The following is a 41,735-nucleotide window of genomic DNA, read 5'->3' on the forward strand; positions in this document are numbered from 1 at the left end:
AACAACTTCCCTATGAGGCCTCTCCGTTGGCTTTCTCCTCTTGACTTCGCTGTCCAATATGTTTGACAATCCTACAGTCTGATTTTTCAGAAATTAAAATTTTCAGTTGCGTATTGGAAAAGAATATAGTACAATAAATAGGCAAATCAAATAGTCCTCCGCATACAGCTGCGGAGCCGGTCTCGCGCAATGGGACCCTGCGAATCATGTCAGGCGGGGAACCGAGCAGCATTAAGCGGGATGTTCCATGTGCCGCGAGGGCGCCGGTTCCGTAGCTGCATGCGGAGGACTTTGTACAAGGAGGGGCGGCATGTATCAGGCCTTGTATCGAAAATGGCGGCCCAAGGTGTTTTCCGATGTCATTGGGCAGGCCCATATCACGGAGACCCTGCGAAAGCAGGTGTCCGAGGGCCGGACTTCCCACGCCTACCTGTTCACCGGGACCCGGGGCACCGGCAAGACCACCTGTGCCAAGATCCTGGCCAAGGCTGTCAACTGCGAGCATCCAGTGGGTGGAGATCCCTGCTGCGCCTGTCCATCCTGTCTGGGTATCGAGAATGGAAGCTTTCTGGACGTGCTGGAGCTGGACGCCGCCTCCAACAACGGTGTGGACCAGGTGCGCGCTCTGCGGGACGAGGCCATTTACTCCCCTGCCAATGTGAAAAAACGGGTCTACATCGTGGACGAGGTCCACATGCTGTCGACCCCGGCGTTTAACGCACTGCTGAAGATCCTGGAGGAGCCGCCGGAGCATCTGATGTTCATTTTGGCCACCACGGAGCTGCACAAAGTCCCGGCGACGATCCTGTCCAGGTGCCAGCGCTTCTCCTTCAAGCGCATCACGCCGCTGGACATCGCAGCCCGGCTGCGGTATGTAGCGGAGCGGGAGAATATCGATCTGCGGCCGGACGGGGCGGAGATCCTGTCCCGGTTGGCGGACGGCGCTCTGCGGGACGGCCTGAGTCTGCTGGATCAGTGCGCTGCAGCGGGCGGCGCTATTGACAGCGCCGCCGTGCTGGAGGTGTTGGGGCTGGCGGGGAATCTTCAGACCGCGCAGATGCTGGAGCACATCCTGCGGCGGAATGCCAAGGAGGCCCTGCTGTTGCTGGACCGGATGTATACCGGCGGCAAGGATGTGGGCGCGGTGTTGGGCGAGCTGTCCACACTGGTGCGGGATCTGCTGCTGCGGCGGACCGCACCGGAGGGCGGCGCTGCGCTGCTGTCCGGCGGTTATGACGCCGCAACTCTGGACCGGCTGGGCAAGGACGTGTCCAGCGGACGGTTTTTATATCTGGCGTCCACCTTGCAGAAGGCGACGGCGGACATGTATTACAGCTCCAACCGCCGGACGGATGCGGAGCTGTGCGTGATCCGATTGTGCGACGAAAGCCTGTCCGGCGACCTTACGGCGCTGGAGAGCCGCATCCAGCGGCTGGAGGAGGCCGCCGCCCGAGGACAGATCGTTCGGGAGGCAGTGACGCGAAGCGACGCCCCAGCACAGCGAGCCGGGGACCGCCCGCCTTGGGAGGAGTCTCTGCCTCAAGCGGCGGAGGAACCGCCTATACCTGAAGAAGAGCCGCCTGCACCGGAGGAACCCGGAGAGCAGGTATTCGATATTCCTCAGGAGCTGCCGCAGACAGAAGCGGCGAAAACGCCGGAGCAGGTCCCGCCTCGGACGGCCCCGGCGGGAGACGGCGGCTGGTGGAGAGCCTTGGCGGAGAGCTGCAAGGGCCGTCTGCCGCCGATGTATCGGGTCTTTCTGGATCTGTGCGGCGGCGTGCTGGAGGGAGACTGCCTGACAGTCTACGCGCCGGACGAGATCACGCTGGGCCGGCTGGACAACGACCGGGTTAGGGGCACCCTCAGTGAGGAGGCCGCCAGGGCCGCCGGGATGACGGTGCGGCTGCTGTTCCGCATCGGGGAGCCGCCCAAGGCGTCCCCCCAGGAAAATCTGAAAAACCTGCTGAAATTCGGCAGTCAGTTTGACAACATTGAGATCAAGTAAAGGAGAACAGGACCATGGGATACAGTGCAAGACGTGGTTTTACCAACGGAAAGGTGTCCGGCGCGGCCCGGCAGGCGGAGATGCAGCAGAAGCTGATGGAGATGCAGGAGGCCATGAACGCCGCCCAGGAGCATGTGGAGGCCCAGGAGTTTACGGCCAGCGTGGGAGGCGGTGCCGTGGAGGCCAAGGTCAACGGTAAGAAGGAAGTGCTGGCTGTGACCATCAAGCCAGAGGCTGTGGACCCGGAGGACGTGGAGATGCTGCAGGACATGGTGGTATCCGCCGTCAACGAGGCGCTGCGCCAGGCGGGCGAGGCCATGGAGAAGAGCATGAACAATGTGACCGGGGGACTGAATCTGGGCTCCCTGGGACTTTAAAGTGGGGACTGAGTCCCCCCTTTAGATCCCCCCTCCAGTGATACTGGTCACTGGAGCCGCCGCCCCCGGCGGCTGGGGTCAAAGTATTTTCGCCGGGTACAGAAGGTAAATTGCCCCACAGGGGCAAGAGAGGCCCCTCTGGAGGGCGCCCTGGCGAAAATGATTAAAATTGCTTCTTCCGCTTTTTGCGGAAGAACTGGGGAAACCACAGGTTTCCCCTAGCCCCTTTCCCTGGGCTTGTGGGTAGGGAGAGAGCGGCCCACATGGTGTCATGCGGGCTGTTTTGACAGACGGGATAGAGACGCCCGATAGGAGGTGCGCGGCATATGAGGAGAAACAAGCTGCTGGCGGCGATGCTGGCCTGTCTGCTGCTGACCGGATGCGGGGCAAAGCGGACGGAGCCGCTGGCGGAAGAGCCTGCGGCGGAGGGGCCGGAGATCGCCTATGTGCCCCTGGATGACCGGCCGGACAATGTGGAGCGGGTCGTGTATCTGGCAGAGAGCCTGGGCTATACCTTGGCCATGCCGGAGGCGGTGCTGTATCAGACCCGCCTGGACGGGCAGCCCCGAAATTTTGACAGCCTTCAGCGGGGAGAACCATGGTCTCTGTTCACCTGGGTCCTGGAACAGGAGGCGGAGGGCTGTGACCGCTACATCCTCTCCCTGGACCAGCTCTGCTCCGGGGGACTGGTCAGCTCCCGGGCCATGACGGAGGATACGCTGGAGCTGCCGGGAGGCGGGACCGTCTTGGCCTCCCAGCTGATCGAAGAGCTGCTGACGGCCCTGGCCGCCGACAAGAACAATGTGGTCTGGCTGCTGGACAGCGTGATGCGGCTGGCCCCCACCGTGGGCTATGAAGGCGGGACCCTGGAGGAATACAACGCCCTGCGGGCCTACGGCGCGGAGGGGCGGCCCGTTTTGACCGGCCAGGCGCTGACGGTGGAGAATATCATAGCGGATTACCGGCTGGGTGGAGACGGGACGGAGCTGGACCCGGCGGCGTTCGGCCTGACAGAGGTGCAGGTCGAGGAATATCTGACTGTCCGGCAGCGGAAGCTGGCCCTGGCGGACGAGGTGATATCACTGGTGCGGGACAGCGGCGCGGAAAATTTCCATGTGCTGATCGGCATCGATGATTCTTCCGAGGAGGATTCCATCCAGAAAAACGAGATCGCCTACCTGCGGAGCCGTTTGAGGGAGGAGGACGCCCTGCTGTCCGGTGTGGACGACCTGGCCTTCAAGGCGGCGGCGAAGCTGTATCTAGAGGAGAATGCCTGGGGGGACAGGCCGGTCCATGTGGGCATTTCCTACTACGGCGGGACGGAGGACCAGCCTGCCTGCGATTATGACTACAAGCCGCTGAAGGAGATCGTGGAGGAACATTTGGACTTTTTCGGCGCGTATCAGCTCTCCGGCGGGAGCGGCGCGGCGGATGTGGAGCTTCTGGTGCTGACCCAGCCGGATACGGCAGCTTGGGAAGCGGCGAAACTGACCCAGGCGGAAAGGGACAGATTCAAAAAGAACGCATGCACCAACCTGGTGGAGTGGCTGGGGACATTTCGGAACCAGCATGTGCCGGTCATCCTGATCGATGCCAGCAACGGTGCTTATGGCAATGCCCTTCAGGAGGCACTGACAAAAGAGGCGGAACTGGGATATCTGCTGAGCTACGCCGGTTTTTTGGACATGGCCATTGTCACTGGCACGGCGCTGAGTCACGGGCTTGCCCGCTACGCCGTTTTGAAGGGCGGGGCGAACACGGACGCGATGGACCGGGCTTGGGCCAGGACCCTGGCGGACAGCGTCATCAAGGACTTCTGCTATAAGCATGTGGTACGGGAGGACCTGTTGGCCCATATCCGCAATGACCTGGGGGGCGACCCCAACAACTTCTGGGTCCCGGACATCGACCGGGAGGCCATTCTGGCCCGGCTGGAGAGCGGCATGGCCGCCGCATCGGCAGAGGTGATCCGCAATCTGGAACGGAGCAATATGATCGCATCTCTGGAACCCTATGAGGAAGTTGGCTGGGGCGGCATCCAGCTGGCCAACTACCGTTTTCCTTGGGACCGGGCCTTTGAGATCGGCGTGGACATTAAACTGGGGGCCTTTACGGAGCCGCACAAAAAGGCCCTGGGGCTTTACTGGCAATGAGCTGCCGCTGAACATGAAAAACCGGGACCGTCACAGACGGTCCCGGTTTTTTGGAATCAATCGTTAAAGCTGTTTGACCGTGTAGTACACAGCCAGTCCAAATACCACCATGGCCAAAGCCCACATGGCGTAGTATGCGATGGTGCTGCTGACCAGGGCCACGGCGATGGCTGCGATGGAGAGGCCGCAGGCCACGTAGACGGGCAGGGGGTCGGCCTTGGGGGGGAGCAGCCTGCCCAGCTTGCCGTTTTTGGTCAGATAGACCACGGCGGCCAGAAGAACGAGGTAGACCGCGGCGGCGATCTTCACATAAAGGCCCAGATATACGCTGCTCAGCACGCGGCGGCAGACCCACAGGACGATGAGAGAGACGCCCAGGATGGTCAGGGACAGGGCGCACTCCCGGTCATACAGGCTCCAGAGAATGCCTAGCAGCATGACCACGGGGACCACCACGACCAGGAGGGTCAGGGTGGACATGTTCCAGCGGACCAGAAGGGCGGCGGCTGCCGCGAACAGTCCCACGCCGGTCACGCCCCAGCCCAGGACCCGTTTGCGCTTGTCGGCCCGCCACAGCAGGCTCAGCGCCACGCCAACGGCCAGGATGACCGCCCCGGCGCCGGCCAGGACCCAAAGATACGTATCAAACCAGGCGATCCGCTGCAATTCGGAATCGGCGTTGATATAGAAACGGCGGATCAGCAGGAGATACAGCTCTGCCACACAGCAGACCAGGAAAAACTTCATGGTGCCGGTCATAGGCTCGTCCCGCTTGACAGGCTTGGATCTACCGTTTTTGGGATTCTTTGGCATATATAAAGACCTCCAGGGTTGTTTCTTATTTCGTAGAAGGACCGGCAGCAAAAAGAGAAGCGCCGACATTCCTTAATAGTATAGCAGACTTTGCCTCCATTTGCAAGGGCAACTGGGAAGGCTTTTTGAAGTTTTTCATTTCCGGATGGATCGGGGATTGAGAAGTAAAGAAAGACATGATATACTACTTTATTATGCGACTTTTACGAAAGAGGGATGCAGGATATATGAAACGTTTGATGGCAGCCCTGATGGCGGCGCTGACGCTGGGATTGAGCGGCTGCGCCATGACGCCCGCCGACCCGGACGAAGCCCAGGAGAGCATCCAGGTCATCGCCATGGATACGGTGATGATCTTCAGTGTTTATGGAGAGAAAAGCACCCACGCCGCCTACGCGGCAGAGGACGAAGTGCGGCGGTTGGAGGGATTGCTGTCACGGACGGAGCCGGACAGCGACGTATCTCGGCTGAACGCCGCTCCGGCGGGGGAAGAGGTGACAGTGTCGGAGGATACCCGGACGCTGCTGGAGGCGGCACAGCTTTACAGCAAAATAACGGATGGGACCTTTGACTGTACCCTGGCACCGGTGTCCTCCGCCTGGGGCTTTACGGAGGACAGCTTCCGTGTCCCCTCCCGGACGGAACTGAACGGTCTGCTGAAAAACGTGGGCTGGGACAAGTTTCATCTGTCTGAGGGGCAGAGTTTGGCGGCGTCCCACGACGAGGGCGTGGAGATCGACCTGGGCGGCATCGCCAAGGGCTATGTCACCGATGCGATCGCCAAGATCCTGGAGGAAAACAACATTCCCCGGGCCACTATCAGCCTGGGGGGCAATGTGCTGGTCTGGGGCGACCGGCCCGACGGCACGCCTTGGCGCATAGGCATCCAGGACCCGGCCCGGGTGGATGTGGCCGATGGTTACGCAGGCTTTTTGAATCTGACCAACGCTTTTGCCGTGACTTCCGGCGGCTATCAGCGGTATTTTGAAGAGGATGGCAAGACTTATCACCACATCATCGACCCGGCTACGGGATGTCCGGCGGACAGTGGGCTGACCTCTGTTACTGTGGTGGCGGACTGGGAACAGGGCGAGAGCAATGGAACCCTGTGCGACGCACTGTCCACGGCGCTGTTTGTTATGGGGGAGGAAAAGGCTCTGGACTTCTGGCGGACCAGCGGCTCCGGCTTTGAGCTGGTGCTGGTGACGGAAGATGGACGGGTGGTGTCAACTGACGGCCTGACGGACTGCTTCGCGCCAGACGAGACCAGCGGGTATGCCTATGAGACGGTCTCCTAAGCTGCGGCCCGGCGCCTGGGACGCCCTGGTGGTCCTGGCGGTGGCGCTGCTGGCACTGGGCTGTGGCCTGATGCTCTGGGGTCGGGAGACCACGGCGGAGACCTTGACGGCGGTGGTGTCTGTGGACGGCCGGGAAGTGGAGCGTGTTGTATTAGACGAAGCCGTTGGAGAACGGGACTATTCCGGGAACGGATATACGCTGACAGTGGGATTCAGGCCGGAGGGGGTCACTGTTCTGGAGGCGGACTGCCCCACGCAGGACTGCGTCCGCACCGGGACCATAACCCGGAGCGGACAGAGCATCGTGTGCCTGCCGGGACGGATCATCATCCAACTGACCGGCGGGCCGGTGGACGGGAATGCCCCGGATGTGGTGATCGGATAAGGAAGTTGGTATGAAGCTGACGACGAAGCAATTGACACTGTGCGCTTTACTGACCTGCATGGCGCTGGCTTTGAGCTATATGGAGGGCCTTTTTCCGGTCCTCATTCCTCTGCCGGGCGTGAAGCTGGGACTGGCCAATATCGTGACGGTGTTTGCCCTGTACGCCCTGGGACCGGGACAGGCGCTGCTGATCCTGCTGGGGCGGTGCCTGCTGGGTGCGGTGTTTGCCGGAAATATGAGTGCGCTGCTGTTCTCCCTGCTGGGGGGCACCGCCGCCATGCTGATGATGATCGGCTTGTCCCGGCTGCGGGGACTCTCTGTATACGGCGTGTCCATCGGCGGGGCGGCGGCCCACAACTGCGGCCAGGTGGCGGCGGCCATTTTGACGCTGGGAAACACAGCTCCTCTGTATTATCTGCCGGTGTTGCTGGGGGTATCCCTGCTGACGGGGGCAGTGACGGGCCTGGTGTCCGCCTGCCTGTTCCGGGCGCTGGCCCACACAGGGCTGGCACTGGGCTGATATGTATTTGGAAGAAAAGAGGAAGATACCATGAAAGTACTTGCGCTGAGCGATCCAAGACGGTATGCGCGCTTTGCGCCCAAGGAGGACCCGGCCTACCAGGCGGCGGAGCTGATCTTCTGCGACCGGGAGGCACCAGAAGAGGAATGGCTGGCTGCCGGCGGCGATGCGGAAGCGCTGTTTGTGCTGCCGGTGACTTGGATCCGGGAGAGCCTGATCGCCCGGATGCCCAATTTGAAGATGATCCACAGCGAGGGCGTGGGCTTTGACCGCATCGACCTGGAGGCGGCCCGGAAGCGGGGCATTTACGTGTGCAATAATGCCGGGTGCAATGCCGGGCCAGTGGCGGAGATGGCGGTGATGATGATGTCCATGCTGCTGCGCCGGACCCTGTGGGGCGACCGGATGGTGCGGGCCGGACAGCAGGGCCAGGCGGTGCGAACACTGGAAGGCAATGTGCCGAGGGACCTGGCCTCCGCCGCTGTGGGGCTGGTGGGCTTCGGAGCCATCGGCCAGGCCACGGCGAAGCGGCTGCGGGCCAACGGCAGCCAAGTATATTATTACGCCCGTCATCGGCGGGACGAGACGGTGGAGCAGGCCCTTGGGGCAGCGTATCTGCCCCTGGAGGAGCTGACGGCCCGGTGTGACATCGTGAGCCTGCACCTGCCCGCCACGGCGGAGAGCATCCATATGGTGGACCGGGATTTTTTGACCCGGATGAAGCCCGGGAGCTTTTTGGTGAACACCGCCCGGGGGGCCATCATCGACGACGAGGCGCTGTGCGCGGCCCTGCGCTCCGGCCATCTGGCGGGAGCGGCGCTGGATGCCTACGCCCCGGAGCCTGTCCCGGCGGACCATCCCCTGGTGCGGCTGGCGGCGGAGATGCCGGACACGCTGGTGCTGTGTCCCCATCAGGCGGGGATCACCGAGACGTCGTTTTACCGAGTCTACCAAATGCTGTTTGGAAACCTGGGGCGACTGATGGCTGGGCAGCGCCCTGACCGGATCGTAAATGGACTATGAGAGGAGGACTTCACATGAACAAGCGGATCGCTTCATTTTTGGATTCTGTCTTGGGCGGTATCTGCATCGGCATTGGGGGGACAGTGTTCCTCTCCTGCGAGAACAAGGTGGTGGGCGCAGTGTTTTTCTGCCTGGGCCTGTTTGCCATTTGCACCTTTGGTTTCAACCTGTTCACCGGAAAGGTGGGCTATATCTTTGAGCGGCCTCGAAGCTACACGGGCTTTGTACTGTCGGTGTGGCTGGGGAATCTGGTGGGGACCGGGCTGGTGGGCTACGGCATCCGGCTGACCCGCATCGCCGGGATCACGGAGAAAGCGGCGGCCATGTGTCAGGCAAAGCTGGACGATAACCTGCTCTCCATCTTCATATTATCGATTTTCTGCAACATATTGATGTTTATCGCGGTGGACGGCTTTCAGAAGAATCCCCATGAGGTGGGGAAGTACATCGGCATTTTCCTGGGGGTCACGGTGTTCATTCTGTGTGGCTTTGAGCACTGTGTGGCCAACATGTTCTATTTCTCCGCCGCCAACGTGTGGGGCGGCAGGGCGCTGCTCTATATGCTGGTGATGACCGCCGGAAATACCTGCGGCGGCGTGCTCATTCCGCTGTGCCGGATGGTGAGGCGGAAGGCGGAAGAGGATTGAGCGAAGGTCCGTGCCATCGGCACGGGCTTTCGTTTTTTATGCAGGTCCCTTCCGGCGGTCCAACAGCGAGGCTGCCGTTTTGCAGACCTTGGGATCGCAGTTGCTCTCTGCGGCGCGGTGGGACCAGAGGGAAAAAGAAGAGCGCTCCCATGGCTGGAAAGCTGCCGAACATGGAAAGAGACCGCCGGTCAGGCGGTCTCCTGTTTGTTTTTCGGCGGAGCGCCGGCGTCCCAAAAATATTTGGCAATGATCCAGCCCAGGCCCAGCAGCATCACACAGAACACGTAGACCATGTTGATCTCGGCGGAACCGATGCCGGGGGATGGGACGGAATCGTCGGAGGCCAGGTAGGTCCAGTGGTCCAATTCGTTTCCGTCGGCGTCATAGAGGTGGATGTCCGGGAAATAATTCCGGTCCGTCTCGTAGACATGGAAAAAGCTTGGCTCTGTCACATCGCCTTCCGCCATCAGCGTACCGTCGTTTTCCAGATTGGCCTGGACCTTGTAATGGGCGATCTCCGGCGGACAGTCAGCGGCAAAGACGATCCGAATATCCCGGTCCTTCAGCGTGAAGCTCCGCAGGGCTGCGCCTCCGCCGTAGGAGGCGTTCAGAGGCTGCCAGCCGCCCAAAGCGCCCCGGCGGAACTGGATATAGCCCAGGAGGCCGTCGATCTCACTGTCGGTAAAGGTGAGAACGCGGCGGTCACCCAGCGTTTTGTCGTGGAGGAGCACCGGATGGAGAACGGCGCGCAGACTGCCGTCGCTTGGCGCGTCGGCGGAGGCATATTCGCGGATGGCCTCCAGCTTCTGCGCCTCTGTGCGGAGCGTCCAGAAGTCCCCCTTGTACAGGAGCCAGGCGGCCAAAAGCGTCAAAACGGCCAGGACGGCGGCCAACAGGCGGTGGAAATCGATCTTCATAGGTGGTCTCTCCTTTGGTGCCTTTTATCTCATTATACAACCGGGAGAGCAAAAACCCACGAAAAATTTTCGATCAATCGACATCGTACAGGGAATCCAGCACCAGCCAGGTCTGGGAGAAGGGGCGCATCAGGTTCCAGAAGCCCGCGCCCCGGAAACCGTATTCCGCGATGAGACGCAGTTTGGCGGCCATGCTGCGGGCATCCTCGAACCAGACCTCGTGGACAGTGCCGCCAGCGTCGGTATAGTGGAAAAAGGGGGATTGGGCCGTTTCGTCGTACTGGATGGCGATGCTGTGCTCCACCGCCAGCTCGATGGCCCGCTGGTTGGAGATGGACTGCGCCCGGGTGACGCCCTGAACAAAAGGAAGGGGCCAGTCGTAGCCATAGTTGGGAACGCCCAGGAAGATCTTTTCCGCTGGGATCTCCGTAACGGCGTAATCCAGCACTGCCCGGACGTTGGGCAGGGGGGCAACGGCCATGGGCGGCCCGGCAGTATAGCCCCATTCGTAGGTCATCAGAAGGACGCTGTCTACGGCGGCGGAGACAGCGGCGTAGTCGTGGCCTTCATACAGAAGGCCCGGCTGGGTGGCGGAGGTCTTGGGGGCCAGAGCCGCCCAGAGGAAGCGGCCTTGGGCGTGGAGCAGCCGCTGGAGGCGGGCAAGGAAGTCCGCGTAGGCCTGGGCCAGATAACCGGGGAGGTACTCAAAGTCTACGTCCAGACCGCCATAACCCTTTTGGAGCAGAGTCCGCAGCACTTCCTCCACCAGCTGGCCCTGCAGCGGGGCGTCCGTCAGGACCAGCTCCGCAAGGCGCACGTCAAACTGACCGGATCCCGTCAGGGTGGAGAGGTGCATCACCGGCTGGACGCCCCGCTGGCGAGCGGCGGAGAGCATGGCATCGTCCTCCAGCGGCAGCAGGCCGCCGGAGGCGGTGAGCCCGTAGGTGAAGGGGGCCAGATAGGTGAGATAGGGCAGCTGAGCCGCCAGCAGGCCGTTGTCGATGTAGGGATAGGCGTAGCCGTTGAAGGCGGCGGCCCCCAGCTTTTGGTCAAAATAGGAGACGACCAGGTCCTGGCCGGGGACCAGAGCCGTGCCGCCGCCCAACTGCCAGTTGTTCCGCCAGAGCTGACGGACGGTGACGCCATAGACATTGGCGATAGAGGACAGCGTGTCGCCGGGACGGACGGCGTGGACCTGCCGGGGAAAACGGACCACAAGCGTTTGCCCCACCGCCAGGGCGCCGCCGGAGGGAACGGCGTTGTCGGCGGCCAGGCGGGCGGGGTCCACACCATAGTAGGCGGCGATGGAGGCGACGGTCTCGCCGGAGCGGACCACATGGATCATCATGGAACGATCACCCCTTGACTGAATAGTATGAGACGGTTTCCTCCACTCTATGCGGAATGGGGAAGAGATATGCGAAAAATGGCTTGCCTTCATCGGGGGCATGAGATATGATATAGATGAGAAATGTGGGTCCGGGAGGGATCGCCATGAATATTCGGAAATTCGAGGCGTTTGTGCGGGCGGTGGAGCTGGGGAGCCTGTCCAAGGCGGCGGAGGAATTGGGCTACACCCAGTCCGGCATCAGCCACATGATGCAGTCGCTGGAAGAGGAGATCGGCTTTTCCCTGATGGTGCGGACCTCCGCTGGTATCCAGCCCAACAGCGAGGGTGAGATGCTGCTGCCGGTGATCCGCCAGCTGCTGAACAGTAGCGAGACGCTGGAGCAGTATATCGCCAAGATCAAAGGGGCGGACACCGGACGCATCCGCATCGCCGCTTATCCCAGTGTGGCTACCTATTGGCTACCTGAGATCATCCGGGACTTTCAGAAGGATTACCCCAAGGTGGAGATCCAGATCATTGAGATGGGCTCCGGAGCCATTGAGAAGCTGATGGAGGAGCGGCAGGCGGAGCTGTGCATCTATGCCGGCGGCGAAGGAAAGAATTTTGAGTGGGTCCCACTGTGCCGGGACCGGATGCTTGCCTTGGTGCCGCCGGGCCACCGGCTGGCAGGACAGCGCTCGGTAGCTCTGGAGGAGCTGGCAGCGGAGGAGTTCATCATGCCTATGCCGGATTATGACGGCGAGGTGCGGTTCATCCTGAACAAGTTGGAGCGGTGGCCCCACATCCTATTTTCCGCCTGCAGCGATTATGCCATCATCAATATGGTGACGGAGGGGCTGGGGGTCTCCATACTGTCGGAACTGCTGCTGCGGAATTACAGCCACAGGGCCGCGGCGCTGCCCATGGACCCGTCCCAGGAGCGGGTGCTGGGCATGGGAGTGCCGCAGGTGCGGACCGCCTCCCCGGTGACACGGAATTTTATGCGGTATGTGGAGCGGTATGTAACGGAAAAGAGCGGAGCGGGCGGTGTTCTGTCCCGCGGAACGGCGGAATAGGATAGGACATCCGCGCGAGGGAGAAAAAACGGGCAGGAGGCCGGCGGGGCTTCCTGCCCTTGCTTGTTGGGAGGCGCTTTATGGCGGGGGAGGTCTTTTGGGTCACATTTCTGGCTGGCGTAGGCGGCACGGGACTGGGCGGCGTCGCCGGAGGGCTGTTCCGGCGGGAGTCTGAGCGGACGGTGAGCCTGCTGCTGAGCTTTGCCGCCGGGGTCATGGTGGCAGTGGTGTGCTTCGACCTGCTGGCAGAGGCTGCGGCGCCGGGACGGCTGTTTCCCGTGGCGGCGGGCATCCTGGCGGGATACGGCGTGACGGCAGGGCTGGGATATCTGCTGGAGCGAAGACGGCGACAGGAGAGCAGGCTGCTGCTGGCGGGACTGGTGATGGGGGCGGCTATCGCCCTGCACAACCTGCCGGAGGGAATGGCCATCGGAGCGTCCTTCGCCGGAGGCGGCGGTGGCTGGGCCATGGCTGCGGTCATCGGACTGCATAACGTCCCGGAGGGAATGGCGGTGGCGGCGCCCCTGGTGGCCGGAGGCCGAAAGCGGAGGTGGGCCGCCGCGCTGGCCGCCCTGGCGGGAGTGCCCACAGTGCTTGGGGCGGCGCTGGGGTATGGCCTGGGGACTATGGGACCCCTGGCGCTGACGACAACATTGAGCTTTGCCGCCGGGGCTATGCTGTATGTGGTGTTCGGCGAGCTGCTGCCGGAGGCGGAGGAGCTTTGGCGGAGCCGCGTTCCAGCGGTGGCGGCGGTGGCTGGCGTGGTAGCAGGGCTGATCATCACACGGGGATAGGCGGAGAGAAGAGATAGTTAAGGAAGCGCTTGGAATATGGAGCGGCCGGACCTGAGAAGGTCCGGCCGCTGTGTTATGTATGGATCAGCCGCCTTCCGCCAGGCGATAGCCCACGCCCACTTCGGTAAAAAGGTATTCCGGTTCGGCGGGATTCTTTTCGATCTTGCGGCGGATATTGGCCATGTTGACCCGGAGGATCTGGTTGTCGCCGCCGGCGCGGGGCCCCCACAACTCCTTGATGATAAAATCATAGGTCAGGACCTTGCCGGCGTATTTGCCCAGGAGGGCCACGATGCGGAATTCGCTGAGGGTCAGTTTGACGTTCTCGCCCCGGACCAGGGCCTGGTGCTTATTGTAATCGATGGTCAGGTCTCCCACGGTGTAGGTGCCCTTTTGGGCGATCTCATCGTTGCCGCTGGCGGTGCGGGTATGGCGGATGGCGGTGCGGACCCGGGCAAGCAGCTCAGCAGTGCCGAAGGGCTTGGTGAGATAGTCGTCGGCTCCCAGGTCCAGGGCCGTCACCTTGTCCCGCTCGTGGGAGCGGGCGGAGACCACTACCACCGGAAGGCTGGACCACTCCCGCAGCTGGCGGAGAATGTCCAGACCGTCCATATCGGGCAGGCCCAGGTCCAGAATGATCAGGTCCGGACAGTGCGAGGAGATCATGGACTGGGCCTCACTGCCGGAGCGGGCCTGCATGGTCTCGTATCCGTTGTTGTTGAGCACAGTGGAAATGAAGTGGGAGATGCTTTTTTCATCTTCCACCACAAGGATCTTTTCACGAATGTTCATGGCAGAGCCTCCTAATGATGAAATACTATGCGGCGGGGCAGTGTGAGCCGGGTCATCCTTCCAGGGGCAGGGTGAAGGAGAATTCCGCGCCTTCCGGCAGGTTTTGAGCCTCCAGCGTGCCGCCGTGGGCGCGGACGATGGCCAGGCACACCGACAGGCCGAGGCCCATGTTGCGCTTGCCGTCGCCGGAGGAGGTCTCGTTGTGCTTGAGAGTCCCGTCAAACAGGGTCGGCAGGACCTTTTCCGGGATGCCCGCCCCGTTGTCCCGCACGGAAAAGCGGGCAAAATTTCCCTCCGGCTGGACCGACAGATGGACGTGAGTGGCGGTCTTGCCATGGATGGCGGCATTTTCCAGCAGGTTGGAGAGGACTTGGCTGATCAGGATGGGGTCCATGGGGACCAGCAGCAGCGTGTCCGGCACCTCGACGGAAACGGTGAGCTGGGGGTAACGGCGGCGGAATTTGGGGATCACGCCGGCGATGACCTCCTCGGCGGCCTCAGGGCCCTTGGTGATGTGGGCCTGCTCGTCGCCGATGCGGGTGATAGACAGCAGGTTCTCCACCACCTGGATCAGCCACTGGGCGTCATCCCGGGCATCCTCCAGCAGTTCCCGCTGCTCCGCGGTGGAGAGACCGGGATTTTCCAGCAGAGCGGAGGTGGCACCTATGATGGAGGTGAGGGGAGTCCGGATATCGTGGGAGACGGAGCGGAGCAGATTGGCCCGCATTTTTTCCTTCTCGTTCTCCGCCCGCAGACGGTCCCTCTGCTTGGACTGGGTGGTGAGGGTGCTGGTGATGATGGAGACCATGAGAAAGGTGAAGAAAGTCAGCGGATAACCGGAAATGGTGAGGTCAAAGGCCCAATAGGGGAAGGTAAAGATGAAGTTGACGCAGATAACGCCCAGCACCGAGGCGATAAGACCGAAGAGATAGCCGGTGGTCAGGCGGGAGATCAGCAGCACCGCCAGCACGAAAACAGGGGAGGCAAAGCCCTCCACGCTGTCCAACATGCGGAGCAGGATGCACAGCCCTACCGCGCAGGACATGATGACGCCGGTGATCAGCAGATCCCGCCCGGAAAAGGGAAGCAGGCGGGAGAGGGAAAATTTGGAAGAACGCAAAGCGGCAGGCTCCTTTCCTTGGGGGGATCGGACACGGGGATCTTCAGTAAACAAGGGGCGGCTTTTCGAAGCACTTTGAGCGGTCGGCGGTGTTGATCCCGGCCGCCGGCAGGCCCATTGCCCTTTGTCCCCTGAGAATATTATAGCAGATGATCCGCTGTTCGTGAATAGTATACCAGACGAACTGTTAATTTGCCGCTAAAATTATTGACGGCGGCTGAACGGCGGCATATGCGGCATATTCAGATATGGATCGGGAGGAGGCGCGCTGGCGGTCAGCCGGCGCGTTTTTTTCGAATAATTTTGGAGCATTGCACGGCGGAGGGCAAAACCGGGGGCGCGGGAGGAACGTGTGGAACGAGGAAAGGAGCGTAGGTTTTGAGCGAACGGAGACGGTCATTCTGCCAGGCGTTTCTCCGCACCATGGACGCAGAGCAGGCGGCGGCGGAGAGTGGACGGCGGGACGGATACAGAGCATTGGGGAGCGGCGCGGTGCGGACAGCCCTGGATGAGATGCGGACCAGCGCGGCGGAGCAGGTGCGGCGGGAGGACGTGATCCGGCGGCTGGCACAGCTGGCCTTTGGGCGGGCCAACGACGCAGTGCGGCTGGCGCTGGCACCTGACGCAGTGGAGGCGGAGAAGCTGGAGCTGTCCGCCGTGGCGGAATTCAAGGTGACGGAAAAGGGCGTGGAGGTGAAGCTGGTGGACCGGGTGCGGGCGCTGGAGACCCTGTGGGGGCTGCTGGAGGAGCGGGGCGGCGGCGCGGAGGAGCTTTGCCGGGCCTTGGAGGAAGCGGCTGGGCGCATGGGGGACCATTGGGACGATGAATGAGATGGCAGGCTTTTCCGACAAGCAGATGTGGGTGATGTCCTGGTGGAAGCTGGAACGGTGGGAGGCCATCATCTGCGACGGAGCGATCCGCAGCGGAAAGACTTTTTCCATGGGGATGTCCTTTTTCATATGGGCGCAGACCGTGTTTACCGGCAGGCAGTTCGGTCTGTGCGGCAAGACCATCGGCGCTCTGCGGAGAAACCTGTTGACGGAGCTGATTCCACACCTGCGGCGGTTGGGCATGACGGTGAGAGAGCGGCGGGCGGAAAATGTGATAGTGGTGCGGTACATGGGTCATGAGAACCAGTTTCTGCTCTTTGGCGGCCGGGACGAATCCAGCGCGTCGCTGATCCAGGGCAGCACTCTGGCGGGAGTCCTGCTGGACGAGGCGGCGCTGATGCCCCGGTCCTTTGTGGAGCAGGCCATTGCCCGGTGCAGCGTGCCGGGGAGCCGGCTGTGGTTCAACTGCAACCCGGAGGGGCCGCAGCACTGGTTTTACCGGGAGTGGATCCTGAAGGCGAAGGAGCGGCGGGCGCTGCATCTGCACTTCACCATGGAGGACAATCCGGCGCTGACGGACCGCATCCGGGCCAGATACCAGCGGGCGTATTCCGGCGTGTTTTACCGGCGGTTCGTGCTGGGAGAGTGGACCGCCGCCCAGGGACTGGTATATGACTTCTTTGACCCGGAGCGAGACGCGGCGGAAGCGCCGGCGGGGCCGTTTCAGGAATGGCGGATCTCGGTGGATTATGGCACGGTGAATCCGGCTTCCTTTGGCCTTTGGGGACGGAAGGACGGCGTCTGGTACCGGGTCAAGGAGTACTACTACGATTCCCGCCGGGAGGGTGCGCAGCGGACCGACGGAGAGTATGCCGACGAACTGGAACGGCTGGCGGAGGGCCGGACCATCCGGCGGGTCATCGTGGACCCGTCGGCGGCCAGCTTCATCGAAGTCCTGCGGCGGCGGGGCTTTCCTGTGGTAAAGGCGGACAATGCCGTGACGGACGGCATCCGGATCACAGCGGATCTGCTGCGGACGGGGAGGATCGTGATCTGCCGAAGCTGCGGAGACTGCCTGCGGGAGATGAGCCTCTACTGCTGGGATGAGGAGCACGGAAGGGATTCGCCCCGGAAGGAGCATGACCACGCCATGGATGAGATGAGATATTTCGCGGTGGATGTGGTGAGGGGCGAGCGGAGCGGCTTCGCGGCAGTAGCGGTAGAACGGCGGCCATGAGCGAGCGGAGCAGCGGAAAATGATGGGAGGGAGCATGAAGGTGAAGTGGTTCAAGAAGGAGAAGGAGGCGGCGCTTCCGGCGGCGGTGCAGCTGCGTGACTGTGAGCACCATCCCTTTGGGATGCTGGGGGACTATGTGCCGCTGCGGAATGGAGAGACACGGCTTTACCGGGCTGTCCGGGAGGCGGTGCCGGTGGTGGACGCCGCTGTCTGCAAGATCATCCGCATGGTGGGCGGCGTGACGGCAAGCTGCGGAGACCCGGCGGCGGAGACGGCGCTGCGGGAATTTTTGCGGACAGTGCCGGTGGGACGGGGACAGTTTGGCGTCAACGCCTTTCTGGACAGCTATGTGGACTCCCTGCTGGTGTGCGGCCGGGCGGTGGGCGAGATCGTGCCGGCGGCGGGAAACCGGGACATCGGGGCGCTGCTGTGCGGCAGAGTGGAGGATATTGAGATCCAAGAGAGGGAGACACCCCTGACCTTTACCATTTGCGGACCCGATGAGCAGGGGCGGATGGCGGCGCTGCCCTATCAGGAGCTGCTGCTGTTTACGCCCCTCAACCCGGAGACGGGAAGCCCCTACGGCGTATCCATGCTGCGGTCGCTGCCCTTTTTGGCGGATATCCTGATGAAAATCTACAACACCGTGGGCGTCAACTGGGAGCGGTGCGGCAATGTGCGGTTTTCCGTGACCTGCCAGGGCGGCGACGGCGTGAGCGCGGCAGAGCGGAGCCGCCAGCTGGCGGAGGAGTGGTCCCGGGCCATGCGGGAGACCCGAAATGGCAGTGTGCGGGACTTTGTGGCCGTGGGCGGCGTGGATATCCGGGTCATCGGCGGCGACGCACCCATCCTGGACAGCCAGGTGCCGGTGCGGCAGATCATGGAACAGATCGTGGCAAAGACCGGCATCCCGCCCTTTATGCTGGGCCTGAGCTGGAGTTCTACTGAGCGGATGAGCGCCCAGCAGGCGGACCTGCTGACCACGGAGATCACCGCCATCCGCCGGGGCCTGACACCAGTGCTGGAGCGGATATGCAGGCTGTGGCTGCGGATGCATGGATTTACCTGCGGCTTTGAGATCGTCTGGGACGACATCAATTTGCAGGACCAGGTGGAGGAGGCCAAAGCGGCGCTTTATCAGGAGCAGGCGAGAAGGCTAAGATTGGAAAACGACGCCATGGAGAAACAGCGGTGAAAGAGGCCCCGGCGGGGCGGAAAAGCTTACAAGATGAAATATGGAATTGAGAAGGGGTGCGTGTAATGGATATCCGGGAAGAGCTGGCAGATATCAACCGGTTCGCCAAGACGGAGCTGACGGCGGAGCAGGTATATGCCTTTTCCGTGCGGCTGTGTGACAACGAGGTAGACCGGGATCTGGAACGGTTCGACACGGCGGCCATGGAGCGGCTGGGAGAGCTGTTTTTGGGCAAGAGCGGCATATTTGACCACCAGTGGTCCGCTCAGGGGCAGACGGCCCGCCTCTATCGGACTGAGGTGGTGCAGGAACCGGCTGTGACGACGGCGGCGGGGGATGCGTATTGCTGGCTGAAGGGCTGGGCCTATCTGCTGCGGACAGAGAAGAACCGGGAGCTGATCGCTGAGATCGAGGGCGGCATCAAAAAAGAGGTGAGTGTGGGTGTCAGTATGGGGCGGAGCGTGTGTTCCATCTGCGGCGCGGAGGCCGGAAGCTGCCAGCACGTCAAGGGACAGATATACGACGGGCGGATGTGTTTCACGGAGCTGCGGGACCCGGTGGACGCCTATGAGTGGTCCTTTGTGGCAGTGCCTGCCCAGCGGGGGGCAGGGATCCTGAAACGATTCGGCCAGGAGCGAGGCGACATGGCGGTGCTGGAAAAACAGGCGGCCCTGGGACGGAGATATCTGACGGAGCTGCGGCGGGAGGTGGTTCGTCTGGCCATGCTGGCGGATGACGGCCTGGACGGCCATGTGTTCGCCAAGGCGGCGGACCGGCTGGAGGAGCCGGAGCTGCTGGAGCTGAAGCGGGCCTATGGGGCCCAGGCCGCCCGGCGGTTCCCGGCGGCGCCCCAGCTGCGGGCAAGGCCCGCAGAGGCGCGGGGCGATGAAACGGTGTTCCTTGTCTGACACGGAGACGGGTCAAAACACGGCGGCGCTGCCCGGGGCAAGGAATGCAGCTGTGTTTGGCTGGTAATCCGCAAAGAGGGACAACAACATAGAAGGAGGACAAAGATGAAGGTTTCTTACGAGGGGATCGGCCAGTGGGCGGCGACCTTTGCCTGCAGTCAGACGGCCGAAGGCCAAATGGTGAAGGTCAGCGGCAGCGGCGTGGTGAGCGGCTGCGCCGCCGGTGACAGCTTCTGCGGGCAGGTGCTGTCCGTAGGCAGGGATGGCATCGCCTGCGCCGTGGCGCTGGGCGGCATGGTGACCGCCGGATATACCGGCACGGCGCCCGCGGTGGGCTGGAGCGGACTGTCCGCCAATGGCCAGGGCGGCGTACAGGCGGACGCCGCCGGACGGACCTATCTGGTGGTGGATGTGGACGAGAGCGGCGGCACTGTGACCTTTGCGCTGTGACACAGGGCCGGAAAGAATTGTGAGGAGGAGAAAAGGTGGCATATCATTTTGAGACCGTCAAGCTGGAGAAGGGCATGTATGGCCGCAGCGGCCGCACCTTTGCCCAGACGCTGGAGGAGCTGGATCCCAGCGAGCACTACAAGGGGACAGCCCTGGAGGGGCTGGATGCCTTCCAGCGTCAGCTGAAGCGATTTGACATCAGGGTGAAGGGACCGGGCAGCGACATGGTGGAGAAGTTCTTCCATACCACGGATTCTGCCGTGCTGTTCCCGGAGTTCGTGTCCCGGGTGGTTCGCCAGGGCATGGAGGAGGGCAGCATCCTGCCGGAGATCACCGCTACGGTGACTCGATTCGACGGCATGGACTACCGCTCTATCGCTTCAGTGCCCGGCGAGGACAAGAAGCGGCTGCTGCGGGTCGAGGAGGGCGCCGAGATCCCCCAGACCACTATTCAGACCCAGGAAAACCTGGTGCGCCTGCACAAGCGGGGCCGCATGCTGGTGGCTTCCTATGAGGCCATCCGCTTTCAGCGGCTGGATCTGTTTTCCGTGACGCTGCGGCAGATCGGCGCGTACATTGGCCGGATGCATCTGGAGGACGCGGTGAAGGTGATCCAGGACGGTGACGGCAACGACAACGCCGCGGTGAAGTATGCGATAGGGACCAAGCCCATCTCCGGCACCAAGGGCGCGCTGAGCTATGAGGCGCTGCTGGACTTCTGGAGCCAGTTTGACCCCTATTCAATGAACACCCTGCTGGTGAGCGGCGACATGATGCTGGCCATGCTGAAGCTGCCGGAATTCCAGAATCCCTTGACGGGGCTGAATTTCCAAGGTACCGGCGCGCTGAGCAATCCCCTGGGCGCCAAGCTGCTGCGCACCAGCGCCCTGGGTGCGGGCACCATCATCGGCCTGGATAAGAATTACGCGCTGGAGCAGATCTGCGGCAGCGAGATCGCCGTGGAGTATGACAAGCTGATCGACCGCCAGCTGGAGCGGGCGGCCATCACCTCCATCTCCGGCTTTGCCAAGCTGTTCCCGGAGGCCAGCAAGGTGCTGACGGTGTGACGGCGGTCCACATGAGCGGCGGGGCGGAAAGCCCCGCCGCCGGAGAAAAGGCGGAGAGGAGCGGGTGATATGGAGGAGCGTATCCAGATCCTGGCGCGAGCTATCGCCGGGGAACAGGCGGACGAGACGCTGCTGGGAACGCTGTGCGCACTGGCGGCGGAGCGGTGGCGACTGCGGCTGCGGCAGGGAGTGACGGCGGAGGACTGCGGCGACGCTTTTTGCTGCGCGGCGGCCTATACTGCGGCGGCAGATCTGGCGGTGGGCTGCGGGGTACAGGACGTGGAGTCCTTTACGGCGGGACAGGTGTCCGTCCGGCTGCGGGAAACGTCCGCAGGAACAGGATTGGCCCTGCGGCAGGCGGCGGAGCGGCTGATGGCCCCCTATGTGGAGGCTGGAGATATCAGCCTGCGAGGCGTGCGGGGATGAAGAAATGGATCGAGGCCGTGCTGGAGCGGTACGGCCAGACGGTGACGCTGGAGCGGCAGCAGCGGACGGCGCAGGCGTTTTTGCAGCCGGTGACTGTGCAGAATGAGCGGACGGCGGAGGACTTTCCTGGGATCGGATGGCTGGATGGGCGGCTGTGGCTGTATCTGGGCACGGCGGAGCTGGAGACAGGGGACACGCTGGCGTGGAACGGCATGAGGTTTCGGGTCCGGAGCTGCCGGGCCTGGGCTATCGGTGGGACAGTGCTGTACTGGTGGGCGTCCCTGGAGCGGGAAAAGGAGACGGCATGAAGGAATTGACGCAGGTGCGGGACGCGGTGACTACCGCTCTGGCAGCAGCCGGGCTTCCGGCGCTGGCGGCCTTTCCCGACCAGCGGGCCGAGCGGTATCCCGGCGCGGTGGCGGCGGTGAGCGTGGGCGCGGCGGAGGGCAGGGCCGTGGGATTCTGCGATTATCTGGGAGAGGTCTATGACGAGGCGGCCGGGATCTGGCGGGAGGTATACGGCAAGCAGCTGGAGGGCGATATCAGCCTGGAGATCCGGGCGGGGCGGGCTGCAGACTGCGAAACGGGCTGTGAGACGGCCTCCGCCGTGCTGCTGAGCGGCCTGCCCAGCGGCATCCGGCCTGGGGAGCTGCGCTGGGAGGCCATTGCCTGGGAGAAAAGCACCGGGATGTTTCTGCGGCGGGGCGCGCTGCGGTGTCAGGCGGTGTTCACTGCCCAGACAGGTGAGGACGGCGAGACCTTTTTGGACTTTATTTTGAAAGGAGTCATCCGAAATTGAACGAGAGCAAGCATGAGAGACCGGGGGTCTACTCGTCCTATGACGCGTCGGCGGTGGTGTCCGCCGGACAGGGCGGCAGGACCGTGGGCGTGGCGGCCAAGGCGGTCCGGGGTACAGTGGGCGAGGCGGTGACGCTGACCGGATATGCCGCCGGTGCAGCAATCTTCGGCGAGGACACCACACAGGGAATGAGCACGATCCTGCGGCTGCTGTTTGCCAACGGAGCGTCCACAGTGGTGGCGGTCCGGGTTGCAGAGGAAGGCGGACTGACGGATTACCAGGCGGCTTTTGAAGCCCTGGGGAAAAAGGACATGCAGGTGGTGGTGTGCGACAGTGCGGACCTGACGGTACAGCAGGCGCTGAGAACGGCGGTGGAGACAGCTTCCGCCGCCCGCAGAGAACGCATCGCCGTGGTGGGGGGCAACAGCGATTCTGCTGCCCAGCTGGTGGAGCGAGCCAAGGCCCTGAACAGCGAGCGGATGGTGCTGGTGGGACCTGACGGACTGGATGCGGCGGGAGAAGCTTTGCCGGGCGTGTTCACGGCGGCGGCTGTGGCGGGAGTCATCGCCGCCGGACGGGATCCGGCGGTCCCGCTGAACGGCGCGGAGCTTTTGGGATTGGGCGGCCTGCGGGAGGACTACGGCGACAACGACGTGGATCTGCTGGTACGGGGCGGCGTGACGCCCCTGGAGAGCGTGGGAGGCGTGATCTCCCCGGTGCGGGGCATTACCACCCGGACCATGACCGGCGGCGCAGCGGATACCACCTGGCGGGAGCTGACCACCATCCTCATCGTGGACGACATCATCCCGGCGGTGCGGACAGCCCTGAGGAGCAAATTCGCCAGGGCGAAAAACACTGCCCGCGGGCGCAGTGCCATCCGCTCTCAGGTGATCGTGGAGCTGGAGAAGAAGCTGGCGGCGGAGATCATCGACGGCTACGGCGACGTGACGGTGCGGGCCTCTGACGACGACCCCACGGTGTGCCTGGTGGAGTTCGGCTTTGCAGTGGCCCATGGACTGAACCAGATCTATCTGACCGTGCATATCACGGTTTAACAGGAGGGGCTTATGGAAGCGAGAGGATTTCCCACCAGCGCGGATATCTATCTGGAGCTGGAGGGCAAAAAGGTGGCGGTGGTCCAGAGCTATACGGCCAGGGCCAGCAAGTCCTCCAGAAGCGTGGAGGCCTTTGGAGAGAGCGAGCCGGTGGCCACTATCGAGGGACAGAAGCAGTATACCCTGGAGCTGACCAGACTGTACGCCACCGAGGAGGCGGCGTCCGATGGCATCAACTTCTACGATTTGCAGGATTTTTCCCTGGTGATCTGCAAGCCGGACAGGAAGATCATTTACAGCGGCTGCCAGTGGAGCGCAATCCAGGAAGAAGGCCATCTGAACGCCATGGTGGCGGAAAAGGTGACGGTGGTGGCTGCCAAGCGCATTGAGACCACGGCATGAGAGCGATCGAAGAGCTGCGGCCCCTGACCGCCGGACGGCTGCTGACCCTTTGGCGCGAAGCCAGGGAGGCGGGCGAGGACGCGCTGGAGCGGACGCTCCGATGCAACGGAGCGGTGCTGGCGGAGACCTGCTTTTTTCAGGGAGCGCCGGTGTTTGAGAACGGGGAACAGGTGCTGGAGGAGCTGACGGGCATGGAGATGGAAGGATTGCTGCGGCGGCTGGCGGCGGGGGGGCAGCCTCCCGCTGCCGGGGAAAATCCGGCCTTTGACGAAGCCCGGTTCGACACGCTGCGGAAGGAGTAAAGGGTGGATTACGCATGGGAGGAGCTGCTGCGGCAGCACAGAGCCTTGGCGGCGCTGATGATCGGCGGGCGCGGAGAAGAGCCGGAGGAGACGGCGGAAGTTGGCGGACACGGCGGCACGGATCGGGCAGAGGCTCCGAGACCAGCGGAGATCGGTGGGGCGGCCTGGGACCGGCCGGAGGATGAAGCGCTGTCCTTGGCTCCGACGGATACCACCGCGCGCCCCTGGCGGGAGATGGCGCACCGGCGGCAAGCCGCCGGTACAGAGGCGAAAGGGACAGAACGCACGATGGAAGTCCGGGAACGGCAGAAGCGCAGCCGCGGCGCCGACGGCGCGGGGACTGTCCGGCAGGCGGCGGTCCTAGGCAGAGAGACGGGGGCCGTACCCGCCCGGACAGCGGCGGAGCCGGCAGTCTTTCTGGCGTCCCATGGGGACGGCGCTGTCAGCGCACAGGCGGTCTCCAGAGCCTTTCAAAGGGATGCCCGGCGGTATGATGGCGGATTTACCCTGTACTGAGGCGCGGCGGAGCGCCATCAGCGGAAGCGGAGCGCTTCCGGTATAGTCAGCGCAGTTGAAAAAGGGCTTTTGCTCCTTTTCAACCGGCGGACCAATGGTCCGCCGGCGCGCAAGGCGCGGATGCGTTTCCTATGAAGTCAGGCACAGAGGACCGCATATGCAGCATGCAGCGCTGCACAGCAGCGTTGCAGGGAAAAGAATCCAGAGGATTCTTTTCAACTGTGCCGACGATGAAACCAGTGAGAAAGGGGGCGTGGGCGTGCAGCTGGCGCCTATGCGATTTAAGGAGTACACCTGGCCCCACAACCCGGAGGTGTATACGGTGGAGTACCGGCGGCGGATGGCGGCCCATCAGGTGCCTTTTGGCCGGTGTGTGCTGCAGGATCTGGGCGGGACCTACCGGGTCCTGCGGGGCGAGGGCGAATTTGTGGGCAAAGACGCCTATGAGGAGTTCCGGCGGCTGGCAGCGGTGTTTCGGGAGACGGGACCGGGGGTATTGATCCATCCGGTGTGGCAGGCGGAGCGGGTCTATTTCGTCTCTTTGCAGGTGACGGAGGAGCCGGCGCCGGACTATGTGCGCTACAGCTTTGAGTTCTGGGAGGATTGGGACGGCTACGCGGGAGGATTGACGGAGAGCGACGACGGACGGGGAAGCCAGACCGGGGACCGGACGGAGAGCGCGAAAGAGATGGAGGTCTATACGGTGAAGAAGGGAGATACCCTGTGGGGCGTCGCCAAACGGTATGGCGTGACGTTAACGGCGCTGATCGCAGCGAATCCGCAGATCAAGAACCCGAATCTGATCTATCCGGGCAACAGGGTGAATATTCCATGACGGGACGGATCTATACCAGCGAGCATCAGGTCTTTGACCTGCCGGAGCCGGTGGAGTGGCAAGTCATCCACACGGGAACGGTGCCCTGCGACAGCTATGCCATGACCGTTCTGTACCAGCCGGACATGAGGCCAGTGCTGGAGCGGGCGGCAGGCTTTGCCGCCATTTGGGAGGGAGAGACCGTGCTGCGGGGGACCGTGGACGAGTACACGGTGGAGCTGGGGACGGAGGGCCTGACAGCGACCATCAGCGGACGGGGATATGCCGCCCGGCTGCTGGACAACGAGACCCGGCCCGTCACCTATCAGGACGCGACCCTGGCGGAGATCATAAGGTGCCATGTGACGCCTTACGGCATCGCCTGCCAGGAGGTGGCTGACGTGCGTGCAGGGAACGTGTTCACTGCCGCCGCCGGCATCAGCCAGTGGAAGGTGCTGGACGGCTTCTGCCGGACCTATGGCGGCTTTTCGCCCCGGTTCTCCCGCACCGGAAAGCTGATCGCGGCGCCGGAGCGGGCGTCCGGCACCTATCTGACCATCGGGGACGAAGATCCGGTGCTGGCCTGTACGCTGCGGGAGGACCATTATGGCGTGCTGACGGAGGCGTTGGTCATCGACAAGACCCGAAACGTGTCCTACTCGGTGAAAAACAGGGATATGATCGCCAAGGGCGGCCAGTGCCGCCGGGTGATCTACACGCCGGGACAGAGCACATGGGCGGCGATGCGGTATACCGGGGAATATCAGATCCAAAGGTCCAGAGAGGATGAAAAGATAGTGACGTTGACTCTGCCGGGAAGCTTTCCGGCTTTTCCAGGCGACCGGGTATCTCTGGAGCTGCGCCGCATGGGGCTGCGGGGCATGTTCCGGGTCGCGGAGGAGGAGAGCGTGTTTTCTCAGCGGGGAGGCGCCACGGCCACGCTGACGTTGAAGGAGAGTGTATAGCATGTGGGTATCCAAGCAGATGAAGCCCGCTGTTCCTACGGCGGACGCGGATCTGGGCGTGACCACCATTGCCGGGGACAGCGTGGGCGTGGTGACCCGGGGCGAGGTGCGGGCGCTGCCGGTATATGGTCCCGGCGGCTATGTGTGGCTGCCGGAAAACGGCGCGGCGGTGCTGGTCATCAAAGGCGGTCCCGGCGGCGAGGAGCAGTGCGTCAGCGGTATGAAGCAGCGGGAGATCCCCCGGGGCATGGAGCCGGGGGAGGTCTTTCTGTACGGCCCGGGAGAGAACAGCGTCTATTTGAAACGGGACGGGACCATCCAGCTTCGGGGGACGGTGGATATCCAGGGTGCGCTGATCGTGAATGGGCTGTATTATGAGCCTTGCGACTGCGGAGGAGGCGTTTGATGGAACTGGAGCTGCGGAATGGGGATTATGTGCCTGACGGTGTGGGCGGCCTGCAGAGCGCCGGCGGCCGGGAGGCTTTGCTGCGGCGGGTCCTGTTTCGCCTCACCGCCCGGCGGGGGAGCTTTCCCTTTTGGGAGACTCTGGGCAGCCGCTTGTGGCAGCTGGGACAGGTCGTCCCAGCGGAGCGGCAGGCGGCGGCCAAGCAGTATGTGGCGGAAGCGCTGGCGGAGGAGACGGGACTGACGGTGGAACAGGTGGAGCTGGCGGAATCTGCCGGCAGCGCGGTGCTGACGGCATCGCTCATCTATGAGGAAAAACCGATGGCCGTGACGCTGGAGCTTTCAATGTGAGGGGGACAACGGTTGAGAAGTATCGAGGAGATCTATCAGACCATGCTGGGGGCCTTTGCGGAGCGGGCCGGCTTTCTGCCGGAAACGGGCTGCGACCTGGCGGTACGGCTTTGGGCAGCGGCGGCGGAGATCCAGGCGTTGGGCATCCAGGCAGACTGGGTCCTGGACCAAAGCTTTCCGCAGACGGCCCAGGGCGTTTATCTGGATTACCATGGAACCATGCGGGGCCTGACCAGGACCCCGGCGGCTAAGGCGGTGGGAACGCTGCGCTTCACTGTGGAGACGGCGCCGGCGATGGACCAGACTATTCCGGCTGGGACGGTGTGCATGACAGCGGAGGAGACCCGGTTCCAGACCACTGAGAGCGTGGTGCTGGCCACTGGCAGCCTGTTTGCTGAAGCTCCAGCGGAGGCAGTGGAGGCGGGCAGCGGCGGCAATGTGGTGCCGGGAACAGTGACGATCCTGACAGGCTGTCCTGTGGCGGTGACCGGCTGCGTCAATCCTGGGGCCTTTTCCGGAGGGCGGGACGCAGAGGATGACGCGGCCTTTCGCAAGCGCATCCTGGAGAGCTATCAGCGGCTGCCCAACGGAGCAAACGCCGCCTGGTATGAGCAGACGGCCATGGAATATCCCGGTGTGGCGGCGGCCCGGGCGGTGGGCCGGGCCCGAGGTATCGGCACCGTGGACGTTTACATTGCGGCTGAAAACGGCCTGCCGGCGGCGGAAACGCTGACGGGACTTCAAGCGGAGCTGCAGGAGAAGCGGGAGATCGCTGTGGATGTGGAGGTGAAAGCTCCCGGCGTGCAGGCAGTGGATGTGGAGGTAGCGGTGGCGGTGAAGCCCGGCGCCGACGCCGGTCGGGTCCTGGCGCTGGCAGAGGGGACCCTCACCAATTTCTTCAGCGGACGGCTGTTGGGCAAGCCGGTGCGGCTGGCGGAGCTGGGCAGCCGCATATACGCGCTGGAGGGCGTGGAGAATTACCGTTTTTTCTCTCCCGCGGCGGACCTGGCGGCGAGCGACACGGTGCTGCCGGTATTGGGACGGCTGCAGGTGACGGAGATGGAGGCGTGAGATGTACGAAGGATATCTGCGGGACCTGCTGGCACCGCTGGGCGTCTATGATCTGAGCGCAGGCTCCATCAGCGGTGCGGAACTTCACGCCCTGGGCGCGGGACTGGACCAGGTCAGCCAACAGCTGGAACTGACGGAGCGGGAGGCGCTCACTGCCACAGCGGAGCATGAGGGCCTGGACCGCAGGGAGGCGCTGTTTGCCCGCCGCCCGGCGGCCGTCACGGCGACGGAGCGGCGGGCGGCTATCGCGGCCCTTTTGCAGATCGATGGAGACAGCCTGACACCAAAGGCTATTGACCGGACCATCCGGGGCTGCGGCATCAAGGCTCGCGCGCTGGAGCTGGGCAATGGCATGCTGCGGGTGATCTTCCCAGAGGTGGCGGGAGTTCCGGAGGAGTTCGGGCAGATCGAAAAGATCATCTTGGATATCCTGCCGTGCCATCTGGAGGTAGAATTTTTCTTCCGATACCTGACTTGGGCGGAGTGCGAGAAGGCTGCGTATACATGGGCGGATATCGAGTCGGCGGGACACACCTGGGAGAGCTTCCAACTGGCTCTGCCGCCAGAGGAATGAGCAGAAGGGCCCGGAGGATGATATCCTCCGGGCCTTCTGGATTAGTAGAGGGACTCGTTGAAGTGGTTTGTTTTATCAGGCGCAAAAGAGAACAAGGACCAAAAGGAAGAGACAGGCTATGCCTGCCTCTTCCTTTTATAGCAAGACGAGATAAATCTTTTCCTCGCATCCTCCGTCCTATCCGACTGCGGATCCAGCGAAGCAGATCGCAGCCGCCGGCTCAGAAATTCCCTGTTCGGCTGAGAAGTCTCGCCACAGGTGGAGATTCGTGCTAAACAGGGAATTTCTGAGCTGGCGCTGTGCGATAAAAGGCTTTTGGCTGTGCGCTTTTGCGCCGTAAATGGTTCAGCTATTCAAGCCGTCAGTTGACGCTACACTGTTTTTCTCAAGTTCTCACAGTAAAACGTGTAAGCTCTTCCACACAGGAGCGGCCCCAGATTTTCAGCAAAACTGTCATAGGTTTTTCAAGAACCGCTTCATCGACTTCGGTAAGATACGTAGCAATATCTGAATAGGACTGAATCCTGTCATCGTTTTCAAACCGGGCGAAAACTTTAGTATATGTCGTGTCAAACAGCGTGAGTATATTGTTGCAGCCCACCTTTTTCAACCCCGTATTTGCCTGCGCGATTCGTTGGATTCCACGCATGGCGCAGCAGAAGTAGAATTCAAAATCAGGGAGGAATCGAAATGAAGATGGTATTGGAACTTGCTGCCGCTGCATCGGCGGTCTCCGTCGAGCGCATTGGTTGGAAAGGGGTGAAATCAAAATGAAGATAAAGAGACTGATCCTCTGTCCGGCGCTGGCTCTGCTCCTCTCTGTCAACGCCTTCTCTTTGGAGGTTCCTACCAGAACAGTTGTCCAGAACCTGAACGGAAGTCAGCAGGTCGTTAAGACCTACACCGTTTCTCCAGAAACAGATCCGCAGGAACTGGTCGAAAAGCCGTTTGAACTGGAAGGTTATCTGTATACCTTCGCGGATATCGTGAAAGAAGAAAACCATGCAAAGGAGATCAAGCGGCAGACAGAGACGGTCACAGTGGAGACGGCGAAAAATGATTTATCAGATATTCTGGAAAAACTGTCTCCCACCATGTCATATGACGATGGAACCTTCAAGGGGACTCTGGCGCTGGATCACACCAGCATCCACACGGAGGCCGCCGGATATGCCAGCAGAAGCTCCACACTATCAGAAACCAAGGTCATTGGACCGGTGGACCGCAACGATATGTCCTATGTTCCTGCCACCACCGTCAAAAAAGGCATCACACTGGACCTTGCACATGTGGATTGGCAGGTCATTGGTACCGATCTGGTGGGTGAGACTCTGGCACCATCCTCTTATCAGGCTGTGGTCACTTATACAGGAAAGTCCTATTACAGTGCGGCTACCGGTTACATTACCACAGCGGAGTATATGGGTGAGATTACCCGGGACGATGTGGAGAGCGTTACTTACACGCTGACCTGCCTGGGCGAAGAAGCCGACGGCGAAAAGTGGGGCGCAGCGTTTCGATCCGGCGGGATCATTTCAGCGGTCCTGCCTTACGTACTGGCTGCGGCAGGCCTGGCAGTGATTGTGATCCTTGCGGTTTTCCTGATGCGCTCCCGGAGACAGCTCGAACAGCTTCAAACGGAACAGGAGCAGTCGGCGGGTCATTACGACGAAGAGGAGGAACAAGAAGAATGAGAAACATAAAAGGACTGCTTTCCTTGGCCCTGACGGCTGCGGCAATTACCATGCTGCCAGTCAGCGCCCATGCGTTATGCTACTCATTTGAAACAGATGAATTGACGGATTATTATCCCTCTACCGCCTACGAAGGGTCTACGGATCCCAATATCGCTATGGCGGTCCCAACGTGGTGGATTATCAGATCCCGGAACTCATCTACGGCTCTTTTTCTAAGACACAGGCAGGAATCATGGAAAAAGCCGTGCTGCCGGGGCTGCAACAGAGCGCGGTTTCATCCACCGGCGGTGCGGGGTACGGTATCACCAGTGAGGGTGGATTCTATATATCAGCACCAGAACTGCAAACGCCATCCTTGCCGGTTTCCAAGCCTGCGCATACCAGCGTCGAAGATATGGAGCGCAAGGACGGCAGTATCGGTACCGTGAAGATTCCATCTTTGGGTATCAATATGAAGGTCTGGGAAGGGGAGACCAATACAAGCATGTCCAAGGGCCTGGGGCATTACAGTTCGACATCTGCCTGGGATGGAAATGTGGGAATCTGCGGCCATAACCGGGGTGCGAAATATGTGATCGGTTCCATCAAGAATCTTGATAAGGGCGATACCATTACATATACCATCGTTTATGGCACACGGACCTATGCGGTTGCAAGGGTCAAAACAATTTCCAGCTCTGACTGGAGCTATCTTCAGGCGACATTGGACAACCGCATCACATTAACAACATGCCTCGCCAATCAGCCGGATAAACGGATCTGCGTCCAGGCGGTCGGGAAATGCGGTTGAATCCATTGGCAGCAACGGTTTGCAGTATTTTACAATGTCCAGATATTTTAGCGCCGTGTGGAAATCAAATAATCCTTTGGCAGTGGATTGATCCTGTATTATGCCCAAGATACTCCGGAGATCATAAGATCATATTTTAACAGAAGGAAGGGCTCGGTATAATACAGCAATTTGACCACAGGAAAAAGGATGACAGTGTTAAAATCCGAATGGATATCGCCGTTGACCTTCCTGTGGAAACAGCAGAACAAGTTGAGCGGCTGGGCATTTATGAATTTGAGCAATGTACCTATGATGAAATCAGCCGTCAGATGACCGCAAGTGTGATGACCACACTATACCGAAAGGGGGCGTAATTCCATGAAGAAAGCTTTGAAGAAACGTGGGGTGAAAACAGCATTGACCTTCTGCACAGGCATGGCTCTCGGCGCAGCTTTATTAGGCGGCGCCGCTGCCGCGGGGGTCGCGGCCTCGCCCACCTGGCAGCCCATCTATGTGGACGGCCGGCAGGTACAGATGAAGGCCTACAACATCAACGGCAATAATTTCGTCAAGCTTTGGGATATCGGCAAGGAAGTGGGCTTCAATGTGTACTGGCAGGACGGCGTCCGGGTCGACAGCACCGCGGACTACGCCGGGGAACCGCCCGTGGAAGCCGCTTCGGAGTTGGGGGCTGCAGTTGGTGATCTGGAGGCTGTCCGCCAGGAGATGATCCAGCGGATCAATCAAGTGCGCCGTGAGAATGGCGTGGACGAGCTGGCCGTCAACGAGGCGCTGATGGAGGCGGCGCAGGTCTGCGCTGATCAAGGCTTCAGAAAGCACAACTTCCAATATGAATGTGAGACCGTACTGGCCTGCGGGTATCCATATGGCTTTAACTCTAACCTCGCATGGTTTTCCGGTGCTTCCAAGTTGAATGCCATTGCACAAACAACGGTTTCCAGCTGGCTCTTCTGCCGGAGAAACAAGAAAAAGACCCGGAGGATGTTGAGGTGGGGGTAGCTTTAATGTTTCTCTATAAATTATCAGGCGCATTTTTAGGCCATTTCACATGAGAGCAGCTAGCAAAAACCGGCCACATCCACAATTACAGTGGATATAGCCGATTTTTGCTTGATCAATTTAGCCAAGCCTGTTCAGATGGTATTTACCAGGCTTCCGGGGACCGTTTGCGTCTGCTGCCGCAGCGGCGCCTCTCAATCATCCCAATCCTTTTCGTGCTCCAGCACCGCGCCAGTTGCGGCGTCGATAGTATACTCATATTCATAGCCGCCGGATTTGAATTCCACCTCATACTCCAGACGTCCGTCGTCCCAGTCCTGCTCCACCTCCAAATGGGTTATCTGGCTCTCTGCGATCCCGGCATGGGCCAGGGCCGCCGCCTTGGCCGCATCCTGTCCGATATCAGTGGTGCCGCCGCTGGAAGGATCGGGCTGCCGGAGCTTCTCTGTTTCATATTTTAGAATCGTGCCATTTGCCGCGTCAATGGTGTACTCATACTCTGTGCTGCCGTAAATAAACTCCAACTCATACTCTGTCCGGCCATCATCCCAATCCTTCTGTACTTTCAGCCAGGTGACATTGTTCTCCGCCGCACCGGCATGGGCCAGGGCCGCCGCCTTGGCCGCGTCCTGTCCGATGTCAGTGACAACAGGCTGGGGCGGCACGGGCAAGCTGCCGGAAGGCGTGGGGGAAAGCGTCTCCAGCACATCGGCTGTGCCGCTGAGCACCTCGCCGGTAAACGCATCCACTTTATAATCGTACTCCCTGCCGCTGATGATCAGCTCCACCTCATAATGGGGCAGAGCATCGTCCAGATCTGAATCCACCTCTTTGAGCACATCGGCGTTTTGCGTCAGCGTCCCGGCGTAGTTTCTGGCATTTGATACGGCAGCTTCTCTGCCGATAGGCATTCCCGGCGCGCCGATCTCCATGAGGTCCCGTAATTCCTCGACCGAGAGCTTTGCCAACTCCTCAAATTTCAGAGAACGGTTTAGGGCAATGACCTGATTGACCAGGGCCGCCTTTCCGCTGGAGATATTGTTGGCCCGGGCCTGAGCGTCCAAACCGGCGTTCATAGCCATATTCTGGCTGTACACCGCCGCCTGGCTGGAGGAGGTTTGCAGGATACCGTCCACAGTGGCAGTGATTTGCTGCTGAAGCTGGGCCGCCCGGCTGGTATTGTTGTCCTCCACTGAGATCAGGATGGCCGAGGAGAGACTGTCCAGATATCCATGCCGCACCAGAGCGCCCACGATGGCATTTACCGCCACATCCAGCTTGGTGCCCTCCAGATCCTGTCCGCCGTCCATATCCGAGAGAACAGTGGCGGCGTCCTCATTGCGGGCGGTGCAGGAGAGGACCTTTTCATTCTGATTCACCTGTAGTTCGATGCTTGGATTCACGTCCAGAGAGATGATGCTGGCCACGGACCAGTTGGCCCGGTACCACATGCCGCCTCCGGTTCCCGCGCCCAACAGCGCCAGGGTCAGGCAGGCCGCAATCAGTCCGCGCGGCCAGGATCTCTTTTTCTTCTCGCAGGTATTGGCTGTCATGTTTGTCATATGGATCACATTCCTCTTTTCCGTCCCGCGGCGGGAGAGAACATCTCCAAAATCATCGGGCGCGGTGTGTTCCAGCGCATCCTGCAGCTTCTGTTCCAGGTCCCGATCCGTCATTGGCTTTTCTCTCCTTCCAACTGAATTCTCATCTTTTTCAGCGCGCGGTGATATTTTGACAGGACGGTGGGAAGAGGCATCTCCAGCAGGGCGGCGATCTCCCGGTGCTTCAGCCCAGAGGACGCGTGCAGCAGTACGATCTGCCGTTCCGCATCCCCCAATATGGCCAAAGCCTCCTGGAGCACAGCTCGATCCTCGGCCGTAACGGCGGAAGCTCCGGCGGGGATCGCTTCCCACTCCGCCTCGGTGAGCTCCTTGAAACGAACGGACTGTCTAAGCCGCGTCCTGGCCAAGTTCCGGGCAATGGTCAGGATCCAAGCCATGGGGGAGCCCTGGCTTCTGTAGCTCCCTGCGGCTTCCCAGACCTTTACAAAGGTATCCTGGGTGACATCCTGGGCATCGTGGGCGCTTTTCAAAATGGAGAGCGCCAAACCGTATACCGCTCCCCGGGTTTTCCCATACAGCGCCCCAAGGGCTTCCGTATCGCCCAAGGCCACTCGTTCCAGTAACTGTTCCAACATTTCCTGCTCCGGTCCGCTATGTTTTATTGTTTCGATTGCAGCTGTCAGCATCTCCACGAACTCCTGTCAATTAAGGAATGTGCGGGAAGCGAATTTTATTGCATCATCTTTCCCAAAATTTTGATCGCCCATAGGCACGTGCGATTTCAGCATGGTCTGATACAGAACCGGGAGGAAGTGTATTGGTTCCTCTGATACATTTCGGAAAAATATGTTCAGCTTCACTGAATTCAGCTTTGCTGTCGTCTGCGCCGGTATAAATGCATAGGCCCATAGAAAATCCTCCTGCTAAGTGCTATAAACATAGTCGATGTTTTGCAAAGTTTTTCAAGCAAGCTGATGCCTGTGCCTTTTACCACAGCCGAAGCTGTGCGTCAGCAGCGGCCTTATCAAGCTGCGGCGGCTGAAGGTGGAGTATATCAGCGGCGGCCAGGGGATCGTTCAACCAAGAGGTGATCTGCTCCCTGCGAAGCACCAGCGGCATCCGATGGTGGACTGCCTCCATGGATTCATTGGCCGCTGTGGTCAGAACGCAGTAACAGGGCTTGCCGCCCCGCAGGTCATACAGCCCCGCCATATAGAGTGCGTCCTGGCCCGGCAGGGTAAAAAGGAACTTCCGCTTGTCCCGGTCCCATTCATAGAAGCCGGTGGTGGGGACAACACAGCGGCGGGATACTACGCTGCCGCGGAACATGGGCTTTTCCGCCGCGGTCTCCGCTCTGGCGTTGATGACCAGGGAGCCGGGCGTCTGGTAGCCCCAGCTTTGCAGCTCCGGGTATATTTTCCCATCAGAGGAAAGAAGTACAGGAGCCAGAGCGGTGGGCCGGATCTCCCCCGGTTTCCAAGCATTGGCACCGCACCGACGCTCCACTTCGTGTACGATTTGCAGAATTTCGGCGCACTGGTCTGCGATGAACTGGTAGCGGCCGCACATCTTAGTCACCCTCCTTGTGATGGCGTTCCTATAGTGATCAAATATAGTATAGCATATTTGACAAAAAGAAACGAGGCGGATAGCCCCCAGGAATAAATTTCCACTTGACTGATGAGAACATATGTTCTAGTATGCGGGTGAGGAGGTGTGACGATGGAACGCCATATCTTGCACTGTGACTTCAACGCCTTTTACGCCTCTGTGGAGGCCCAACGGCGCCCGGAATTGAGAAACAAGCCGCTGGCTGTCTGCGGGAGCCAGGAGGAGCGGCACGGGATCGTGCTGACCGCCAACTATATCGCAAAGCCCCGCGGCGTGAAAACCGGCATGGCCATCTGGCAGGCGAAGCAGTATTGCCCGGATCTAGTGGTGCTGCCGCCGGATATGGGTGAGTATATCCGCATCAGCAAACTGGCCCGGGAGATTTACGAGGACTACACGGATCAGATCGAGCCTTTCGGCCTGGATGAAAACTGGCTGGACGTGACGGGCAGCGTGGGGCTGTATGGCTCACCCATGGCGATTGCCAGGGAGATCAGCCGGCGGGTCAAGTTTGAGCTGGGCATCACGCTGAGTATCGGCGTGGCCGACAACAAGATCACAGCCAAGCTGGGCAGCGACTACAGGAAACCGGACGCCATAACCCAAATCGGGAAGGACAACTATCAGGAACTCGTTTACCCGCTGCCAGTGGAAGACCTTTTGTATGTGGGACCGGCCACCTCGAAAAAGCTGCGCGCCATCGGGATCAGCACCATCGGACGGCTGGCGGAGTGCCCAGTAGAGGTGTTGACCCGCTGTCTGGGGAAAATGGGAGCCGTCCTGCACATGTTCGCCAATGGCAGGGACATTTCCCCCGTGCAGAAATCAGACCATATCCCCAATGTGAAGTCCGTGGGCAACAGCGCCACCACACCCAGAGACTTGATTTGCGACGATGATGTTAAGCTGATGCTGCTCCTGCTGGCGGAGAGCGTGGCCGCCCGGATGCGGGAGCTGGCGTCACGGTGTACGGTGGTGGAGGTGTCTGTCCGGGACACGGTGCTTCACACCTTTACCCGGCAGCGAAAGCTCCAGGTCCCCACCTGCTCCAGCACGGAGATCGCCCAGACCGCCTTTGAGCTGTTCCGGGCACACTATCATTGGGGGCTTCCCGTCCGCAGCATCGGCGTCCGGAGTGCGGGGCTGGTGGAGGCGGACAGCGGCGTGCAGCTGTCCCTTTACGAAAGCGATGTTAAGCGGAACAAATGGGAGCAGATCGACCGGGCGGTGGACACGCTGCGGCAGCGGCATGGCTACATGAGCGTCCAGCGGGCGCTGATGCTCACTGATCCGCAGTTGGGGCGGATCAATCCCAAGGACGGCCACACCGTCCATCCAGTAGGCTATTTTGGAGGATCATGAGGATGGAAGAGCGGAAAAAACAATATGTGCCGGTAGTGGTACGCTTCGACACCGCAGGGAAAATGCGGCCCGTTCTCATTGAGTTCGATGAGGAACACAAGTACCCAGTAGATAAGATTCTGGATGTGCGCCGGGCCGCCTGTCAGAGCGTGGGCGGCGTAGGTGACCGTTATACCTGCCGCATCCAGGGAAAAGAGTCCTATCTGTGGTTTGAGAAGGGCCGCTGGTTCGTGGCGGCGAAGCGGTAGCCGCTGGCTCAGGGCAGCTGGCTCAAATCAACTTTATAGATCAGGTCCTTTGGCGCTTCGTCTGGCTTCAAGAACATAATCTGATATCAAGGCAAGTAGATCACGCCATTCTCCAGCTCGGTATTGCCCTTGCAGAACACATAGGATCTCTGGATATTCCACGCTTCCACCCTGCGGATTTTATTCAGTGCTGAGTGCTTTTTGCAGTCGTTTCCGGACTTGACTTCCACCAATTCGATGCGAAGGCCATTTTGCACAACGAAATCAAGTTCGCCGTATTTCTTGGCGTCAAAGTAGTGCAGCTGGAGGCCGTTGCTTTTAAGTTGCTGTGCGATCACGTTCTCCAGGATGCTGCCCATGTTGATTTCCAAATCTCCCTGCAAGATCCCAAACTGGATATTTTCCAGGCAAGCTGCACACAAAAGGCCTGCATCCCCCATGAACAGCTTGAACAGACTGTGTTTTTCATTGAGCTGAAGTGGGGCCTCCGGCGAGGATACATTGTAGCAGGCAGCGCAACTCCCGCATTGAAGAGCCATGCAAAGCTGTTGGAGTATCGCAGCTGGCGGCCATTCGCATCCAGATCATGGAGAATGAACCTGCGGTTTTTGTTGTTGAGCTGGGCGGGAATACTGTCAAAAATGGCCTGAATTTTCGGCTTGTCGCTGCCTGCGGCATATTGGGCGATATCCAAACGGTACAGTTCCAAAATGTCATCCTGTCAGGCAATCACTTTGCCGATATCATGGGTATCAGCATAGGTCTGCACCACATCCGGCATACCGCCTACGACAATATAGCTGCAAAACAGTTTGAGCATGGTGTCGTGGACCGATGGGGACGCAGGCTTCAAATGTTCGCAGCAATCTTTTAGATATGAGATTGTCGAGGGCTGAACGCCATTGGCCCAGAGGTATTCCTCAAAGTCCATAGGATACATGCGGTAGGTTTCTTCAAATCCCACAGGATAGGAACGGACCTTCTCCCAGCTGAAGATGAACAAGGTGGAGATTTCCCTTTACGATGTGGTAAAGACCACCGGCGAGTGCAGGGATACTTTCAAATTCACCTATGGGGGCCGCCGGTATGACCGGCTCTCCCTCTCGGAAAAGATCTGCGCCGGGATGGAAGTATCCGAGCTGATGAAGCGGCTCACCGGCCGCAATTACCCTGTGTTTGTGGATAACATGGAGTCTATTGACGATCTGGCCAATGTGCGGCCCACCGGGCAGCTCATTATGGCAAAGTGCGTCAAAGGAGCGGAATTGCAGGTACGGCCTGCCGGCCCCATTGTGGGAGCCATGCGGCAGGCTGCCTGAGCAGGGGATGATCCCCTCTGGCCGCAAAGATTTATAACAAAATCCCCATTGTGGACGCGGCCAGACGGTGTGGGCTTGTCCTCGACTCCCGAACGCTCCGGCAAACGGAAGTCGAGGCGAGCTGTCCCTTCTGCGGCGACCACGGTCCGGGGAAATTTCATTTGAGCCTGAACACGGATACCGACCAATACCGCTGCAACCTCTGCAGCGCTCATGGAAACAGCATGTCGCTGTATGCCAGTTCGGTATCAGCAATAAGAGGGCATATCAGGAATTGCTGCGAGAGGGCAAGGTCTACCTGATGCCCCAGCAGCCGGTTCCACAAAAGCAGGAGTGGCAGCCCATTGCCTTGGAACTGCGGCATCAGATGTATACAGATATGCTGGAGCATCTGACGCTGCTGCCAAAGCACCAGGACAACCTTATGGAACGAGGCCTGTCCGAAGAACGCATCGCCCGCAACCAGTATCGCAGTATGCCGGAGACGGAACGGGGGCGGCGGCTTCTCGCCGCCCTGCTCCGGGCGGACTGCCCGGATTCCGCACCAGCTATGGTGAATGGACCGTGAGTGGCCCCAACGGAGTCCTGATCCCCGTCCGGAACAAGGACGAAATGATCCAGGGGCTGAAGATTCGCTTGGACAGTGAAAACGCTCCGGAGCGGAAATACCGCTGGCTCTCCAGCCGGGGAATGCCAAACGGGACCCGCAGCTATTCGTGGGTCCATATTACCGGAAATACGGCTAGCAGGCGTGCCTTTCTGACCGAGGGGCCGCTTAAAGGGGATGTGGCCAGTTTCCTGAGCAACGACGCCCTGCTTGTCAGTATCGGCGGCGTCAACGCTTTGGGCGGCCTGCGAGACGCAATCCAAACGCTGGGCGTCAGAGAGATCGTAGAGGCCATGGACATGGAGGCAATCCGTACCTTGAGCGGCCTCAACCGCAGCGGGACGCCGCTGATGGTCAACAGCTTTTACATCATTGATGATGAAAAACAGCGGGGCAAGATGACGGAGGAATTTTACGCGGCGGTGAAGAAAGAGATCGCCGAGTATCAGGAGCGGGCGGACTACTTCATCCAATCCGGCTGCCAGAGTCCGGCTGTCATGGAACGCTGGGTGTTGAAGATCCAGGGCCTGGAGGAGAAGAAGCGTCACTATGAAAAGGTGCTCCGCCGGGAGCTGGACGGGCTGGATGATGAATTCGCTACCCTGAAGTTCCTCGCACAAGAGCTCCAAGCCAGGTCTCGAAACATTCGATTTCAAAAAGCAGCGTAGATCATCGTAACGCAAAAAGCCGGGGATACCGTGGGCATAGGCCCATGGTATCCCCGGTGATTTTTATTTCTCAAGCCTGAATTTTAAAAGTTGGTATGGTTCCAATTCCAGGACGGTGGCAATACGAAAAAGAAGGTCCAGTGATATCCCATGGCTCATACCAGGTGCTTCCACTGACGCAAGGTGCTGCCTGCTGATCCCGAGGATTTCTGCCAACTGCTCCTGTGAGTATCCCTTTTTCTTTCGATAATATCCAATCGCATAGGATAGATTCTCCATCCACTCGGAGAAGTCAAAGTCCCACTCCAACATGATCACCGCCTTACAGAATTAGTTTATCCGAAGGCAGTAAGAGTTAAAATAATGGCAAAAGCATTATTGACGCCTTATAAGCGTCAATATATAATCTGAATATAATTTTGTCGTGTTTTGTGAGGTATGAACCATGAAGAAATGCTTATCCTGTGCCATTACTGGACATCGACCCACTAGGTTCAAGTGGAAATATAAGGAGAATAATAATGGCTGCAAGCGCCTGAAAAGGAGAATGCAAGAACAGTTTGCTCTCTTATATGATTATGGAGTCCGCAGATTCTATGTTGGAGGGGCCTTGGGGGTAGATATGTGGGCAGGGGAAATTTTGCTTCGTATGAAAGAACAGTCAAAATACGGCGATATTGAACTGGTAGTAGCTCTGCCCTTTGAAGGACACGATACAGCGTGGGATGATCGCAGCAGAAATCGCTTGAAGTTTCTGATCAACCACAGCACTTTGACTGTAACAGTAGGAACAGCGGCAGAACTTCCAGCCGTCTGCTACAAGCGTCGCAATTACTATATGGTAGATCACGCCGATTGCCTGCTGGCCGTGTATGACAATGAACGCTCTATCCGCAGCGGAACCGGTCAAACAGTTCATTATGCAGAGAGCAAGGGAGTTCCTATTATTTTAATTAATCCTGACACAGCCGTGGTATCCTCTGCGAGTACAATTGAACGATAAACCAAAAGCATTTGCTAATTTGCAATTCTTTCAGATTAGCAGATGCTTTTGGTTCTGATTATAGATTTCCTATAAATATTGATAAAGTAAGTAATGTCCTCATCTACAATGCGGATGGTTTTCTGGTCATTGTGTGCAGTGGGAAAAATTTGGATAAAAATGTTTGCCCCCATAGAATTTCATCCCAAAAATAAAGTCAGAACAGCGGATGCCCTGATTATATCAAGGAACTATCTATACTGGTATTACCAACAGGTTCAAAAGGGCAAAGAACAAAAGCCTTACTCTCAACTGCGAGGTATGCCGACAAACATGGTATCCGCATTGTCCGCCGTATGAGTGACGGCGGAACCATTTACACAGACCTGGGCGGTTGGCAATTCTCTTTTATTCAGCACTGAGAGACAACGCAAATCGAATTCCAGCAGTATATTGTCCCAGTGATTGGGGTTCTGAAAGAATTAGGCATCCGGGCAGAATTTAATGGCTGAAATGATCTGACTATTAACGGAAAAAAGTTTTCCGGAAATGCTCAGTATCGACTGGAAGATTGCATTGTTCACCACGGCTCGTTGCTGTTTAAGACAGATATCAAGCAGATGATCGAATCCACTAAAATGCACAAATACAAGGTCTTATCATCCCGTAGATGCGTAACGGCTGGCAATGATCGCCGGCAAATATGGCGGAGGCGTGTTCTGCAACCTGCCGGATGATACCGTGTGCATGTGCAATTACTCCTACCAGCATGAGGATTCCGACTTTGTTGTAGGCGACCATGTAATGCTGATCATACAACGGTATGACGATGTGAAAAAGCAGATGTACGGAAAGATAGTGAGCAAGTGTTAATATGCCTGAAAAAGCCATATCAGCTGCGCGCTGCTAAAGAATGCGACTTTTTCAGGCACAGAAACTACCCCCGCCTCAATAGAGACGGGGGTAGTTTTAATGTTTTGTAACAAAAAATAGAGTGAATGCGTATGGAATGGTCAACAACAAATTTACTATCTAAATGACCTTTGCATACATGGATGTACTGTAATTCTTAATATCACAGGGATTGATAATATGATACGTTTCAACGATTTTAGTGAAGTAGGTATGGATATCCATGCGGTCAATTTCTGTAAAGCCCCGGTCATCCGGCAGCAGTCCCGCTCTCGCATTTTGCCACGGATATTCGCTATGCGTCATTTTCTCAAGAACACCGCCTGAATAACAGCTAAACGCTGAAATGATGGC

At 59.9% G+C, this 41,735-nt stretch carries 52 protein-coding genes, 1 other RNA gene and 1 pseudogene; 40 read left to right on the top strand and 14 right to left on the bottom strand.

Translation table 11 applies throughout. From position 1 onward, the window contains the following. Positions 1–173: 173 nt before the first annotated feature. From ffs to Q0Z69_RS11525, 4 genes are all read left to right on the top strand, one after another. An RNA gene (gene ffs, locus Q0Z69_RS11510) (signal recognition particle sRNA small type) lies at positions 174–273 on the top strand. 37 nt (positions 274–310) lie between these two features. Next, positions 311–2,005 carry a DNA polymerase III subunit gamma/tau gene (gene dnaX / locus Q0Z69_RS11515; protein WP_298033573.1) on the top strand — a complete coding sequence of 565 codons (1,695 nt, stop codon included), beginning with the start codon at positions 311–313 and terminating at the stop codon, positions 2,003–2,005. Positions 2,006–2,019: 14 nt separating this feature from the next. Further along, complete coding sequence (locus Q0Z69_RS11520) at positions 2,020–2,382, top strand: YbaB/EbfC family nucleoid-associated protein (RefSeq protein ID WP_298033576.1); 363 nt, start codon at positions 2,020–2,022, stop codon at positions 2,380–2,382. 326 nt (positions 2,383–2,708) lie between these two features. Beyond that, on the top strand, positions 2,709–4,535 hold the full coding sequence (locus tag Q0Z69_RS11525) for a DUF4127 family protein (RefSeq protein ID WP_298033578.1): 1,827 nt from the start codon (positions 2,709–2,711) through the stop codon (positions 4,533–4,535). Positions 4,536–4,598: 63 nt separating this feature from the next. Here Q0Z69_RS11525 and Q0Z69_RS11530 read toward each other — a convergent pair whose 3' ends face one another. Then, positions 4,599–5,348 (bottom strand): hypothetical protein, encoded by a 750-nt coding sequence (locus Q0Z69_RS11530; protein WP_298033581.1) that lies wholly within the window; start codon positions 5,346–5,348, stop codon positions 4,599–4,601. Between the two features lie 227 nt (positions 5,349–5,575). Between Q0Z69_RS11530 and Q0Z69_RS11535 the strand changes: the two genes are divergently transcribed. From Q0Z69_RS11535 to Q0Z69_RS11555, 5 genes are read left to right on the top strand one after another with little or no spacing between them, the layout of a single operon-like run. Continuing rightward, a complete protein-coding gene (locus tag Q0Z69_RS11535) occupies positions 5,576–6,646 on the top strand; it encodes an FAD:protein FMN transferase (protein ID WP_298033584.1) in 1,071 nt (356 codons plus the stop codon). Next, positions 6,624–7,031 (top strand): NusG domain II-containing protein, encoded by a 408-nt coding sequence (locus Q0Z69_RS11540; protein ID WP_298033586.1) that lies wholly within the window; start codon positions 6,624–6,626, stop codon positions 7,029–7,031. The genes Q0Z69_RS11535 and Q0Z69_RS11540 overlap by 23 nt, the downstream gene beginning before the upstream one ends. Positions 7,032–7,041: 10 nt before the next feature. Then, complete coding sequence (locus tag Q0Z69_RS11545) at positions 7,042–7,551, top strand: Gx transporter family protein (RefSeq protein ID WP_298033589.1); 510 nt, start codon at positions 7,042–7,044, stop codon at positions 7,549–7,551. 30 nt (positions 7,552–7,581) lie between these two features. After that, positions 7,582–8,574, top strand: a complete 993-nt coding sequence (locus tag Q0Z69_RS11550) for a 2-hydroxyacid dehydrogenase (protein WP_298033592.1) — start codon at positions 7,582–7,584, stop codon at positions 8,572–8,574. A 14-nt stretch (positions 8,575–8,588) separates the two neighbouring features. After that, a complete protein-coding gene (locus Q0Z69_RS11555) occupies positions 8,589–9,221 on the top strand; it encodes a formate/nitrite transporter family protein (RefSeq protein WP_298033595.1) in 633 nt (210 codons plus the stop codon). A 188-nt stretch (positions 9,222–9,409) separates the two neighbouring features. On the opposite strand, the gene Q0Z69_RS11560 is transcribed toward Q0Z69_RS11555, so the two are convergent. Both Q0Z69_RS11560 and Q0Z69_RS11565 read right to left on the bottom strand, forming a co-directional pair. Beyond that, complete coding sequence (locus Q0Z69_RS11560; RefSeq protein WP_298033598.1) at positions 9,410–10,138, bottom strand: hypothetical protein; 729 nt, start codon at positions 10,136–10,138, stop codon at positions 9,410–9,412. Between the two features lie 73 nt (positions 10,139–10,211). Further along, positions 10,212–11,486, bottom strand: coding sequence for a LysM peptidoglycan-binding domain-containing protein (locus Q0Z69_RS11565; protein ID WP_298033602.1), 1,275 nt, complete (start codon positions 11,484–11,486; stop codon positions 10,212–10,214). 146 nt (positions 11,487–11,632) lie between these two features. Between Q0Z69_RS11565 and Q0Z69_RS11570 the strand changes: the two genes are divergently transcribed. After that, positions 11,633–12,544, top strand: coding sequence for a LysR family transcriptional regulator (locus tag Q0Z69_RS11570; RefSeq protein WP_298033605.1), 912 nt, complete (start codon positions 11,633–11,635; stop codon positions 12,542–12,544). A gap of 80 nt (positions 12,545–12,624) precedes the next feature. Further along, positions 12,625–13,338: a ZIP family metal transporter gene (locus tag Q0Z69_RS11575; protein WP_298033608.1), complete on the top strand. Its 714-nt coding sequence runs from the start codon at positions 12,625–12,627 to the stop codon at positions 13,336–13,338. Between the two features lie 84 nt (positions 13,339–13,422). Here Q0Z69_RS11575 and Q0Z69_RS11580 read toward each other — a convergent pair whose 3' ends face one another. Both Q0Z69_RS11580 and Q0Z69_RS11585 read right to left on the bottom strand, forming a co-directional pair. Then, positions 13,423–14,130, bottom strand: coding sequence for a response regulator (locus Q0Z69_RS11580; protein WP_298033609.1), 708 nt, complete (start codon positions 14,128–14,130; stop codon positions 13,423–13,425). Positions 14,131–14,182: 52 nt separating this feature from the next. Continuing rightward, positions 14,183–15,250, bottom strand: coding sequence for a DUF4118 domain-containing protein (locus tag Q0Z69_RS11585; protein WP_298033612.1), 1,068 nt, complete (start codon positions 15,248–15,250; stop codon positions 14,183–14,185). 378 nt (positions 15,251–15,628) lie between these two features. Between Q0Z69_RS11585 and Q0Z69_RS11590 the strand changes: the two genes are divergently transcribed. The 19 genes from Q0Z69_RS11590 to Q0Z69_RS11680 all read left to right on the top strand — a co-directional run bounded on the left by Q0Z69_RS11590 (position 15,629) and on the right by Q0Z69_RS11680 (position 28,621). After that, positions 15,629–16,081 carry a terminase small subunit gene (locus tag Q0Z69_RS11590; protein ID WP_298033614.1) on the top strand — a complete coding sequence of 151 codons (453 nt, stop codon included), beginning with the start codon at positions 15,629–15,631 and terminating at the stop codon, positions 16,079–16,081. Continuing rightward, positions 16,074–17,318, top strand: coding sequence for a PBSX family phage terminase large subunit (locus Q0Z69_RS11595; protein WP_298033617.1), 1,245 nt, complete (start codon positions 16,074–16,076; stop codon positions 17,316–17,318). The genes Q0Z69_RS11590 and Q0Z69_RS11595 overlap by 8 nt, the downstream gene beginning before the upstream one ends. Before the next feature lie 34 nt (positions 17,319–17,352). Next, positions 17,353–18,513, top strand: a complete 1,161-nt coding sequence (locus Q0Z69_RS11600; protein WP_298033619.1) for a serine/threonine protein phosphatase — start codon at positions 17,353–17,355, stop codon at positions 18,511–18,513. 65 nt (positions 18,514–18,578) lie between these two features. Next, positions 18,579–19,421, top strand: a complete 843-nt coding sequence (locus tag Q0Z69_RS11605) for a hypothetical protein (protein WP_298033621.1) — start codon at positions 18,579–18,581, stop codon at positions 19,419–19,421. 105 nt (positions 19,422–19,526) lie between these two features. Beyond that, a complete protein-coding gene (locus Q0Z69_RS11610) occupies positions 19,527–19,871 on the top strand; it encodes a hypothetical protein (RefSeq protein WP_298033623.1) in 345 nt (114 codons plus the stop codon). Positions 19,872–19,906: 35 nt separating this feature from the next. Continuing rightward, positions 19,907–20,938 carry a phage major capsid protein gene (locus tag Q0Z69_RS11615; protein ID WP_298033626.1) on the top strand — a complete coding sequence of 344 codons (1,032 nt, stop codon included), beginning with the start codon at positions 19,907–19,909 and terminating at the stop codon, positions 20,936–20,938. Positions 20,939–21,007: 69 nt separating this feature from the next. After that, positions 21,008–21,364 (top strand): hypothetical protein, encoded by a 357-nt coding sequence (locus Q0Z69_RS11620; RefSeq protein WP_298033629.1) that lies wholly within the window; start codon positions 21,008–21,010, stop codon positions 21,362–21,364. After that, a complete protein-coding gene (locus tag Q0Z69_RS11625; protein ID WP_298033632.1) occupies positions 21,361–21,672 on the top strand; it encodes a hypothetical protein in 312 nt (103 codons plus the stop codon). Before Q0Z69_RS11620 ends, Q0Z69_RS11625 begins: the two co-directional genes overlap by 4 nt. Beyond that, on the top strand, positions 21,669–22,163 hold the full coding sequence (locus Q0Z69_RS11630; protein WP_298033635.1) for a hypothetical protein: 495 nt from the start codon (positions 21,669–21,671) through the stop codon (positions 22,161–22,163). Before Q0Z69_RS11625 ends, Q0Z69_RS11630 begins: the two co-directional genes overlap by 4 nt. After that, positions 22,160–23,221 carry a phage tail sheath C-terminal domain-containing protein gene (locus tag Q0Z69_RS11635; protein WP_298033638.1) on the top strand — a complete coding sequence of 354 codons (1,062 nt, stop codon included), beginning with the start codon at positions 22,160–22,162 and terminating at the stop codon, positions 23,219–23,221. The genes Q0Z69_RS11630 and Q0Z69_RS11635 overlap by 4 nt, the downstream gene beginning before the upstream one ends. A gap of 12 nt (positions 23,222–23,233) precedes the next feature. Then, positions 23,234–23,623 (top strand): hypothetical protein, encoded by a 390-nt coding sequence (locus tag Q0Z69_RS11640; protein WP_298033640.1) that lies wholly within the window; start codon positions 23,234–23,236, stop codon positions 23,621–23,623. After that, positions 23,620–23,925 (top strand): hypothetical protein, encoded by a 306-nt coding sequence (locus Q0Z69_RS11645; RefSeq protein WP_298033642.1) that lies wholly within the window; start codon positions 23,620–23,622, stop codon positions 23,923–23,925. The genes Q0Z69_RS11640 and Q0Z69_RS11645 overlap by 4 nt, the downstream gene beginning before the upstream one ends. Positions 23,926–23,928: 3 nt before the next feature. Then, positions 23,929–24,441 (top strand): hypothetical protein, encoded by a 513-nt coding sequence (locus tag Q0Z69_RS11650; protein WP_298033645.1) that lies wholly within the window; start codon positions 23,929–23,931, stop codon positions 24,439–24,441. A gap of 157 nt (positions 24,442–24,598) precedes the next feature. Beyond that, positions 24,599–25,276 carry a SafA/ExsA family spore coat assembly protein gene (safA, locus tag Q0Z69_RS11655; RefSeq protein ID WP_298033648.1) on the top strand — a complete coding sequence of 226 codons (678 nt, stop codon included), beginning with the start codon at positions 24,599–24,601 and terminating at the stop codon, positions 25,274–25,276. After that, complete coding sequence (locus Q0Z69_RS11660; protein WP_298033651.1) at positions 25,273–26,220, top strand: hypothetical protein; 948 nt, start codon at positions 25,273–25,275, stop codon at positions 26,218–26,220. The genes safA and Q0Z69_RS11660 overlap by 4 nt, the downstream gene beginning before the upstream one ends. Position 26,221: 1 nt before the next feature. Beyond that, positions 26,222–26,626: a hypothetical protein gene (locus Q0Z69_RS11665; protein ID WP_298033654.1), complete on the top strand. Its 405-nt coding sequence runs from the start codon at positions 26,222–26,224 to the stop codon at positions 26,624–26,626. Next, a complete protein-coding gene (locus tag Q0Z69_RS11670; protein ID WP_298033656.1) occupies positions 26,626–26,976 on the top strand; it encodes a hypothetical protein in 351 nt (116 codons plus the stop codon). The genes Q0Z69_RS11665 and Q0Z69_RS11670 overlap by 1 nt, the downstream gene beginning before the upstream one ends. 12 nt (positions 26,977–26,988) lie before the next feature. Then, the gene (locus Q0Z69_RS11675; protein ID WP_298033658.1) at positions 26,989–28,047 is read left to right on the top strand and encodes a baseplate J/gp47 family protein; all 1,059 of its coding nucleotides are present in this window, start codon (positions 26,989–26,991) and stop codon (positions 28,045–28,047) included. A gap of 1 nt (position 28,048) precedes the next feature. After that, the gene (locus Q0Z69_RS11680) at positions 28,049–28,621 is read left to right on the top strand and encodes a hypothetical protein (RefSeq protein WP_298033660.1); all 573 of its coding nucleotides are present in this window, start codon (positions 28,049–28,051) and stop codon (positions 28,619–28,621) included. A gap of 385 nt (positions 28,622–29,006) precedes the next feature. Here the strand turns inward: Q0Z69_RS11680 and Q0Z69_RS11685 are convergent, their stop codons facing one another. Continuing rightward, a complete protein-coding gene (locus tag Q0Z69_RS11685; protein WP_298033663.1) occupies positions 29,007–29,345 on the bottom strand; it encodes a hypothetical protein in 339 nt (112 codons plus the stop codon). 46 nt (positions 29,346–29,391) lie between these two features. Here Q0Z69_RS11685 and Q0Z69_RS11690 point away from each other — a divergent pair, with 46 nt between their 5' ends. From Q0Z69_RS11690 to Q0Z69_RS11700, 3 genes are all read left to right on the top strand, one after another. After that, positions 29,392–30,315, top strand: coding sequence for a hypothetical protein (locus tag Q0Z69_RS11690; RefSeq protein WP_298033665.1), 924 nt, complete (start codon positions 29,392–29,394; stop codon positions 30,313–30,315). 175 nt (positions 30,316–30,490) lie between these two features. Continuing rightward, positions 30,491–31,108: a class D sortase gene (locus Q0Z69_RS11695; RefSeq protein ID WP_298033667.1), complete on the top strand. Its 618-nt coding sequence runs from the start codon at positions 30,491–30,493 to the stop codon at positions 31,106–31,108. Between the two features lie 360 nt (positions 31,109–31,468). Further along, positions 31,469–32,110 carry a CAP domain-containing protein gene (locus Q0Z69_RS11700; protein ID WP_298033668.1) on the top strand — a complete coding sequence of 214 codons (642 nt, stop codon included), beginning with the start codon at positions 31,469–31,471 and terminating at the stop codon, positions 32,108–32,110. Positions 32,111–32,304: 194 nt separating this feature from the next. On the opposite strand, the gene Q0Z69_RS11705 is transcribed toward Q0Z69_RS11700, so the two are convergent. The 4 genes from Q0Z69_RS11705 to Q0Z69_RS11720 form a co-directional block, all read right to left on the bottom strand. Beyond that, positions 32,305–33,786, bottom strand: coding sequence for a PepSY domain-containing protein (locus Q0Z69_RS11705; protein WP_298033671.1), 1,482 nt, complete (start codon positions 33,784–33,786; stop codon positions 32,305–32,307). Then, complete coding sequence (locus tag Q0Z69_RS11710) at positions 33,783–34,307, bottom strand: RNA polymerase sigma factor (protein WP_298033674.1); 525 nt, start codon at positions 34,305–34,307, stop codon at positions 33,783–33,785. Before Q0Z69_RS11710 ends, Q0Z69_RS11705 begins: the two co-directional genes overlap by 4 nt. A 103-nt stretch (positions 34,308–34,410) precedes the next feature. After that, entirely contained in the window at positions 34,411–34,581 is a 171-nt protein-coding gene (locus tag Q0Z69_RS11715) for a hypothetical protein (protein ID WP_298033677.1), read from the bottom strand. Positions 34,582–34,659: 78 nt separating this feature from the next. Beyond that, positions 34,660–35,241, bottom strand: a complete 582-nt coding sequence (locus Q0Z69_RS11720; protein WP_298033703.1) for an SOS response-associated peptidase — start codon at positions 35,239–35,241, stop codon at positions 34,660–34,662. A gap of 153 nt (positions 35,242–35,394) precedes the next feature. Between Q0Z69_RS11720 and dinB the strand changes: the two genes are divergently transcribed. Next, entirely contained in the window at positions 35,395–36,645 is a 1,251-nt protein-coding gene (gene dinB, locus Q0Z69_RS11725; protein WP_298033679.1) for a DNA polymerase IV, read from the top strand. A 2-nt stretch (positions 36,646–36,647) separates the two neighbouring features. Beyond that, complete coding sequence (locus Q0Z69_RS11730; protein WP_298033680.1) at positions 36,648–36,893, top strand: hypothetical protein; 246 nt, start codon at positions 36,648–36,650, stop codon at positions 36,891–36,893. Between the two features lie 86 nt (positions 36,894–36,979). Here the strand turns inward: Q0Z69_RS11730 and Q0Z69_RS11735 are convergent, their stop codons facing one another. Together Q0Z69_RS11735 and Q0Z69_RS11740 are read right to left on the bottom strand one after the other, a co-directional pair. Next, complete coding sequence (locus tag Q0Z69_RS11735; RefSeq protein ID WP_298033682.1) at positions 36,980–37,432, bottom strand: DUF4143 domain-containing protein; 453 nt, start codon at positions 37,430–37,432, stop codon at positions 36,980–36,982. Between the two features lie 182 nt (positions 37,433–37,614). Further along, on the bottom strand, positions 37,615–37,896 hold the full coding sequence (locus tag Q0Z69_RS11740) for a hypothetical protein (protein ID WP_298033685.1): 282 nt from the start codon (positions 37,894–37,896) through the stop codon (positions 37,615–37,617). Position 37,897: 1 nt separating this feature from the next. Between Q0Z69_RS11740 and Q0Z69_RS11745 the strand changes: the two genes are divergently transcribed. From Q0Z69_RS11745 to Q0Z69_RS11755, 3 genes are all read left to right on the top strand, one after another. Further along, the gene (locus Q0Z69_RS11745) at positions 37,898–38,212 is read left to right on the top strand and encodes a hypothetical protein (RefSeq protein ID WP_298033687.1); all 315 of its coding nucleotides are present in this window, start codon (positions 37,898–37,900) and stop codon (positions 38,210–38,212) included. Between the two features lie 274 nt (positions 38,213–38,486). Then, on the top strand, positions 38,487–38,780 hold the full coding sequence (locus Q0Z69_RS11750; RefSeq protein ID WP_298033690.1) for a hypothetical protein: 294 nt from the start codon (positions 38,487–38,489) through the stop codon (positions 38,778–38,780). Next, entirely contained in the window at positions 38,777–39,487 is a 711-nt protein-coding gene (locus Q0Z69_RS11755; protein ID WP_298033693.1) for a DUF6744 family protein, read from the top strand. The genes Q0Z69_RS11750 and Q0Z69_RS11755 overlap by 4 nt, the downstream gene beginning before the upstream one ends. A gap of 63 nt (positions 39,488–39,550) precedes the next feature. Here Q0Z69_RS11755 and Q0Z69_RS11760 read toward each other — a convergent pair whose 3' ends face one another. Then, complete coding sequence (locus Q0Z69_RS11760) at positions 39,551–39,799, bottom strand: helix-turn-helix domain-containing protein (RefSeq protein ID WP_298033696.1); 249 nt, start codon at positions 39,797–39,799, stop codon at positions 39,551–39,553. A gap of 133 nt (positions 39,800–39,932) precedes the next feature. On the opposite strand from Q0Z69_RS11760, the gene Q0Z69_RS11765 reads away from it, so the two are divergent. Together Q0Z69_RS11765 and Q0Z69_RS11770 are read left to right on the top strand one after the other, a co-directional pair. Then, the gene (locus tag Q0Z69_RS11765) at positions 39,933–40,490 is read left to right on the top strand and encodes an SLOG family protein (RefSeq protein WP_298033698.1); all 558 of its coding nucleotides are present in this window, start codon (positions 39,933–39,935) and stop codon (positions 40,488–40,490) included. Between the two features lie 666 nt (positions 40,491–41,156). After that, a complete protein-coding gene (locus Q0Z69_RS11770) occupies positions 41,157–41,342 on the top strand; it encodes a hypothetical protein (protein WP_298033701.1) in 186 nt (61 codons plus the stop codon). 159 nt (positions 41,343–41,501) lie between these two features. Here the strand turns inward: Q0Z69_RS11770 and Q0Z69_RS11775 are convergent. Continuing rightward, a pseudogene (locus Q0Z69_RS11775) lies at positions 41,502–41,735 on the bottom strand (hypothetical protein); the annotation flags it as partial.

Source organism: uncultured Dysosmobacter sp. (assembly GCF_947631165.1).
Taxonomy (GTDB): Bacteria; Bacillota; Clostridia; order Oscillospirales; family Oscillospiraceae; genus Oscillibacter.

What these genes read in the sequence shown, in the direction of transcription:
- Q0Z69_RS11595 (WP_298033617.1), top strand. Translation starts at nt 16,074, where the DNA reads ATGAATGAGATGGCAGGCTTTTCCGACAAGCAGATGTGGGTGATGTCC.
- Q0Z69_RS11640 (WP_298033640.1), top strand. Translation starts at nt 23,234, where the DNA reads ATGGAAGCGAGAGGATTTCCCACCAGCGCGGATATCTATCTGGAGCTG.
- Q0Z69_RS11520 (WP_298033576.1), top strand. Translation starts at nt 2,020, where the DNA reads ATGGGATACAGTGCAAGACGTGGTTTTACCAACGGAAAGGTGTCCGGC.
- Q0Z69_RS11570 (WP_298033605.1), top strand. Translation starts at nt 11,633, where the DNA reads ATGAATATTCGGAAATTCGAGGCGTTTGTGCGGGCGGTGGAGCTGGGG.
- Q0Z69_RS11560 (WP_298033598.1), bottom strand. Translation starts at nt 10,138, where the DNA reads ATGAAGATCGATTTCCACCGCCTGTTGGCCGCCGTCCTGGCCGTTTTG.
- Q0Z69_RS11670 (WP_298033656.1), top strand. Translation starts at nt 26,626, where the DNA reads ATGGAACTGGAGCTGCGGAATGGGGATTATGTGCCTGACGGTGTGGGC.
- Q0Z69_RS11535 (WP_298033584.1), top strand. Translation starts at nt 5,576, where the DNA reads ATGAAACGTTTGATGGCAGCCCTGATGGCGGCGCTGACGCTGGGATTG.
- Q0Z69_RS11620 (WP_298033629.1), top strand. Translation starts at nt 21,008, where the DNA reads ATGGAGGAGCGTATCCAGATCCTGGCGCGAGCTATCGCCGGGGAACAG.
- Q0Z69_RS11735 (WP_298033682.1), bottom strand. Translation starts at nt 37,432, where the DNA reads ATGGCTCTTCAATGCGGGAGTTGCGCTGCCTGCTACAATGTATCCTCG.
- Q0Z69_RS11545 (WP_298033589.1), top strand. Translation starts at nt 7,042, where the DNA reads ATGAAGCTGACGACGAAGCAATTGACACTGTGCGCTTTACTGACCTGC.
- Q0Z69_RS11555 (WP_298033595.1), top strand. Translation starts at nt 8,589, where the DNA reads ATGAACAAGCGGATCGCTTCATTTTTGGATTCTGTCTTGGGCGGTATC.
- Q0Z69_RS11700 (WP_298033668.1), top strand. Translation starts at nt 31,469, where the DNA reads ATGAAGAAAGCTTTGAAGAAACGTGGGGTGAAAACAGCATTGACCTTC.
- Q0Z69_RS11770 (WP_298033701.1), top strand. Translation starts at nt 41,157, where the DNA reads ATGATCGCCGGCAAATATGGCGGAGGCGTGTTCTGCAACCTGCCGGAT.
- dinB (WP_298033679.1), top strand. Translation starts at nt 35,395, where the DNA reads ATGGAACGCCATATCTTGCACTGTGACTTCAACGCCTTTTACGCCTCT.
- Q0Z69_RS11605 (WP_298033621.1), top strand. Translation starts at nt 18,579, where the DNA reads ATGGATATCCGGGAAGAGCTGGCAGATATCAACCGGTTCGCCAAGACG.
- Q0Z69_RS11730 (WP_298033680.1), top strand. Translation starts at nt 36,648, where the DNA reads ATGGAAGAGCGGAAAAAACAATATGTGCCGGTAGTGGTACGCTTCGAC.
- Q0Z69_RS11665 (WP_298033654.1), top strand. Translation starts at nt 26,222, where the DNA reads ATGTGGGTATCCAAGCAGATGAAGCCCGCTGTTCCTACGGCGGACGCG.
- Q0Z69_RS11600 (WP_298033619.1), top strand. Translation starts at nt 17,353, where the DNA reads ATGAAGGTGAAGTGGTTCAAGAAGGAGAAGGAGGCGGCGCTTCCGGCG.
- Q0Z69_RS11720 (WP_298033703.1), bottom strand. Translation starts at nt 35,241, where the DNA reads ATGTGCGGCCGCTACCAGTTCATCGCAGACCAGTGCGCCGAAATTCTG.
- Q0Z69_RS11765 (WP_298033698.1), top strand. Translation starts at nt 39,933, where the DNA reads ATGAAGAAATGCTTATCCTGTGCCATTACTGGACATCGACCCACTAGG.
- dnaX (WP_298033573.1), top strand. Translation starts at nt 311, where the DNA reads ATGTATCAGGCCTTGTATCGAAAATGGCGGCCCAAGGTGTTTTCCGAT.
- Q0Z69_RS11690 (WP_298033665.1), top strand. Translation starts at nt 29,392, where the DNA reads ATGAAGATAAAGAGACTGATCCTCTGTCCGGCGCTGGCTCTGCTCCTC.
- Q0Z69_RS11685 (WP_298033663.1), bottom strand. Translation starts at nt 29,345, where the DNA reads ATGCAGCGGCAGCAAGTTCCAATACCATCTTCATTTCGATTCCTCCCT.
- Q0Z69_RS11580 (WP_298033609.1), bottom strand. Translation starts at nt 14,130, where the DNA reads ATGAACATTCGTGAAAAGATCCTTGTGGTGGAAGATGAAAAAAGCATC.
- Q0Z69_RS11540 (WP_298033586.1), top strand. Translation starts at nt 6,624, where the DNA reads ATGCCTATGAGACGGTCTCCTAAGCTGCGGCCCGGCGCCTGGGACGCC.
- Q0Z69_RS11525 (WP_298033578.1), top strand. Translation starts at nt 2,709, where the DNA reads ATGAGGAGAAACAAGCTGCTGGCGGCGATGCTGGCCTGTCTGCTGCTG.
- Q0Z69_RS11610 (WP_298033623.1), top strand. Translation starts at nt 19,527, where the DNA reads ATGAAGGTTTCTTACGAGGGGATCGGCCAGTGGGCGGCGACCTTTGCC.
- Q0Z69_RS11705 (WP_298033671.1), bottom strand. Translation starts at nt 33,786, where the DNA reads ATGACGGATCGGGACCTGGAACAGAAGCTGCAGGATGCGCTGGAACAC.
- Q0Z69_RS11760 (WP_298033696.1), bottom strand. Translation starts at nt 39,799, where the DNA reads ATGTTGGAGTGGGACTTTGACTTCTCCGAGTGGATGGAGAATCTATCC.
- Q0Z69_RS11710 (WP_298033674.1), bottom strand. Translation starts at nt 34,307, where the DNA reads ATGTTGGAACAGTTACTGGAACGAGTGGCCTTGGGCGATACGGAAGCC.
- Q0Z69_RS11625 (WP_298033632.1), top strand. Translation starts at nt 21,361, where the DNA reads ATGAAGAAATGGATCGAGGCCGTGCTGGAGCGGTACGGCCAGACGGTG.
- Q0Z69_RS11565 (WP_298033602.1), bottom strand. Translation starts at nt 11,486, where the DNA reads ATGATGATCCATGTGGTCCGCTCCGGCGAGACCGTCGCCTCCATCGCC.
- safA (WP_298033648.1), top strand. Translation starts at nt 24,599, where the DNA reads ATGCAGCATGCAGCGCTGCACAGCAGCGTTGCAGGGAAAAGAATCCAG.
- Q0Z69_RS11715 (WP_298033677.1), bottom strand. Translation starts at nt 34,581, where the DNA reads ATGGGCCTATGCATTTATACCGGCGCAGACGACAGCAAAGCTGAATTC.
- Q0Z69_RS11630 (WP_298033635.1), top strand. Translation starts at nt 21,669, where the DNA reads ATGAAGGAATTGACGCAGGTGCGGGACGCGGTGACTACCGCTCTGGCA.
- Q0Z69_RS11680 (WP_298033660.1), top strand. Translation starts at nt 28,049, where the DNA reads ATGTACGAAGGATATCTGCGGGACCTGCTGGCACCGCTGGGCGTCTAT.
- Q0Z69_RS11530 (WP_298033581.1), bottom strand. Translation starts at nt 5,348, where the DNA reads ATGCCAAAGAATCCCAAAAACGGTAGATCCAAGCCTGTCAAGCGGGAC.
- Q0Z69_RS11660 (WP_298033651.1), top strand. Translation starts at nt 25,273, where the DNA reads ATGACGGGACGGATCTATACCAGCGAGCATCAGGTCTTTGACCTGCCG.
- Q0Z69_RS11575 (WP_298033608.1), top strand. Translation starts at nt 12,625, where the DNA reads ATGGCGGGGGAGGTCTTTTGGGTCACATTTCTGGCTGGCGTAGGCGGC.
- Q0Z69_RS11550 (WP_298033592.1), top strand. Translation starts at nt 7,582, where the DNA reads ATGAAAGTACTTGCGCTGAGCGATCCAAGACGGTATGCGCGCTTTGCG.
- Q0Z69_RS11645 (WP_298033642.1), top strand. Translation starts at nt 23,620, where the DNA reads ATGAGAGCGATCGAAGAGCTGCGGCCCCTGACCGCCGGACGGCTGCTG.